This window comes from Bacteroides sp. AF25-5LB (assembly GCF_003602965.1).
Classification (GTDB): Bacteria; Bacteroidota; Bacteroidia; order Bacteroidales; family Bacteroidaceae; genus Bacteroides; species Bacteroides uniformis.
The window spans coordinates 1-57,671 of sequence record NZ_QTMC01000001.1 but is presented as its reverse complement, the minus strand read 5'-3'; the positions used below and the strand labels follow the sequence as shown (position 1 = coordinate 57,671).

General features: G+C 46.8%; 49 protein-coding genes, 1 tRNA gene and 2 pseudogenes (1 of these 52 running past the window's edge). 28 read left to right on the top strand and 24 right to left on the bottom strand.

All coding sequences use genetic code 11. The features are described from left to right. Positions 1–1,413, top strand: the 3' portion of a protein-coding gene (locus tag DWY57_RS00270) for a DNA topoisomerase 3 (RefSeq protein ID WP_119961166.1). 777 nt of this gene lie to the left of the window's left edge; the window shows 1,413 of its 2,190 coding nt (coding positions 778–2,190); its start codon lies beyond the left edge, outside the window; the stop codon is at positions 1,411–1,413. A gap of 11 nt (positions 1,414–1,424) precedes the next feature. Here the strand turns inward: DWY57_RS00270 and DWY57_RS00265 are convergent, their stop codons facing one another. The 4 genes from DWY57_RS00265 to aroC are packed head-to-tail and all read right to left on the bottom strand — an operon-like array spanning position 1,425 to position 5,530. Beyond that, positions 1,425–1,979, bottom strand: a complete 555-nt coding sequence (locus DWY57_RS00265) for an NUDIX hydrolase (protein WP_005827192.1) — start codon at positions 1,977–1,979, stop codon at positions 1,425–1,427. A 14-nt stretch (positions 1,980–1,993) separates the two neighbouring features. Beyond that, a complete protein-coding gene (locus DWY57_RS00260) occupies positions 1,994–3,073 on the bottom strand; it encodes an anhydro-N-acetylmuramic acid kinase (protein ID WP_117600013.1) in 1,080 nt (359 codons plus the stop codon). Between the two features lie 15 nt (positions 3,074–3,088). Continuing rightward, positions 3,089–4,444: a dipeptidase gene (locus DWY57_RS00255; RefSeq protein WP_117600014.1), complete on the bottom strand. Its 1,356-nt coding sequence runs from the start codon at positions 4,442–4,444 to the stop codon at positions 3,089–3,091. A 9-nt stretch (positions 4,445–4,453) separates the two neighbouring features. Continuing rightward, positions 4,454–5,530 (bottom strand): chorismate synthase, encoded by a 1,077-nt coding sequence (aroC, locus tag DWY57_RS00250; RefSeq protein ID WP_117600015.1) that lies wholly within the window; start codon positions 5,528–5,530, stop codon positions 4,454–4,456. 373 nt (positions 5,531–5,903) lie between these two features. Here aroC and DWY57_RS00245 point away from each other — a divergent pair, with 373 nt between their 5' ends. Together DWY57_RS00245 and DWY57_RS00240 are read left to right on the top strand one after the other, a co-directional pair. Then, on the top strand, positions 5,904–7,256 hold the full coding sequence (locus DWY57_RS00245) for a DUF4925 domain-containing protein (RefSeq protein WP_117600016.1): 1,353 nt from the start codon (positions 5,904–5,906) through the stop codon (positions 7,254–7,256). A 121-nt stretch (positions 7,257–7,377) separates the two neighbouring features. Continuing rightward, a complete protein-coding gene (locus DWY57_RS00240) occupies positions 7,378–8,658 on the top strand; it encodes an L-serine ammonia-lyase, iron-sulfur-dependent, subunit alpha (protein ID WP_117964105.1) in 1,281 nt (426 codons plus the stop codon). Positions 8,659–8,758: 100 nt separating this feature from the next. On the opposite strand, the gene DWY57_RS00235 is transcribed toward DWY57_RS00240, so the two are convergent. Then, positions 8,759–9,331, bottom strand: coding sequence for an FKBP-type peptidyl-prolyl cis-trans isomerase (locus DWY57_RS00235; RefSeq protein ID WP_117600018.1), 573 nt, complete (start codon positions 9,329–9,331; stop codon positions 8,759–8,761). A 488-nt stretch (positions 9,332–9,819) separates the two neighbouring features. On the opposite strand from DWY57_RS00235, the gene ilvD reads away from it, so the two are divergent. The 5 genes from ilvD to ilvC all read left to right on the top strand — a co-directional run bounded on the left by ilvD (position 9,820) and on the right by ilvC (position 15,894). After that, complete coding sequence (ilvD, locus tag DWY57_RS00230) at positions 9,820–11,622, top strand: dihydroxy-acid dehydratase (protein WP_117600019.1); 1,803 nt, start codon at positions 9,820–9,822, stop codon at positions 11,620–11,622. Between the two features lie 84 nt (positions 11,623–11,706). Further along, complete coding sequence (ilvB, locus tag DWY57_RS00225) at positions 11,707–13,458, top strand: biosynthetic-type acetolactate synthase large subunit (protein WP_119961165.1); 1,752 nt, start codon at positions 11,707–11,709, stop codon at positions 13,456–13,458. 32 nt (positions 13,459–13,490) lie between these two features. Further along, the gene (gene ilvN / locus DWY57_RS00220) at positions 13,491–14,051 is read left to right on the top strand and encodes an acetolactate synthase small subunit (RefSeq protein WP_005833135.1); all 561 of its coding nucleotides are present in this window, start codon (positions 13,491–13,493) and stop codon (positions 14,049–14,051) included. Further along, complete coding sequence (locus DWY57_RS00215) at positions 14,051–14,800, top strand: acyl-ACP thioesterase domain-containing protein (protein ID WP_117600077.1); 750 nt, start codon at positions 14,051–14,053, stop codon at positions 14,798–14,800. Before ilvN ends, DWY57_RS00215 begins: the two co-directional genes overlap by 1 nt. A gap of 50 nt (positions 14,801–14,850) precedes the next feature. After that, entirely contained in the window at positions 14,851–15,894 is a 1,044-nt protein-coding gene (gene ilvC / locus DWY57_RS00210) for a ketol-acid reductoisomerase (protein WP_005827157.1), read from the top strand. A 61-nt stretch (positions 15,895–15,955) separates the two neighbouring features. Here ilvC and DWY57_RS00205 read toward each other — a convergent pair whose 3' ends face one another. After that, positions 15,956–17,851, bottom strand: coding sequence for an AAA domain-containing protein (locus DWY57_RS00205; RefSeq protein WP_119961263.1), 1,896 nt, complete (start codon positions 17,849–17,851; stop codon positions 15,956–15,958). Positions 17,852–17,983: 132 nt separating this feature from the next. Between DWY57_RS00205 and DWY57_RS00200 the strand changes: the two genes are divergently transcribed. The 6 genes from DWY57_RS00200 to DWY57_RS00175 all read left to right on the top strand — a co-directional run bounded on the left by DWY57_RS00200 (position 17,984) and on the right by DWY57_RS00175 (position 25,929). Continuing rightward, positions 17,984–20,227, top strand: a complete 2,244-nt coding sequence (locus DWY57_RS00200) for an aconitate hydratase (protein WP_119961164.1) — start codon at positions 17,984–17,986, stop codon at positions 20,225–20,227. A gap of 3 nt (positions 20,228–20,230) precedes the next feature. After that, positions 20,231–21,391: an NADP-dependent isocitrate dehydrogenase gene (icd, locus tag DWY57_RS00195; RefSeq protein WP_119961163.1), complete on the top strand. Its 1,161-nt coding sequence runs from the start codon at positions 20,231–20,233 to the stop codon at positions 21,389–21,391. Between the two features lie 12 nt (positions 21,392–21,403). Next, positions 21,404–22,747, top strand: a complete 1,344-nt coding sequence (locus DWY57_RS00190) for a citrate/2-methylcitrate synthase (protein ID WP_009037962.1) — start codon at positions 21,404–21,406, stop codon at positions 22,745–22,747. Between the two features lie 246 nt (positions 22,748–22,993). Then, positions 22,994–23,764 carry a DUF1295 domain-containing protein gene (locus DWY57_RS00185; RefSeq protein WP_119961162.1) on the top strand — a complete coding sequence of 257 codons (771 nt, stop codon included), beginning with the start codon at positions 22,994–22,996 and terminating at the stop codon, positions 23,762–23,764. A 65-nt stretch (positions 23,765–23,829) separates the two neighbouring features. After that, positions 23,830–25,053: an NADH:flavin oxidoreductase gene (locus DWY57_RS00180; protein ID WP_117600026.1), complete on the top strand. Its 1,224-nt coding sequence runs from the start codon at positions 23,830–23,832 to the stop codon at positions 25,051–25,053. 36 nt (positions 25,054–25,089) lie between these two features. Further along, positions 25,090–25,929, top strand: coding sequence for an SDR family oxidoreductase (locus tag DWY57_RS00175; protein WP_117600027.1), 840 nt, complete (start codon positions 25,090–25,092; stop codon positions 25,927–25,929). 61 nt (positions 25,930–25,990) lie between these two features. Here DWY57_RS00175 and pfkA read toward each other — a convergent pair whose 3' ends face one another. The 3 genes from pfkA to cmk all read right to left on the bottom strand — a co-directional run bounded on the left by pfkA (position 25,991) and on the right by cmk (position 28,680). Next, on the bottom strand, positions 25,991–26,971 hold the full coding sequence (gene pfkA, locus DWY57_RS00170; protein WP_005827137.1) for a 6-phosphofructokinase: 981 nt from the start codon (positions 26,969–26,971) through the stop codon (positions 25,991–25,993). Between the two features lie 139 nt (positions 26,972–27,110). After that, positions 27,111–27,977 carry a 4-hydroxy-3-methylbut-2-enyl diphosphate reductase gene (locus tag DWY57_RS00165; protein WP_117600028.1) on the bottom strand — a complete coding sequence of 289 codons (867 nt, stop codon included), beginning with the start codon at positions 27,975–27,977 and terminating at the stop codon, positions 27,111–27,113. 7 nt (positions 27,978–27,984) lie between these two features. Further along, positions 27,985–28,680, bottom strand: coding sequence for a (d)CMP kinase (cmk, locus tag DWY57_RS00160; protein ID WP_117600029.1), 696 nt, complete (start codon positions 28,678–28,680; stop codon positions 27,985–27,987). A 262-nt stretch (positions 28,681–28,942) separates the two neighbouring features. On the opposite strand from cmk, the gene DWY57_RS00155 reads away from it, so the two are divergent. From DWY57_RS00155 to DWY57_RS00115, 9 genes are all read left to right on the top strand, one after another. Then, positions 28,943–29,629 carry an energy transducer TonB gene (locus DWY57_RS00155; protein ID WP_117600030.1) on the top strand — a complete coding sequence of 229 codons (687 nt, stop codon included), beginning with the start codon at positions 28,943–28,945 and terminating at the stop codon, positions 29,627–29,629. An 80-nt stretch (positions 29,630–29,709) separates the two neighbouring features. After that, positions 29,710–30,684 (top strand): polyprenyl synthetase family protein, encoded by a 975-nt coding sequence (locus DWY57_RS00150; RefSeq protein WP_117600078.1) that lies wholly within the window; start codon positions 29,710–29,712, stop codon positions 30,682–30,684. Between the two features lie 16 nt (positions 30,685–30,700). Further along, on the top strand, positions 30,701–31,402 hold the full coding sequence (locus DWY57_RS00145; protein ID WP_117964112.1) for a hypothetical protein: 702 nt from the start codon (positions 30,701–30,703) through the stop codon (positions 31,400–31,402). Positions 31,403–31,410: 8 nt separating this feature from the next. Continuing rightward, the gene (locus tag DWY57_RS00140; RefSeq protein ID WP_117600032.1) at positions 31,411–32,190 is read left to right on the top strand and encodes a TatD family hydrolase; all 780 of its coding nucleotides are present in this window, start codon (positions 31,411–31,413) and stop codon (positions 32,188–32,190) included. Positions 32,191–32,352: 162 nt separating this feature from the next. Beyond that, positions 32,353–32,440, top strand: a tRNA-Ser gene (locus tag DWY57_RS00135). A 78-nt stretch (positions 32,441–32,518) separates the two neighbouring features. After that, positions 32,519–33,322: a MotA/TolQ/ExbB proton channel family protein gene (locus tag DWY57_RS00130; protein WP_117600033.1), complete on the top strand. Its 804-nt coding sequence runs from the start codon at positions 32,519–32,521 to the stop codon at positions 33,320–33,322. Positions 33,323–33,327: 5 nt separating this feature from the next. Further along, the gene (locus DWY57_RS00125; RefSeq protein ID WP_119961161.1) at positions 33,328–33,813 is read left to right on the top strand and encodes a hypothetical protein; all 486 of its coding nucleotides are present in this window, start codon (positions 33,328–33,330) and stop codon (positions 33,811–33,813) included. A 35-nt stretch (positions 33,814–33,848) separates the two neighbouring features. Next, positions 33,849–34,439 (top strand): biopolymer transporter ExbD, encoded by a 591-nt coding sequence (locus DWY57_RS00120; RefSeq protein WP_119961160.1) that lies wholly within the window; start codon positions 33,849–33,851, stop codon positions 34,437–34,439. Next, on the top strand, positions 34,439–34,903 hold the full coding sequence (locus DWY57_RS00115) for a biopolymer transporter ExbD (protein ID WP_025833345.1): 465 nt from the start codon (positions 34,439–34,441) through the stop codon (positions 34,901–34,903). Before DWY57_RS00120 ends, DWY57_RS00115 begins: the two co-directional genes overlap by 1 nt. 74 nt (positions 34,904–34,977) lie before the next feature. Here the strand turns inward: DWY57_RS00115 and DWY57_RS00110 are convergent, their stop codons facing one another. Together DWY57_RS00110 and DWY57_RS00105 are read right to left on the bottom strand one after the other, a co-directional pair. Further along, positions 34,978–35,514: a GNAT family N-acetyltransferase gene (locus DWY57_RS00110; protein ID WP_117600036.1), complete on the bottom strand. Its 537-nt coding sequence runs from the start codon at positions 35,512–35,514 to the stop codon at positions 34,978–34,980. 24 nt (positions 35,515–35,538) lie between these two features. Further along, positions 35,539–36,816, bottom strand: a complete 1,278-nt coding sequence (locus DWY57_RS00105; protein WP_119961159.1) for an IgA Peptidase M64 — start codon at positions 36,814–36,816, stop codon at positions 35,539–35,541. Between the two features lie 238 nt (positions 36,817–37,054). Here DWY57_RS00105 and DWY57_RS00095 point away from each other — a divergent pair, with 238 nt between their 5' ends. Further along, a complete protein-coding gene (locus DWY57_RS00095) occupies positions 37,055–37,531 on the top strand; it encodes an Lrp/AsnC ligand binding domain-containing protein (protein ID WP_005827104.1) in 477 nt (158 codons plus the stop codon). Here DWY57_RS00095 and DWY57_RS00090 read toward each other — a convergent pair. The 6 genes from DWY57_RS00090 to DWY57_RS00065 all read right to left on the bottom strand — a co-directional run bounded on the left by DWY57_RS00090 (position 37,528) and on the right by DWY57_RS00065 (position 41,817). Further along, positions 37,528–38,022 (bottom strand): dihydrofolate reductase, encoded by a 495-nt coding sequence (locus DWY57_RS00090; protein WP_119961158.1) that lies wholly within the window; start codon positions 38,020–38,022, stop codon positions 37,528–37,530. The genes DWY57_RS00095 and DWY57_RS00090 overlap by 4 nt on opposite strands. A 45-nt stretch (positions 38,023–38,067) precedes the next feature. After that, a complete protein-coding gene (locus DWY57_RS00085) occupies positions 38,068–38,862 on the bottom strand; it encodes a thymidylate synthase (RefSeq protein ID WP_117600039.1) in 795 nt (264 codons plus the stop codon). Positions 38,863–38,937: 75 nt separating this feature from the next. Beyond that, positions 38,938–40,119 (bottom strand): cardiolipin synthase, encoded by a 1,182-nt coding sequence (gene cls, locus DWY57_RS00080; RefSeq protein WP_259300437.1) that lies wholly within the window; start codon positions 40,117–40,119, stop codon positions 38,938–38,940. A 216-nt stretch (positions 40,120–40,335) separates the two neighbouring features. After that, positions 40,336–40,662, bottom strand: a complete 327-nt coding sequence (locus DWY57_RS00075) for a DUF5056 domain-containing protein (RefSeq protein WP_117600040.1) — start codon at positions 40,660–40,662, stop codon at positions 40,336–40,338. After that, a complete protein-coding gene (locus tag DWY57_RS00070) occupies positions 40,649–41,194 on the bottom strand; it encodes a sigma-70 family RNA polymerase sigma factor (protein WP_117600041.1) in 546 nt (181 codons plus the stop codon). Before DWY57_RS00070 ends, DWY57_RS00075 begins: the two co-directional genes overlap by 14 nt. Continuing rightward, a complete protein-coding gene (locus DWY57_RS00065; protein ID WP_117600042.1) occupies positions 41,191–41,817 on the bottom strand; it encodes a DUF6249 domain-containing protein in 627 nt (208 codons plus the stop codon). The genes DWY57_RS00070 and DWY57_RS00065 overlap by 4 nt, the downstream gene beginning before the upstream one ends. 254 nt (positions 41,818–42,071) lie before the next feature. Here DWY57_RS00065 and DWY57_RS00055 point away from each other — a divergent pair, with 254 nt between their 5' ends. The 4 genes from DWY57_RS00055 to DWY57_RS00040 all read left to right on the top strand — a co-directional run bounded on the left by DWY57_RS00055 (position 42,072) and on the right by DWY57_RS00040 (position 47,839). After that, positions 42,072–42,419: a hypothetical protein gene (locus DWY57_RS00055; RefSeq protein ID WP_117600043.1), complete on the top strand. Its 348-nt coding sequence runs from the start codon at positions 42,072–42,074 to the stop codon at positions 42,417–42,419. Positions 42,420–42,478: 59 nt separating this feature from the next. Further along, entirely contained in the window at positions 42,479–44,902 is a 2,424-nt protein-coding gene (locus tag DWY57_RS00050; RefSeq protein ID WP_119961157.1) for a TonB-dependent receptor, read from the top strand. Positions 44,903–44,992: 90 nt separating this feature from the next. Then, positions 44,993–46,450 carry an rRNA cytosine-C5-methyltransferase gene (locus DWY57_RS00045; RefSeq protein ID WP_117600045.1) on the top strand — a complete coding sequence of 486 codons (1,458 nt, stop codon included), beginning with the start codon at positions 44,993–44,995 and terminating at the stop codon, positions 46,448–46,450. Between the two features lie 156 nt (positions 46,451–46,606). Next, on the top strand, positions 46,607–47,839 hold the full coding sequence (locus DWY57_RS00040; protein WP_117600046.1) for a serpin family protein: 1,233 nt from the start codon (positions 46,607–46,609) through the stop codon (positions 47,837–47,839). Between the two features lie 56 nt (positions 47,840–47,895). Here DWY57_RS00040 and DWY57_RS00035 read toward each other — a convergent pair whose 3' ends face one another. The 7 genes and pseudogenes from DWY57_RS00035 to DWY57_RS00005 all read right to left on the bottom strand — a co-directional run. Further along, positions 47,896–49,122 (bottom strand): TolC family protein, encoded by a 1,227-nt coding sequence (locus tag DWY57_RS00035; RefSeq protein WP_119961156.1) that lies wholly within the window; start codon positions 49,120–49,122, stop codon positions 47,896–47,898. Beyond that, positions 49,115–52,237: an efflux RND transporter permease subunit gene (locus DWY57_RS00030; protein ID WP_117600048.1), complete on the bottom strand. Its 3,123-nt coding sequence runs from the start codon at positions 52,235–52,237 to the stop codon at positions 49,115–49,117. The genes DWY57_RS00035 and DWY57_RS00030 overlap by 8 nt, the downstream gene beginning before the upstream one ends. Before the next feature lie 174 nt (positions 52,238–52,411). Beyond that, positions 52,412–53,632 carry an efflux RND transporter periplasmic adaptor subunit gene (locus DWY57_RS00025; protein WP_117600049.1) on the bottom strand — a complete coding sequence of 407 codons (1,221 nt, stop codon included), beginning with the start codon at positions 53,630–53,632 and terminating at the stop codon, positions 52,412–52,414. Positions 53,633–53,751: 119 nt separating this feature from the next. Next, positions 53,752–54,162 (bottom strand): DUF6769 family protein, encoded by a 411-nt coding sequence (locus tag DWY57_RS00020; protein ID WP_117600050.1) that lies wholly within the window; start codon positions 54,160–54,162, stop codon positions 53,752–53,754. 62 nt (positions 54,163–54,224) lie between these two features. Continuing rightward, positions 54,225–55,601 carry an FAD-dependent oxidoreductase gene (locus DWY57_RS00015; RefSeq protein WP_117600051.1) on the bottom strand — a complete coding sequence of 459 codons (1,377 nt, stop codon included), beginning with the start codon at positions 55,599–55,601 and terminating at the stop codon, positions 54,225–54,227. 83 nt (positions 55,602–55,684) lie between these two features. Beyond that, positions 55,685–56,602: pseudogene (locus tag DWY57_RS00010) on the bottom strand (ATP-binding cassette domain-containing protein); the annotation flags it as partial. 322 nt (positions 56,603–56,924) lie between these two features. Then, a pseudogene (locus DWY57_RS00005) lies at positions 56,925–57,519 on the bottom strand (transposase); the annotation flags it as partial. Positions 57,520–57,671: the final 152 nt, after the last annotated feature.

Below are 57,671 nucleotides of genomic sequence, written 5' to 3'. Positions count from 1 at the left end.
GAGAATCGAGGTATCGACCCCATTACCGACCGCGAACGTGGGCTTGCTCTATTGGATCAGATTAAGAATTTTCCTTTTACTGTGACGGATGTCACTAAGAAAGAGGGGAGGGAGGCACCACTTCGCTTGTTTGACTTGACTTCTTTGCAAGTGGAATGCAACAAGAAGTTTGCCTATTCCGCTGATGAGACACTGAAAATTATCCAGTCTTTGTATGAGAAGAAAGTGGCTACCTATCCACGTGTAGACACTACCTATTTGAGTGATGACATCTATCCCAAATGCCCCGGCATCTTGAAAGGTCTGCGTGATTACGAGACATTTACAGCCCCTTTGACAGGAACTGCATTGTTGAAGTCCAAAAAGGTTTTCGATAACTCGAAGGTAACAGACCACCACGCCATTATTCCTACCGGCCAGCATCCGCAGAATCTGACGGATATGGAACGTCGCGTATTCGATTTGATAGCACGCCGTTTCATTGCTGTATTCTATCCCGATTGTAAGTTTGCCACTACCACCGTATTGGGCGAGGTAGAGAGCATAGAGTTCAAGGCCACCGGCAAGCAGATTCTGGAACCGGGTTGGCGTGTTATCCTCGGCACCCCCTCGGTACAATCGCAGGAGGAGAAAGAGGAAAAGGGAGAAGAGGAGAATGTGCTTCCGGCTTTTGTGAAAGGAGAAAGCGGGCCACACGTCCCCGATTTATACGAGAAGTGGACGCAACCGCCCCGGCCTTATACGGAAGCCACCCTGCTGCGTGCTATGGAAACGGCGGGCAAGCTGGTGGATAACGACGAACTGCGTGATGCGCTGAAGGAAAACGGCATCGGTCGTCCGTCTACCCGTGCAGCCATCATCGAGACGCTGTTCAAGCGGAATTATATCCGCAAGGAAAAGAAGAATCTGATAGCCACTCCTACCGGTGTGGAGCTGATACAGATTATTCATGAGGAGCTGTTGAAGTCGGCGGAACTGACCGGTATTTGGGAGAAAAAACTACGTGAGATAGAAAGGCGGACATATAATGCCGGACAATTCTTGGAAGAATTGAAGCAGATGGTATCGGAAATCGTGATGAGTGTACTTTCTGATAACAGCAACCGCCACATCACCATCCAAGCGTCTGCTCCCGAAAAGGGCAGTAAGGCTTCTGCCAAGACAGAGGATGCCGATAAGCCGAAAAAGGAGCCGAAGAAAAGAGCACCGAGAAAGTCTGCCGCCGCAGGTAAAAAGACGAAACAGGCTTTGGGCGCTGTGGCAGCTTCAAGTGTGGAGGTTCCCGTACAAGCTGACGATTTCGTCGGTCAGTCTTGTCCGCTTTGCGGAAAAGGTACCGTTATCAAGGGGAAAACAGCTTACGGTTGTTCTGAATGGAAATCCGGATGCACATTCCGCAAGCCGTTTGAATAAGGGTAATCACATTAAATAATTCTCTCCGCCATGTATTTCCAGAGGGGAGCAGCCATCAGCGCCTGGCGGATGCTTCCTTGCTGCAGCAATTCCTTGACCTCTTGCAAGGAAAGCAGGTGTACGGTCAGGTTTTCTGTATCTTCCAACTGTTGCTCGGAGATTTTCTCCACGTCCGTAGCCAGGAAACAGTAGGTAATGTTGGTGTGGGTACTTGGATTGGGAGAGATTTGCATGAACTCTTTCCATACTCCGTTTCCATAGCCGGTTTCTTCCAAAAGTTCCCGTTGTGCGGAAACCATCGGAGAGCCGTCCTCTTCTTCGCATACCCCTGCACAGAGCTCATAGGACGTTTCTTGTATGCCATGCCGGTATTGGCGGATAAAGACAAATTGTCCATCACGGGTGATGGCAATGGTATTCACCCAGTTGGGATATTCCAATATATAATAGGAGGGGATGTGGTTGCCGTTGGGTAGCACTACATGGTCCTTACGCACAGTGAGCCACGGGGCCCGATGAAGGTATTCGCTGGATAAGACGGTCCAGGTGTCTTTTGATTTTTCCATAATGGTAGAATTGACTATATTTTAAACAGCATCCCTCCGATATTATCTGCCGTGGCTCCCGTTACCGAGGCGAGGCATCCGGGTGTGTCCGCCATATAGAGGGCACCCAGGAAAGCAAAGATTAGGGCTTCCTTGTACTCTATGATTTGCCGGCTGGGAATCACGATTTCACACGGACACAAAGCGTCGATACGTTCTATGAGGAACTTGTTGAATGCACCTCCACCGGTAATCAGCAGCTTTCCATTGCCATCGGGCAAGGGGTGGGCGGTGATGATGCGTGATATTTGCCAGGCGGCATGCTCGTAAAAGGTACGTAGCATATTTTCCATACTCAAGCCATAACGCTCGAGCATGGGATATACCAGTGTTTCCACCCACTCTCGTCCCAATGATTTCGGTCCGGACTGATGGTAGAAATCCATTCCGTTCAGTTCGTCCAGCAGTTCTTGGCAAATGTTGCCTTGCCGTGCTATCTCGCCGTCACGGTCAAATTCCAATCCTATTTGCCGGCAGTAATGGTTGATGATGTAATTCACCGGACTGATGTCAAAAGCGATGCGCCGCCCGTCCTGCTCGAATGAGATGTTGGAGAAGCCGCCGATATTCAAACAGAAGTCGTAGTCAGCAAAAAGCAACCGGTCGCCAATAGGTACGAGTGGAGCGCCCTGCCCACCTAGCATGATGTCCAGCCGCCGGAAATCCGAAACGGTAGGTATATGGGTTTCAGCGGCAATGGCGGCTCCATCACCTATTTGGTACATGATTCTCTTTTGAGGCTCATGGAAGATAGTATGCCCGTGGGAGGCGATAATATCGGGGTGGACTCCAAATTCTTGCATGAACTCGTTGACACGTTCACCGAGAAACTTTCCATAGGAGCTGTGGAAAGTGATGAACTCCAAAGCACTCATTGTCTGTGCACCGGTACCCAATATCTGCTTCATGGCGTCAGGGTAGCTATAGCCTTTCGCACAGTCTATGTGGAAAGACCATTTTCCAGCTTGTCGTCGGAAAGTGCAACAACATACGTCCAGTCCGTCAAGAGAGGTGCCGGACATCAGGCCGATGGCTTGAATTTGGAAGTCTTTCATCCTGATTTTCTTGTTTTATTTATAATTGAGGTAGAATTCGACAACGGCTTCTATTCCTTTACGGAAGATGTCCAATGGTATATTCTCATTAGGTGAGTGGATGGCGTTGGATTCGAGCCCGAAGCCCATCAATACGGTTTTGATACCCAGCACTTGCTCGAAGGTGGAAATGATGGGGATACTTCCACCTCGACGCACTGCCAGCGGTTTCTTTCCGAATGCTTTTTCAAAACCTTTTTCGGCGGCTTGATAGGCGGGCAGGCTGATGGGGCATACATATCCTTGTCCGCCGTGCATCGGAGTGACTTTTACCTGCACCGAATCCGGTGCTATGTCTAAGATATAGTCGGCAAACAGTTTGGATATTTTATGGTGGTCCTGGTGGGGAACTAACCGGCAGGATACCTTGGCGTATGCCTTGGATGGGAGCACGGTCTTGGACCCTTCACCCGTATATCCGCCCCAGATGCCGCATACGTCGAAAGATGGACGGCAACTGTTACGTTCCAGCGTACTGTAACCTTTCTCTCCGAAAAGCGCTTTTACATTGATAGCCTTTTTGTATTTCTCTTCGTCGAAAGGAATGCGGGCTATCATGTCGCGCTCAGCTTGGGGAACTTCTTCCACATCGTCATAGAAACTCGGTATGGTGATACGTCCCCCCGCATCCGTTACTTTGCTGATAATCTGGCAAAGCACGTTGATGGGATTGGCGACGGCACCGCCGAAGTGTCCGCTGTGCAGGTCGCGATTAGGGCCGGTCACTTCTATTTCCCAATAGGCAAGTCCGCGCAATCCAGTGGTCAGTGAAGGCAGGTCGGCGCCAAGCATGCTGGTGTCCGAAACCAGTATGACATCTGCTTTTAGCAGTTCTTTGTGCTCTTGGCAGAAGCTTTCCAGACTGGGCGAGCCGATTTCTTCTTCTCCTTCGAAGATGAATTTCACGTTGGTTTGCAGCAGTCCGTTTCTGACGAGGTATTCAAATGCTTTCACTTGTATGAAAGACTGCCCTTTGTCATCATCAGCACCACGTGCCCAGATATGTCCGTCGCGTATTTCAGGCTCAAAGGGTTCGCTTTTCCAAAGTTCGAGAGGCTCGGCCGGCATCACGTCGTAGTGGGCATATACCAATACGGTCTTGGCGTCCGGGTCTACGATTTTCTGTCCAAAAACAATTGGATTTCCTTTTGAAGGCATTACCAGAGCTTCGTCTGCTCCGGCTTCGAGCAACAGTTGTGCCCAGCGTTTGGCGCAGGCAAGCATATCGTCGTGATACTCGGGTTTGGCACTGATGCTTGGAATACGGATGAGGCTGAACAAGTCTTCCAGCATTTTAGACTCGTTCTCTGTAATATATTTCTTTATTTCCATAGGTGAATATTATAGCTGAGTTGTTCTGTCAATCAGGTAATAATCCAGCAATGTCATTGCTGTCATTGCTTCCACGATGGGTACTGCGCGTGGCAATACGCACGGATCATGGCGTCCGCGGGCTTTCAGGGTGGTGTCTACACCGTCAATGTTCACGGTGTGTTGCTCCATCAGTACGGTTGCCACGGGTTTGAAGGCTACACGGAAATAGATGTCTTGTCCGTTGCTGATTCCACCTTGTATACCGCCCGAATGATTGGTGCGGGTCTCGATACGTCCGTTGTTGTTGTAGAACACGTCATTCTGCTCTGAGCCTTTTTGCTTTAATCCCTTGAAACCGTCTCCATACTCGAATGCTTTTGCTGCATTGATGCTGAGCATGGCTGCTCCGAGTGCCGCATGGAGCTTGCCGAATACGGGTTGTCCCAGTCCGATGGGGCATCCTTTGATGACACAGGTCACCACTCCTCCGATAGTATCTCCTTCTCCCTTTATCTTGAAGATGAGTTCTTCCATTTCTTTCGCCTTCGCCGGGTCGGGGCAGCGGACCGGATTGGTCTCTATCAGGTCGAGGTCGTATGCGGTATAGTTCTCTTCAAGGCGGATAGAGCCTACTTGTGAAGTGTATGCCGTGATGTGTATACCCAACTGCTTTAGTGCCAATTTGGCCAAGGCGCCCGCCACTACACGCGAGATTGTTTCACGGGCCGATGAACGTCCGCCTCCGCGATGGTCTCGGATGCCGTATTTTACCTTATAAGTATAGTCGGCATGTGACGGGCGGTAGACTTCTTTCAGATTATTGTAATCGTCAGAATGCTGGTTTTGGTTCCATACAATGAATCCTATGGGGCAGCCTGTGGATTTTCCTTCGAAGATGCCGGAGAGGAACTCCACTTTGTCACCCTCTTTCCGAGCAGTAGTGATACGTGACTGTCCGGGGCGGCGTCGGTCGAGCTCTGCCTGGACGAAATCCATATCAATGGCTATTCCTGCAGGGAATCCGTCTATCACTCCTCCCACACCCTTACCGTGTGATTCCCCAAAACTGGTAAGACGGAGAATATTTCCAAATGAGTTGAACATATCAAATGCTTTAAAGGTTTATATATGAGGTTAATGTGCCAATACGCTTTATAGGAAATGCTTTTGACTTTATAAAGATAACAACTTTTTTCATAAAACGTTTAAGGAAATAAGATAAAAAATCCTTTCCGTATAAAGTTGCCTGCCTTTACCAGAGTTTGGCTAATGGTTTGTTCTTTATAAAAATGGCTTACTCTTTATGAAATATACATCGGAATTTCACTCGTAATGATGAAAAAAGGAACATCTATTTTTTAGAAAAGACCTTGTACTGTAACCTTAAAAAGTGTTACTTTGCACCTTTAATTTAAAATGGGAAATTAATAGCTCCCTTGGGAAGCTTTTTATTAACTAAACAAGTACTCAAAAAAGTATGAAAAAGAATTTATTTTATTTATTTGCATTGATCTGTTCAATGAGTTTATTCACGGCTTGTAGTGATGATGACGATGAAAATTGGAAGAAAGTGCCTAATCAGATTATTACAGCTGAAAATCTGGAACTGGAAACTAATATTCCAACAAGTTCTGATGCTAGTATGAAATTAGCGATGACCGATGCGCAGAATGGTATTTTGACGTTGAATAAAGTGGTTAGAGGTGCAGATGAAATAGAAATTAATGTGACTGTTGTTGAACAGACAGACGGTACTTTTAAGTTTCAAGGCGAGAAAAGTGTAACGCCTGCTACTAAGGCGGCTTGGGTGCTGCTTAGCTCTACGAATGTGAAAGTTTCGGGTACTATCACATTAGAAGGGAAAGCTGCAGTTACGGTTTCTACGGAGTTTGTAGGAGATATCGTGAAGAAATATCAGTTGTGTGATGCTGTTTATTATGCTGATTCTAAAGATAGAACCAATATTTATGCTCCGGGAAGATTGACTTGGGTATCGCCTTATGGAGAAGGTGGTAATGCAGGGATTGCAGCGGATAATATCTCGACAGTAGGGACAAATGTCCTATCTGCGGCTATGATACAGCTTTTGAAAGATGTGGAGTTCAAAGCTGACGGTTCTATTGTAGCCAGCTATGCAGAAGAAATAAACATTACTATGGATCAGATGATTATGGCCGGTATGGGACAGCTCCCTTCAACGGACGGCATTGTTTGGAAATCTTCTCCTGCAAATCTGGCTTATTGGTATGTGAAGGGTGAGCATATCTATGTTGTGCTGAATATTCCTGCCATTGTAACCGAAGCATTGAAAGATGCTGAGGATTCTCAAGTGACTCCGGAAGCTATTTTGCAGATTATAGAAATGGTGAAGAGCATGAGTGGAGCTGACATCAAGAATTTGTTGGGTCAGTTGTTGGCTGGACTTGAAGATGATAATATGCTGAAAAAGTTAGATATTTCTAAAATTTCCGATAGTGATATTGAAAAACTGATTGGCTATGTAATCGATGGTTTCCCCTTGAACTATAGAACTACCCAATTGGAGATAAAGAACGAGGAAGAGCTCGTAAGAACGGTAAATGATCTCTCTATCTATCTGGATAAGGATTTATTTGATATTTTTATGCCTGCTCTCTATCCGATGTTACCTGATGTAGATATGTTGTTAAAGAACACGAACATTGAATTCTGGGGACAGAGTATACCTTTGTGGAATATGATCCAGATGCTGACTGCCTTGAACTCAATGACTGAAATAGAAGGAATTTGGAATGTTACTACCAGATTCAATTTAGGTATAAGTCTTGGTGACAATTCTTATAAAAAATAAGAAAAGATTTTTCTTTATCTATAAAGAGGGTTCTGTGCTTGGAATCCTCTTTTTTATTTTTTTGTTCGTTTTATTATAGAATAAAATACATTATCTTTGCCTGCATCAAATTTGAATAAATATGACTGAAACGGAAAGACTGCAAATCATTACCCTTGTCAAGAACGAGGTCGTCCCTGCCATTGGTTGTACAGAACCTATAGCTGTAGCATTGTGTGTAGCAAAGGCTGTGGAAGTGTTGAATAAGCGTCCCGAAAAGATAACCGTATTGCTGAGTGCCAATATTCTGAAGAATGCAATGGGAGTGGGTATTCCTGGTACGGGGATGATTGGATTACCGATTGCTGTGGCACTTGGCGCTTTAATAGGCAAGTCGGCATATCAATTGGAGGTTTTGAAAGACAGTACCCCTGATGCAGTGGAGGCAGGAAAGCGTTTCATAGAAGAAAAGCGTATCCATATATCCTTAAAAGACGATATAGAAGAGAAACTTTATATAGAAGTCTGCTGTGAAGCCGATACGGACAAGGCAACCGCCATTATTGCTGGTGGACATACTTGCTTTACTTATATAACGCACAACGGGGACATCCTGCTGGACAAACAAACCGCTTCTTGCTTCGAAGAGGAGGAGGATGTATTGGACTTGACTTTACGCAAAGTGTATGACTTCGCCATGACAACCCCATTAGACGACATCCGTTTTATTCTTGATACGGCACGACTGAACAAGACTGCCGCTGAACGTTCCTTCGAAGGTGAATACGGTCATGGTCTGGGTAAAATCCTACGTGGCACTTACGAACACCGGATTATGGGCGACAGTGTCTTCTCTCATATCCTTTCTTACACTTCGGGAGCATGTGATGCCCGTATGGCAGGAGCTATGATTCCAGTGATGAGTAATTCCGGCAGTGGTAATCAAGGGATATCCGCTACCCTTCCCGTACTAGTCTATGCCGAAGAAAACGGGAAATCAGAAGAAGAATTGATACGTGCCTTGATGTTGAGCCATTTGACAGTAATCTATATCAAGCAGAGTTTGGGACGGTTATCCGCCTTATGCGGTTGTGTGGTTGCTGCCACGGGTTCCAGTTGCGGTATAACCTGGCTAATGGGAGGAACTTATGAACAAGTGGCATATGCTGTGCAGAACATGATTGCCAATCTTACCGGAATGATTTGTGATGGTGCCAAACCCAGTTGTGCCTTGAAAGTAACTACCGGAGTTTCAACCGCAGTGCTTTCAGCCATCATGGCCATGGAAAACCGTTGTGTAACTTCCGTAGAAGGTATTATTGATGAGGATGTGGATCAGAGTATCCGCAATCTGACAAAAATAGGTTCCAAAGGAATGAATGAAACGGATAAGTTGGTATTGGAAATAATGACAAGTAAATAATATAGAAATTAAAGAATTAAAAATTAAAGAATTACCATGCGGCATGCTTAATACAGTGTAGCTTGGTTCCTTAATTTCTAATTCTTTAATTTTTAATTCTTTAGTGGCAGCATCCGCCTCCACATTCATGGTCGCCGCATCCGTCGCCACAGTCACCACAACCGCAGCTGCCGCAACCGCCACCCATCATACGGGCGACTTCGGCAAGTTCTTCGTTTGTAGCCAGGCGGCTTTCCACTACTTCTCCAGTGAAGTTCAAGTCACAACCTGCGAGCGGATGGTTCATATCCATTACGACGATATCTTCCTTCACTTCTACCACACTTCCGTTGATGCGTTGACCTTCAGAAGTCATCAAGGGGATAACGGCACCTTCTACTACACGATCGCTGTCGAATTTCCCTTCTATCATAAAGATTTCTTTGGGGAGGTCAATAACATGGTCGTCGTCATATTCACCATAAGCTTCTGATGCCGGAATGGTAAAGTCGAATTTATCGCCTATCTGCAAGTCTTTTATCTGGGCTTCAAAGGGTTCGAGTGTCATTCCCAGCCCTGAGATAAACTGAAAAGGATGCTCTACGGGTGCTTCTTCTTCGAAATCTTTTTCTCCGTTTTCGATTGAGTACAGCTTATATGCTACGGTGATGTACTTGTTTTCTACTGTTTCCATTAATTTTCTATCTTTATTTAATTAGTAAATACTTTTTTTGAGTATTTGAAGAGACAAAGATACGAATTATTTGTTTCGGGATGTAGAGAGCCTTTGGTAATTTTCAGATTATTAAATGGTTTCAATGATTGGCAATACATTTACATTGGCTGTCCGAATGGTTCTATTTAGAACTGTTAAGTGATAAAATAGGATTTTAGGGCGATATTTTCTTACGATTATTCATATTTATCTTATTTTTTTATTCAATTTGTTTGGAGATTATAAAAAAGCCCTTACCTTTGCAGCACATTTGAAACAAAAAAGAAGAATTAAGTTATGAATTTACATACATCTATTAACCTGGCATTCCTGCATATTATTCGCGTCGTGGTGGTGGCATCAAGAGCGTGAGAAAGGTTATGTATGTATTCGTATGTTAGAAGATAATTTATTAAGCCTTTCTCACTATAGTGGGAGAGGCTTTTTCATTAAAAGGAGATTTGAAAATGAAGCATCAGTTACGCAGCTCGTTCAGCACACAAAGTCGTCGCATGGCGGGAGCCCGTGCATTGTGGACGGCGAATGGTATGAAGAAAGAACAGATGGGTAAGCCCATTATCGCTATAGTCAATTCCTTTACACAATTCGTCCCCGGGCATGTACACCTGCACGAAATAGGCCAGTTTGTAAAGGAAGAGATTGAAAAGCGGGGATGTTTTGCTGCGGAGTTCAATACGATTGCCATTGACGACGGTATCGCTATGGGGCACGACGGAATGCTTTATTCCCTGCCTTCAAGGGATATCATTGCCGATAGTGTGGAGTATATGGTAAATGCTCATAAGGCAGATGCTATGGTTTGCATCAGTAACTGTGACAAGATTACTCCGGGGATGCTGATGGCAGCTATGAGGCTGAATATACCGACTGTGTTTGTTTCAGGCGGTCCGATGGAAGCCGGGGAATGGAACGGACAGCATTTGGATTTGATTGATGCCATGATTAAATCTGCTGATGAAAGTGTGGGCGATAAAGAGGTGGCACAGATTGAGCAACATGCCTGCCCCACTTGCGGATGCTGTTCAGGCATGTTTACCGCTAATTCCATGAATTGCTTGAATGAAGCGATTGGATTGGCACTGCCCGGTAACGGCACGATTGTAGCCACTCACGAAAATCGCAAGAAACTATTTGAGGATGCAGCCAGGTTGATTGTAGAGAATGCCTTTAGATATTATGAAGAAGGGGATGAGAGTGTACTCCCGCGCAGTATTGCTACCCGTGAGGCATTTTTGAATGCCATGACGCTGGATATTGCGATGGGCGGTTCCACTAATACGGTACTTCATTTGTTGGCTGTGGCTCACGAAGCCGGAGCGGATTTTAAGATGGACGACATTGACATGCTCTCCCGCAAGACCCCCTGCTTATGCAAGGTGGCTCCCAATACCCAAAAGTATCATGTACAAGACGTTAACCGTGCCGGTGGCATCATTGCCATCATGGATGAGCTTGCCAAGGGCGGATTGGTCGATACGAATGTCCATCGTGTGGATGGAATGACGTTGGCAGAGGCAATCGACCGGTATAGTATTACCAGCTCTAATGTATGTAAAGAGGCAATCAAGAAATACTCCAGTGCGGCAGCCGGAAAGTTCAATCTGGTACTCGGCTCACAAAATGCGTCTTATAAGGAACTCGATACGGACCGTGCGACCGGTTGTATCCGTGATTTGGAACATGCATACAGCAAGGATGGCGGTCTGGCGGTTTTGAAAGGAAATATAGCTCAGGACGGTTGCGTTGTTAAGACTGCCGGTGTAGACGAGAGTATCTGGAAATTTACGGGGCCGGCGAAAGTTTTCGACTCACAAGATGCGGCTTGCGATGGTATTTTGGGTGGAAAGGTAGTCAGTGGAGACGTCGTCGTCATTACTCACGAAGGACCGAAAGGTGGACCGGGTATGCAGGAGATGCTTTATCCTACTTCTTATATCAAATCCCGCCATCTGGGTAAGGAGTGTGCATTGATTACTGACGGGCGTTTTAGTGGTGGTACTTCCGGACTGAGTATCGGACATGTTTCTCCCGAAGCGGCTGCCGGTGGTAATATCGGTAAGATTAAGGATGGGGATATTATCGAAATTGATATACCGAACCGTTCTATCAATGTGAAGTTGACGGATGAAGAGCTTGCAGCACGCCCTATGACTCCGGTAACCCGCAACCGTGAAGTCTCCAAAGCATTGAAAGCATATGCCAGTATGGTGAGTTCCGCTGACAAAGGGGCTGTGAGGTTGATTGATTAAAGGCCTCACCCCCGACCCCTCTCCGAAAGAGAGGGGAGGAGGGAATGATACAAATTTCCGAAGTTTTTAATAAAAAGATAAAGTATGGCTGATAATAATAAAAAGAGTAACTTTTCCTCCCTCTCCCAAGGAGAGGGTCGGGGTGAGGCTCTAATAACAGGCGCAGAAGCATTGATGCGCTCTCTGGAGCATCAGGGAGTAAAGACTATTTTCGGTTATCCGGGAGGGAGCATCATGCCGGTATTCGATGCCTTATACGACCACCGGAAGGAATTGAACCATATCCTGGTTCGCCATGAACAAGGAGCCACCCATGCGGCGCAAGGCTTTGCACGTGTGTCGGGCGAGGTTGGCGTTTGTCTGGTTACCAGTGGACCAGGTGCTACCAATACTATCACGGGCATTGCAGATGCCATGATTGACAGTACGCCTATCGTTGTCATTGCCGGCCAGGTAGGGACGAACTTCTTGGGTACGGATGCATTTCAAGAAGTGGACTTGGTAGGCATTACTCAGCCTATCACGAAATGGAGTTACCAGATTCGTCGTGCAGAAGATGTGGCCTGGGCAGTGGCACGTGCTTTCTATGTGGCGAAGAGCGGACGTCCGGGACCGGTCGTGCTGGATTTTGCTAAAAACGCCCAAGTGGAGAAAACAGAATATGCGCCTACTAAGGTGGACTATGTCCGTAGCTATCTTCCCGTTCCCGAAATGGAGCCGGAGGCCATACGGCAGGCTGCTGAATTAATAAATGGTGCGGAACGGCCTTTGGTGCTGGTAGGACAAGGCGTGGAGCTGGGAGAAGCCCAGCAAGAGCTTCGTGCTTTCATTGAGAAAGCCGGAATGCCTGCCGGATGCACTTTATTGGGACTTTCCGCATTGCCTACGGACCATCCGTTGAACAAAGGAATGCTTGGTATGCACGGTAACCTGGGACCCAATATCAATACCAATAAATGTGATGTCCTTATCGCCGTAGGCATGCGCTTTGATGACCGTGTGACGGGTAAATTGGAAACATATGCCAAGCAGGCGAAGATTATCCACTTTGATATTGACCCTGCCGAAATAGATAAGAATGTAAAGACCGATGTTGCTGTCCTGGGCGATTGCAAAGAGACACTGGCTGCCGTTACCCAATTGCTGGAACCCGCCAACCATCAGGAATGGATTGACAGTTTCCGGCAATACGAGGAAGTGGAAGAGGAAAAGGTAATCCGTCCGGAATTACATCCGGCAGGAAAAGCGCTAAGCATGGGTGAGGTGGTGCGTGCTGTGAGTGAGGCTACCCATAACGGGGCGATATTGGTGACTGATGTCGGCCAGAATCAGATGATGTCCGCCCGTTATTTCAAATACAGCAAGGAACGTAGCATTGTTACTTCCGGTGGCCTGGGTACTATGGGCTTCGGCCTTCCGGCAGCTATCGGTGCCACTTTTGGACGTCCGGACCGCACGGTATGCGTATTCATGGGAGACGGCGGCTTGCAGATGAACCTGCAGGAACTGGGTACCATCATGGAACAAAAGGCTCCGGTGAAGATGATTCTGTTGAACAATAACTTCTTGGGCAATGTTCGTCAATGGCAGGCGATGTTTTTCAATCGTCGTTATTCGTTTACTCCGATGATGAATCCGGATTATATGAAGATTGCTTCGGCATATGATATTCCTGCACGCAGGGTAATGACCCGCGAGGAGCTGGCAAAAGCGATTGACGAGATGATAGCAACCGACGGACCGTTCCTGCTCGAAGCTTGTGTGGAGGAAGAAGGAAATGTAATGCCGATGACACCTCCGGGCGGTTCGGTCAATCAGATGTTGTTGGAATGCTGAAGTCATGCGAAATTAAAGAATTTACTCTATCTATGGATAAAAAACTATATACAATCATTGTTCATTCGGAAAACTTTGCCGGTTTGCTGAATCAAGTGACGGCTGTGTTTACCCGTCGGCAGATAAACATCGAAAGTTTAAATGTATCGGCCTCCTCCATCAAGGGGGTACATAAATATACCATTACCGCTTGGACGGACAAGGATACCATTGAAAAGGTGACCAAGCAGATTACCAAGAAAATAGATGTGCTGCAAGCCCATTATTTTACGGATGATGAAATCTATCAGCACGAGATTGCTCTCTATAAAATAACGACCCCTACGCTGGAAGAAAAACCGGAGGTGTCCAAAGTAATCCGTAAGTACAATGCCCGTATTGTGGAGGTGAATGCTGTATTTGCCATTGTTGAGAAGAATGGCATGAGTGAGGAAATAACCAATCTTTATGAGGAGTTGCGCCAGTTGGATTGCGTACTTCAGTTCGTCCGTTCGGGTCGCGTAGCCATTACGACCAGCTGCTTTGAGCGTGTCAATGAATATCTGGCGGACCGTGAAGCAAAATATCGTCAAAGTAAACACCAGGAATCATGATGAGCGAGAACAATAAGATAGGTACCTACAAGTTTGTTGCCGAACCGTTTCATGTCGACTTTACCGGACGGCTGACAATGGGAGTATTGGGCAACCATTTGTTGAATTGTGCGGGTTTCCATGCCAGCGACCGTGGTTTTGGCATCGCGACTCTAAACGAGGACAATTATACTTGGGTATTGTCCCGCCTGGCTGTCGAGCTGGATGAAATGCCTTATCAGTATGAAGATTTCTCCATTCAGACCTGGGTGGAGAATGTCTATCGCCTTTTTACAGACCGTAATTTCGCTATCACCGATAAGGAGGGCAAGAAGATTGGGTATGCACGTTCCGTTTGGGCGATGATTAGCATGAATACCCGTAAGCCGGCAGATTTGCTGGCTCTTCATAGTGGCAGCATTGTAGATTATGTTTGCGATGAGCCTTGCCCGATAGAAAAACCTTCGCGGATAAAGGTGGCCTCAAAGGAACCGGTTGCTGCTTTGGTAGCCAAATACAGTGATATTGACATTAACGGGCATGTGAACAGCATCCGTTACATCGAGCATATCCTTGATTTGTTCCCGATAGAGATGTATAAGGAGAAGCGCATCCGTCGTTTTGAAATGGCATATGTAGCCGAAAGCTATTATGGGGATGAGTTGACTTTGTTCATGGATGATGCCGGTGAGGGCGTTTACGATGTGGAGGTGAAAAAGAATGGCAGCGAAGTGGTCTGTCGCTCTAAAGTGATATTTACAGAGAAATAAATAAATTTATCAACGTTGGCGTAAGCCACAAATAAAAATTAAAACAAAAAATGGCACAATTGAATTTTGGCGGTGTTATTGAGAATGTAATGACCCGAGAAGAATTTCCTTTGGAAAAAGCACGTGAGATTTTGAAAGATGAAACAATTGCAGTAATCGGTTATGGCGTACAAGGCCCGGGCCAGGCTTGCAACTTGCGTGATAACGGTTTCAATGTGATTGTAGGACAACGTCCGGGTAAGACATACGAAAAGGCTGTGGCTGACGGATGGGTACCGGGTGAGACTTTGTTCGGCATCGAAGAGGCTTGTCAGAAAGGTACTATCATCATGTGTCTGTTGTCTGACGCAGCTGTAATGTCTGTATGGCCGACTATCAAACCTTATTTGACTCCCGGAAAGGCCCTTTACTTCTCTCATGGTTTTGCTATTACCTGGAACGACCGTACCGGCGTGGTTCCTCCTAAAGATATTGATGTTATTATGGTTGCTCCCAAAGGTTCCGGTACTTCACTTCGTACCATGTTCCTCGAGGGTCGTGGCTTGAACTCATCATATGCCGTCTATCAGGATGCTACGGGTAAGGCTTTTGACAAGACGATTGCACTGGGTATCGGCATCGGTTCGGGATATTTGTTCGAGACAACTTTCATCCGCGAAGCCACTTCCGACTTGACCGGTGAACGCGGTTCCTTGATGGGTGCTATCCAGGGATTGCTGTTGGCTCAGTATGAAGTATTGCGCGAAAACGGTCACACTCCTTCTGAAGCATTCAATGAAACTGTGGAAGAGTTGACTCAATCTTTGATGCCATTGTTTGCCAAGAATGGTATGGACTGGATGTATGCCAACTGTTCTACTACGGCACAGCGTGGTGCGCTGGATTGGATGACCCCGTTCCATGATGCCATCAAGCCGGTTGTACAGAAATTGTATGCAAGCGTGAAGTCGGGTAACGAAGCTCAGATTTCTATCGACAGCAACTCCAAACCCGATTATCGTGAGAAGCTGAATGCAGAATTGAAAGCCTTGCGTGAAAGCGAAATGTGGCAGACAGCTGTTACAGTTCGTAAACTTCGTCCGGAAAACAATTAATCAGCTTTATATAAATAGGTGAAATACCCTCTTCGGTGTTACCGGAGGGGGTATTTCTTTATTATTGATTCCCTATATTTTGAATAAACTCCAATAGCTTCCGGTAAAAACCGTGATGTTTCAGCGTCTCTGCCTCTCCCAATATTACCAGCTTCATACGTGCCCGGGTGATGGCTACATTCATTCTCCTTAAATCATTCAGGAATCCTATCTGCCCTTCTTCGTTGGCGCGGACAAGGCTGATGAAGATAACATCGCGCTCTTGCCCTTGGAAGCCATCCACCGTATTTACAGTGAACAAGCTGCGATAAGGCTTGAGTGAAGCGTCTGCCTTTATCTTGTTGCGGAGATATTGCACTTGTGCCTTGTAAGGGGAGATGATGCCGAAGTCTATTTTTTCTTCCAGAATGCGGCTGCCACCGATACGGTTGATGTAGATTTTCAGTTCTGACAGGAGCAGGTCCGCTTCCGCTTTATTGATGCGTCCGAAAGTCTCTCCCACAAATTCTTCTTTGAAATCCATTTCGGAGGTGTCAATCCAGTGGATAGGGGTATCCCAGTCCAGGATGCCCCGGTAACGCACTTCGGGAGCGGCTTCCAACTCGCCATTATAAAACCATTGGGAAGGAAATTTCATGATTTCCTCGTGCATGCGGTATTGCACTTTCAGCAAAGAGACAACGGCAGGTTTGTTGGACACCACTTTCTCCATCAATGTTCGTTCCAGACCTCCACGGGCGGCTTCGTGGCATTTTATGGTGGGCGGAAGTTGGCAGTGGTCACCCGCCAATACCAGGCGGTCTGCTTTTCGGATAGCTATCCAGCAGGCAGCCTCTAAGGCCTGGGCTGCTTCATCAATGAAAAGGGTGCCGAAACGGCGTCCGTTCAGCAGCCGGTGATTGCTGCTTACCAGCGTGGAGGCTATGACGTGTGCCCCATCAAAAAGCTCTGCATTGATTTGTATTTCCAATGCGGTGGCGCGGTCGCGCAGGCGGCTCATACGGCTGCGTACTCCTTCGCGTTCGTCATAGCTGCCACGGCGGGCACGGCTGCCCAGTTCACGGAGATTTTTCCGGATGCTCCACAGTTCCGGATAAAGCGGATGGTTCTCGAAACGACGCTCGTAGGTAAAGGAAAGCATCTTGTCGTTGACACGGGTCGGATTGCCGATACGCAGGACATTGACGCCACGGTCCACAAGTTTTTCCGAAATCCAGTCGACGGCAGTATTGCTTTGGGCACATACCAGTACCTGCGGTTCCCGATGCAGGGTTTCGTAGATGGCTTCCACTAAGGTGGTCGTTTTTCCGGTTCCCGGAGGACCGTGTACAATGGCCACGTCGCGGGCACACAGCACTTTGTTTACAGCTGTCTCCTGCGTGGAGTTCAGCCAGGGAAACCGTACGGGATAGAGCTCTCGGAAACCGGCTTTCGGGGTTCCCAGCAATATGTCCCGCAATTCGGCCAGGCGGTTGCCTTTGGAGCGTAACGTATCTTCCAAGGCTTCGAACATGGTCCGATAGGATGTTTCGTCGAAATAAAGTTGTACGCCGAGGTTGTCCGTTTCCTGCACTTCCATAACGGCACCGGCTCCGGGCATTATCGCTACCATCCGTGTCTCGTCGGCATAGCTTACGGTAGCGGTGAAGTTCATATAGGTTATTTTTCCATCGGCAGACTGGCGGAAAAAACATACGGGACGGCCGAACTCAAAATTATGTTCTATATCGGTATTTTCTGTGTGTGTAATTTCTATTACTAATTGATTCAGTGAATTATAGTAACTTCGTCCCGGAGTGGCAGGATACCAGCAAAGTCCCCGTTTCACTTTCCGGGCAACTCCCATGTTTTCGGTTTGGCGTTTGAATTCCTCTTTTTCGTATTCGTATTCCATGCGCAGCAAAAGTTGTTGCTGCTGGAGGTGAATAATAGGACTATTTGAATCTTGTTCCTTCATGGTTGCAAAGGTAATCATTCTTCGCTTCCGACGGAAAAAATGCTTTATTTTGTTAAACTATTCAACCTTTTTATTTGTTTATGATATTAATTTGTAATCTTTACAATAATGAAAAACTAAAAAATAGTGGTTATGGTATATGATTTAACGATGCTCAAAACGTTTTATGCTGCTTATTCGGAGAAGATAGAACGCGTACGGAACGTACTGCGGCGTCCGATGACTTTAGCGGAGAAAATTTTGTATGCTCATTTGTATGATGGGGATAAAGTGAAGAACTACAGACGGGGAGAAGACTATGTGAATTTCCGTCCCGACCGTGTGGCCATGCAGGATGCAACGGCTCAAATGGCCTTATTGCAATTTATGAATGCAGGCCGTGAGCAGGTTGCCGTGCCTTCCACTGTGCATTGTGACCATTTGATTCAAGCATATAAAGGTGCAAAAGAAGATGTTGCGACTGCTACGAAGACCAACGAGGAGGTCTATAATTTTCTCCGTGATGTTTCTTCCCGCTATGGCATAGGTTTTTGGCAGCCGGGAGCAGGCATTATTCACCAGGTGGTATTGGAGAACTACGCATTTCCGGGTGGAATGATGGTAGGCACGGACTCTCATACGCCCAATGCCGGAGGTTTGGGCATGGTGGCCATTGGTGTGGGTGGTGCCGATGCGGTGGATGTGATGACCGGCATGGAATGGGAACTGAAAATGCCGCGTCTGATAGGCGTACACTTGAAGGGTAAATTGAGTGGCTGGGTAGCTCCCAAAGACGTTATTCTGAAGTTGGCGGGTATTCTTACTGTAAAAGGGGGAACCAATGCCATCATTGAATATTTTGGACCGGGAACCGCTTCATTGTCTGCCACTGGAAAGGCTACCATCTGCAATATGGGGGCAGAGGTGGGGGCGACTACCTCCCTTTTCCCTTACGATGAGCGCATGGGTACCTACTTGAAGGCTACCGGACGTGAAGAAGTGGCAAAAATGGCTGCTTCCGTAGCTGCCGACCTTCGCGCCGACGACGAAGTGCTGGCAAATCCGGAAAAATATTACGACCGCATCATTGAAATAGACCTCTCGCTATTGGAACCGTATATCAACGGGCCCTTTACGCCGGATGCAGCAACACCGATATCGAAATTTGCCGAGGTAGTGATAACCAATAACTATCCCCGCCGGATGGAAGTCGGCCTGATAGGGTCGTGCACCAATTCGTCCTATCAGGATTTGAGCCGCGCAGCCTCCCTTGCCCGGCAGGTAAAGGAAAAGAATTTGAAGGTTGCTTCCCCGCTGATTGTCAACCCCGGTTCGGAGCAGATACGTGCCACTGCTGAACGCGACGGCATGATTGCCGCTTTCGAAGATATTGGCGCAACGATAATGGCGAATGCCTGCGGACCTTGTATTGGCCAGTGGAAGCGCCATACTGATGACCCCGAACGCAAAAATTCCATCGTCACCTCTTTTAACCGTAATTTTGCCAAACGTGCCGATGGAAATCCCAACACTTTTGCTTACGTCGCTTCCCCGGAGATAACGATGGCGCTGACCATTGCCGGTGACCTTTGTTTCGACCCGTTGAGGGATACGCTGGTCAATGCCAAAGGAGAGATTGTGAAACTGTCCGAACCGGTCGGTGAAGAACTGCCGGCACATGGGTTTATAGGAGGAAAGGAAGGATACATTGCTCCAGGTAAAGGACAGACGGAAATTACGGTCAATCCTCATTCACAGCGCTTGCAACTGCTGACTCCCTTCCCTGCCTGGGATGGCATGGATTTGCTGAATATGCCTTTATTGATTAAAGTGCAGGGGAAATGTACCACCGACCACATTTCCATGGCAGGGCCATGGCTCCGTTTCCGGGGACATCTGGAGAATATTTCGGATAATATGCTGATGGGAGCTGTCAATGTTTTCAATGGAGAGACGAATAGTGTCTGGAATCGCTCTACCAATACCTATGGAACGGTGTCAGGCACGGCGAAATTGTATAAATCCGAAGGCATCCCTTCCATTGTCGTTGCCGAAGAGAATTATGGTGAAGGTTCCAGCCGTGAGCATGCTGCCATGGAACCACGCTTCCTGAATGTACGCGTCATTTTGGCGAAAAGCTTTGCCCGTATCCATGAGACGAATTTAAAGAAACAAGGCATGCTGGCGCTGACCTTTACGGATAAGGCCGATTATGACAAGATTCGGGAACGCGACCTGATTTCTGTCATGGGGCTGAAAGATTTTGCTTCGGGACGCACGTTGAAGGTGGTTCTTCATCACGAGGACGGGAGTAAAGAAAGTTTTGAAGTACAACATACGTATAACGAACAGCAGATAGCCTGGTTCCGGGCCGGTTCTGCACTTAATGCAAGATAGAATATGGAAAAAATTACTGTACCTTTTATTACCGGCGATGGGGTGGGAGCAGAAGTGACCCCATCCATGCAGGCTGTCGTGAATGCCGCTGTCAAGAAATCCTATGGTGACCGGCGTGGCATTGAATGGAAAGAAGTGCTGGCAGGAGAACGTGCCTTCCACGAAACCGGTTCCTGGTTGCCGGACGAAACCATGGAAGCCTTCCGCACCTATAAGGTGGGCATCAAAGGTCCTTTGACAACTCCCGTCGGCGGAGGTATCCGTTCCTTGAACGTAGCCTTGCGTCAGACGCTTGATTTGTATGTCTGCCAACGTCCGGTACGTTGGTATAAGGGCATTGTTTCTCCACTCAAAGAGCCGCATAAGGTGGATATGTGCGTATTCCGTGAGAATACCGAGGATATTTACGCAGGCATCGAATGGGAAGCCGGTACTCCGGAGGCTGAAAAGTTCTATCGTTTTCTCCGTGACGACATGGGGGTGACGAAAGTCCGTTTTCCCGAAACCTCCTCGTTTGGCGTGAAGCCCGTTTCGAGAGAAGGAACAGAGCGCTTGGTGCGTGCCGCCTGCCGATATGCGCTTGAGCATCGTCTGCCTTCCGTGACGTTGGTACACAAGGGAAACATTATGAAGTTTACGGAAGGCGGCTTCAAGAAGTGGGGTTACGAACTGGCAGAGCGTGAGTTTGGTAAAGAGCTGGCAGAAGGGCGTCTGGTCATCAAGGACTGCATTGCCGATGCATTCCTGCAGAACACGTTGCTTATCCCCGAAGAATATTCCGTGATTGCTACGTTGAATCTGAACGGCGATTATGTGTCCGACCAACTGGCTGCCATGGTAGGCGGCATCGGCATTGCACCGGGTGCGAATATCAACTATAAAACGGGGCATGCCATTTTTGAGGCTACTCACGGGACGGCTCCGAACATTGCCGGGAAAGACATTGTGAATCCCTGTTCCATCATCCTTTCCGCTGTGATGATGCTTGAATATCTGGGTTGGAAGGAAGCAGCCTCTCTTATAGAGAACGCCTTGGAGCAAAGTTTCACAGAAGCCCGTGCTACTGCCGACTTGGCCCGTTTTATGCCGGGTGGCGTCTCGCTGTCCACTTCGGCTTTCACCCGGGAGATTGTAGGGAGAATAGAAAATGGGAATAACGAATAAAACGAAACGATTATGAAGAAGGAGTATCTGATTTACAAGCTTTCCGAAGATTTGAAGGAAGCTACCCGGATTGAGAATGAACTGTTCAGGAAGTTTGATGTGAAGCGCGGTTTGCGTAATGAGGACGGCACGGGAGTCTTGGTGGGGTTGACCAAAATAGGCAATGTGGTCGGCTATGAACGCATCCCCGGTGGAGGGCTGAAGCCTATTCCCGGCAAATTGTTCTACCGCGGTTATGATGTGGATGACTTGGCACACGCCATCATCAAAGAGAAGCGTTTCGGTTTTGAGGAAATTGCCTACTTGTTGCTTTCCGGTCGCCTGCCCGACAAGGAAGAACTCTCTTCTTTCCGTGAACTCATCAACGACAACATGCCGCTGGAGCAGAAGACCAAGATGAATATCATTGAACTCGAAGGAAACAACATTATGAACATCCTGGCGCGCAGCGTGCTCGAGATGTATCGTTTTGACCCTGATGCAGATGACACTTCCCGCGATAATCTGATGCGGCAGAGCATTGAGCTTATTTCGAAATTCCCGACCATCATTGCGTATGCCTATAACATGCTTCGCCATGCCACCCATGGCCGTTCATTGCATATCCGCCATCCGCAGGAAAACCTTTCCATTGCCGAGAATTTCCTCTATATGCTGAAGAAGGACTACACGGAGCTGGATGCCCGCACGCTCGACTTGCTGCTGGTTCTTCAGGCCGAGCACGGTGGTGGTAACAACTCCACCTTTACCGTACGTGTCACTTCTTCTACCGGGACGGATACTTACTCTTCGATAGCGGCAGGTATCGGTTCCTTGAAAGGGCCGCTTCATGGAGGTGCCAATATCCAGGTTGCCGATATGTTCCACCATCTGCAGGAAAACATTCAGGACTGGACGAACGTGGATGAGATTGATACTTACTTCACCCGCATGCTCAACAAGGAAGCCTATAACAAGACCGGCTTGATATATGGTATCGGACATGCCGTCTATACCATTTCCGACCCGCGCGCCATTCTGCTGAAGGAGCTTGCCCGCGACCTTGCCCGCGAAAAAGGGAAAGAACGCGAGTTCGCTTTCCTTGAACTGCTCGAGGAGCGCGCCATTGATGTGTTTGGCCGTGTGAAGAATAATGGCAAGACGGTTTCGAGTAATGTGGATTTCTATTCGGGCTTTGTTTACGAGATGATTGGGCTGCCGCAGGAAATCTTCACGCCTTTGTTCGCCATGGCACGTATTGTCGGTTGGTGTGCACATCGCAATGAAGAATTGAACTTTGAAGGCAAGCGTATTATCCGTCCTGCCTATAAGAATGTTTTGGATGAGGTGGCTTATGTGCCCATTAAGAAACGGTAAGGATTAGACTTGTATCTTTTAAATCGTTCCATCACGGGGAAAAAATCGTTCCACCATGGTGGAACGATTTTTTCTCCATGGTGGAATGAAATTTACTCCATGATGGAACGATTAGATTTTCGTATCTCTACTGCTTAATCTTCTCAGTAAAAAACACTGGTTTTTGTATGAAAAAACAATTATCCGGGGAAAACGATTTGTTTGTTGTGAGTTTTCTTTATCTTTGCTTCGCATAAATAAAGAACTATGAATCAGGAAACTTTTCAGATATTTCTGTGGGTAATGAGTGCTGTGGCATTGGTTGTCTTTATTGCGCTCTATTTTGTCAAAGCGGGTTATGGCATGTTCCGTACTGCCTCGTGGGGAATCTCCATCAATAATAAACTGGCGTGGGTGCTTATGGAAGCGCCGGTATTCATCGTCATGTTTGGGTTGTGGGGGAAGAGTGGAGCGGGATTTGCCGTGCCGGTATATTTCTTCTTCCTGCTGTTTCAGTTGCACTATCTTCAGCGGGCCTTTATTTTTCCGTTCCTGCTGAAAGGTAAAAGCCGGATGCCGGTAGCTATTATGGCGATGGGTATCGTCTTCAACCTTTTGAACGGGATGATGCAGGCGGGCGGTTTGTTCTATTTCGCTCCCGAAGGCTTGTATGCCGATGGCTGGGCCTATTTGCTGAAACCTCATGCCTTGTTGGGAATCATTCTGTTTTTTGCGGGTATGTTCGTCAATTTGCATTCCGACTATGTGATACGTCATCTGCGCAGGCCGGGTGATACGAAGCATTATCTTCCCGGAAAAGGGCTTTACCGATACGTCACTTCTGCCAATTACTTCGGTGAGCTGGTGGAATGGACGGGGTTTGCCATACTCACAGCCTCTCCCGCTGCCTGGGTGTTCGTCTGGTGGACGTTTGCCAATCTTGTTCCCCGTGCCGATGCCATTCACTGCCATTATCGGGAGGAGTTTGGTGATGAGGCGGTAGGAAAGCGCAAACGCATCATTCCATTTCTTTATTAATGGAAAATGGGGAGTTGAAAATGGAAAATGAATAATTCATAACTTATAACTCATAACTCATAACGATGGAATCCAAGTTATTCACCCCCGTCACTTTCGGACCGTTGACCTTGCGTAACCGTACCATCCGTTCGGCTGCTTTCGAGAGCATGTGTCCCGGAAACGCTCCGTCGGACATGTTGCTCGACTATCATCGGTCGGTAGCGGCGGGAGGTATAGGTATGACTACTGTTGCCTATGCGGCAGTTACTCAGAGCGGCTTGTCTTTTGACCGCCAGTTGTGGATGCGTCCTGAGATTATCCCCGGACTCCGTAGGCTGACTGATGCCATACATGCGGAGGGGGCTGCGGCAGGCATCCAGTTGGGACACTGTGGCAATATGTCCCATAAGAGTATTTGCGGTTGTATGCCCGTCGGCGCATCTTCCGGTTTCAATCTTTACTCTCCTACCTTTGTGCGCGGACTGCGTGCCGATGAGCTGCCGGAGATGGCGCGTGCTTATGGGCGTTCGGTGAATCTGGCACGGGAGGCCGGATTTGATTCTGTAGAGATTCATGCAGGGCATGGCTATCTCATCAGCCAGTTCTTGTCCCCGTCCACCAACCATCGGAAAGACGAGTTCGGAGGCTCGTTGCAGAACCGTATGCGTTTTATGGATATGGTGATGGAAGAAGTGATGGAGGCTGCCGGCAGTGATATGGCTGTGCTGGTGAAGATGAACATGCGCGATGGCTTCCGTGGAGGGATGGAACTGGACGAGACGATGCAGGTGGCCCGGAGGCTGGAGCAGTCGGGAGCACATGCGCTGGTCTTGAGCGGTGGGTTCGTCAGTAAGGCGCCGATGTATGTCATGCGGGGCGAAATGCCTATCCGCAGCATGACGCATTACATGACCTGCTGGTGGTTGAAATACGGTGTACGCATGGTAGGCAAATGGATGATACCGAGCGTACCGTTTAAGGAAGCTTATTTCCTGGAAGATGCCTTGAAATTCCGTGCCGCCTTGAAGATACCGTTGGTTTATGTGGGTGGCCTGGTTTCCAGGGATAAGATAGATGAGGTGCTGGATGACGGCTTCGAGGCGGTGCAAATGGCGCGCGCTCTGCTCAATGAGCCAGGGTTCGTCAACCGCATGCGTGCCGAAGAGAATGCACGTTGCAACTGCCGGCATAGTAATTACTGCATTGCCCGGATGTATTCCATCGAGATGGCATGCCATCAGCATTTGAAGGAGGAGCTTCCACCTTGTCTGAAAAAGGAGATAGAGAAAATCGAAGCGAAAGGCTGATTTTTAGTTTTTAATTTTCAATTTTTAATTATTAAAGTGAATTTAGCTGTTATAACCGGGGCAGACGGTGGCATGGGCATGGAAATTACCCGCGCAGTGGCAACTGCCGGCTATCAGGTCATCATGGCATGCCGTGACCCCCAAGCTGCCGAACCCAAGCGGCAACTGCTGATGCGTGAAACCGGTAATCCGCGTATTGAGACTGCTCCCATTGATTTGGCATCTCTGGCTTCAGTGGCCGCATTTGCAGAGCATCTGTTGAAGCGGGGAGAGCCGTTGGCGTTGTTGATGAACAATGCCGGAACCATGGAAACGGAACGCCGCATTACCGAAGACGGACTGGAACGGACGGTGAGTGTCAATTATGTAGGGCCTTACCTGCTGACCCGCAAGCTGCTGCCATTGATGGGAGAGGGGAGCCGTATTGTGAATATGGTATCTTGTACGTATGCCATCGGTCATCTTGACTTTCCGGATTTTTTCCTCCGGGGAAAGAAGGGTGGCTTTTGGCGCATTCCTATATATAGCAACACGAAGCTGGCATTGACTCTGTTCACCATCGACTTGGCCAGTCGTGTCAAGCACAAAGATATTGTTGTGAATGCGGCTGATCCAGGGATTGTGTCTACCAATATCATTACCATGCATATGTGGTTTGACCCGCTGACAGATATACTTTTCAGGCCTTTCATCCGTACTCCCCGTAAGGGAGCTGCAACGGCTGTCGGCTTATTGCTGGATGAGGATGCCGGTAAACGTACGGGTACATTGAATGCCAGTTGCCGTCCCAAGTCTCTTTCGGAGAAGTATACCCGGCATGTACAGATGGAAGAACTGTGGGAGAGGACGGAAAGTATAGTGAAGAAATGGTTGTAAAAAGACAGAGAAGGCGCATATGGCGCCTTCTCTGTTTATGGGGTATCTGAACTGGCTGTCATCAGATCGACAGTTCTCTCAGTACATTTACAAGGTCTTTCTTGATGGGTTTGTCATTTTTGATGGCTTTCGTGAAAGGAACGTATACCACTTCATCGTGGTCAATGCCTATCATGACATTGCGCTGTCCTTCCATGATGGCGTCGATGGCGGCTGCGCCCAGACGGCTGGCAAGGATACGGTCGTGTGCCGTAGGACTACCACCGCGTTGCAAGTGACCGAGGATGGTTACGCGTACGTCATATTGGGGGTATTCGTTCTTTACACGCTCTGCATAGTGCATGGCACCGCCGGTCAGTTCACTCTCGGCTACCAGTACGATACTGCTGTTCTTGGATTTCCGGAAACCGTTCTTGATGAATTCTTCCAGTTGGTCTACTTCCGTACTGAATTCCGGGATAATGGCTGCTTCTGCTCCGGAGGCGATGGCGCCGTTCAGAGCGAGGAAACCGGCATCGCGTCCCATGACTTCTACGAAAAACAAGCGCTCATGGGAAGTGGCTGTATCACGGATTTTGTCCACAGCATCCAGGATCGTGTTCAGCGCGGTGTCGTAGCCGATAGTGGTATCTGTTCCATAAAGGTCATTGTCGATAGTTCCCGGCAGCCCGATACAAGGCACGTCAAACTCTTGTGCAAAGATACGAGCACCGGTCAGCGAACCGTCGCCTCCGATAATCACTAAGGCGTCAATGCCTTCTTTCTTCATGTTGTCGTAAGCAATCTGGCGGCCCTCGGGAGTCGTGAACTCTTTGCAGCGGGCTGTCTTCAAGATTGTACCACCCAGCTGGATGATGTTGCTGACATTTTGGCTTTTGAATTCTTTGATTTCGCCGGTTACCAGACCTTTGTAACCTCTATATATACCTTTAACTGAAAGTCCGTTGTAAATAGCCGAACGTGTCACGGCACGTATGGCTGCGTTCATTCCCGGAGCATCACCTCCTGATGTCAAGATACCAATGCACTTAACTGTTCCCATAACAATCTTTTTGTTTAGTATTAATAATCATGATGAAAAATAGATTTGGACTATTTTTTCATGCCGCAAAGATAGTAAAAAGCTGAGGCGGTGACTAATAAATTACGTTAATTTGCTGTTCCAAAAGGATGACAAACTGTTATTTAAGTTTTGACTTTATGGCTTCTGAAATTTCTTCCATCAGCCATTTGGGGGTGGAAGTGGCTCCGCAGACACCGATGGAATTGGCACCGGCTAACAGAGAACTATCTATTTCTTCGGCACTGTCTATCAAATGTGAATTGGCATTGACTTTTTTACACTCACTGAACAGCATCTTGCCGTTAGAGCTTTTTTTGCCGCTGACAAAGAATATTAAATCATGGGAAGCTGCAAATTTCCGGATATTAGGTATCCGGTTTGCTACTTGTCGGCAGATAGTGTCATAGGACTCGAAAGTGACTTTCGGTGAGATATGTCCCTCTATGTATTTCACAATGTTTTGAAATCCGTCCAGAGATTTTGTGGTCTGGGAATAGAGCCGGATGTCTTTGCTGAAATCCAGTTTCCTTGCCTCTTCCTGCTTTTCAATAACGATGGCCTTTCCCGTAGTTTGACCTACCAGTCCCAGTACTTCGGCGTGTCCATTTTTGCCATAGATGACAATTTGTTTGTCTTGGCCGTCTTCCTGGACATACTCTTGCTTTATCTTCTTTTGCAGGCGGAGTACGACCGGGCAGGTTGCGTCAATGATTTCTATATTGTTGCGGCGGGCAATGTCATAAGTTTCGGGGGGTTCTCCATGAGCGCGAAGCAACACCTTGGCGTTGTGGAGGTGGTTGAATTCCTCATGGTTGATGGTAATCAGTCCCATTGCTTTCAGGCGTTCCACTTCACGGCTGTTGTGCACGATATCTCCCAGACAATAAAGGGTTCCTCCTTTCGCCAGTTCCTCTTCTGCCTTGTTTATTGCGGTGACAACTCCGAAACAGAAGCCGGAGCCTTCGTCTATTTCTACTTTTGCCATATCCGGTTCAGTTCTTCTCCTTTATAACCCGTTCGAATTGTTCGGCCAGCCATTCCTTTTGTTGGGAAATGGTCAGGTGGCTGTTGTCCAACAATAAAGCGTCAGAAGCTTTGCGCAGCGGACTTACTTCCCGGTTTTGGTCAATATAGTCCCGTTGTTTCACATTTTCCAGAATTTCGTCAAAGCTGGCTTCTTCCCCTTTGGCCTTCAGTTCATCATAGCGGCGTTGTGCCCGTATTTCGGGGCTGGCAGTTACAAAAATTTTCAGCTCGGCATCCGGGAAAACGGTAGTGCCGATGTCGCGCCCGTCCATAACGATGCCTTTGGCCTTGCCCATCTCTTGTTGCTGTGCCACCATAGCTTCGCGTACGAAATCCAATGCTGCAATGGGACTGACACGTGAAGACACTTCCATGGTACGGATTTTGTTTTCTATATTTATTCCGTTCAGGTAGGTGTCCGGGCGTCCGGTTTCGGGGTTCAGGCGGAAAAAAATATGTATATCCTTTATTAGACTTTTAAGTTTTTCGGTATCTATGCGGTCACCCTGGAAAATACCATTCTCCATACTATATAATGTTACTGCCCGATACATGGCACCGCTATCTATATATATGTAGCCGATTTCGCGGGCGAGGTCTTTGGCCATAGTGCTTTTTCCGCAAGAGGAAAAGCCGTCGATTGCTATTGTTATCTTTCTCATGACTTTTATACTATAGTTATATAGGTATAACACCTGCAAAACAGAAAATTTCAATATTTCATTTAAAATTCTTGCCAAAGATACGGTATTTTTAAAATATCTCGTTACATTTGTGGCACAAAAGCACATGGAGGCTTTTGAAGGATTAAAAAAATGAAAATGGAGCGCCTATTGTGTAAAAAAAAACAGCAGTGCGTGAACATTCTTGGGAAAAGTGCTATATTTGCCCCAAATGAGAAACACTAAAATTATATTATAAATTATGGAAATTAAGAAATCACCTAAGGCAGACTTGGAGAGTAAGAAGTCGACTTGGCTGCTTGTCGGTTATGTGATTGTGCTCGCTTTCATGTTTGTTGCGTTCGAGTGGACAAAGCGTGACATCAAGATTGATACGAGCCAGGCTGTTGCCGACTTAGTATTTGAAGAGGAAATTATTCCTATTACGGAACAACCGGAGCAGGTTACTCCTCCGCCCCCCGAAGCTCCTGCAATTGCAGAAACCTTGACTATTGTTGAGGACGATGCTGACGTGGAAGAAACTGCTATCGTATCTTCTGAAGAATTGAACCAGGCTGTGGAAATTAAATATGTTCCCGTAGCAGTGGAAGAAGAAGAACCGGAAGAACAGACTATTTTCGAAGTGGTAGAACAGATGCCTGAATTTCCGAATGGTGGTATGGCTGGTCTGATGCAGTATCTGAGCAAGAATATCAAATATCCTACTATTGCACAGGAAAACGGAACTCAAGGTCGTGTAACTGTACAGTTCGTGGTTAATAAGGATGGTAGTATTGTAGATGCTAAAGTTTTGAGAGGTGTTGATCCGTATTTGGACAAAGAAGCTGTCCGCGTGATTATGGGTATGCCGAAGTGGAAGCCCGGTATGCAGCGTGGTAAACCCGTTCGCGTTAAGTATACTGTACCTGTAATGTTTAGATTGCAGTAATAAAATATCTATAAGTGGGAGAGGCTGCCGGAATGCAGCCTCTTTTCATTATCCGCTATTTCCTAAATTCTGAAAATGTCATGTTTACAGCTTCCGAGCTTTTAGAAAGAATAAATTCTCATATTGCAGAATTGCAGTTTACCCGTACTCCTCAAGGTTTATATGCTCCCATTACCTATGTGCTGTCCATGGGTGGAAAAAGAATCCGTCCGGTATTGATGTTGATGGCCTACAATCTGTATCAGGAGGATATTACCCGTATTTTTAATCCTGCAATGGGTATTGAAGTGTATCATAATTATACTCTTTTGCACGACGACTTGATGGATCGTGCAGACCGTCGCCGTGGCAAGGATACAGTACATAAAGTCTGGGATGACAATGCTGCCATTCTTTCGGGGGATGCAATGCTTGTATTGGCTTATCAGTTTATGGCTCAATGCCCGGTTGAACATTTGAAAGAAGTGATGGATATATTTAGCTTGACCGCACTTGAAATCTGTGAAGGGCAACAGCTGGATATGGAGTTTGAACATCGGAAAGATGTGAAGGCAGAGGAGTATCTGGAAATGATTCGTCTGAAAACTTCGGTATTGTTGGCTGCAAGTCTGAAGATTGGTGCTCTTTTGGGAGGGGCTTCATCTGAAGATGCGGAGCTGTTGTATGATTTTGGCATGAACTTGGGTGTCGCTTTTCAGTTGAAAGATGATTTCCTGGATGTTTATGGCGATGCTGCCGTCTTTGGAAAGAATATTGGAGGTGACATTCTGTGCAATAAAAAGACCTACATGCTGATAAAGGCTTTTGAACATGCGGATGAAGGCCAGTTGACTTATTTGAATGCTTGGGTGGATGCTGTTTCATTCAATCCGGAGGAGAAGGTTGCTGCGGTGACGGAACTGTATAACCAGATTGGTGTCAAGGAGTTGTGTGAGAAAAAAATGGAAGAGTATTGTGAGCGCGCAATGGAAAGTTTATTGGCGGTGAACGTGGCGGATGAAAAGAAGGAAGAATTGAAGAGCTTGATGGCTAACTTGATGCATCGGGAAGTGTAACTTAAATCCGGGAGAAATGCCTTATAGAAGATTGCCTAATACAGATCAAGCGAGAATACGGGCGCTGAAAGCAGTGGTCGTCAAGGGTGATATATGTAATGTGTATGATTTGGCCGTATCTTTGAAGGCGTTGACTGATGCGCGGAATTTTCTTACAAAGTTTGAAGCTGCGCAAGCTTATTATGCCGACTGTTTTGAGCGGCAGGCTCGGGCGGGACGTAAGCATCAGGCTAATGTAAAGACTGCCCGTCTGTATATTTCTCATTTTATCCAGGTGTTGAATTTAGCTGTCATCCGTTCTGAAGTGCGTATTGCTCATAAGGAATATTACGGTTTGGACACAAGCAACAATAATGTGCCTGATTTATCGACAGAGCCTGCTTTGGCAGAGTGGGGGCGTAAAATCGTGGATGGGGAAAACAAGCGTATATCTCAGGGAGGAATTCCCATTTATAACCCTACGATTGCAAAAGTGAGGGTGCATTATGATATTTTCATGGATAGTTATGAGAAACAAAAGAATCTTCAATTTTTAACAGCCCGCAGTTTGGACACCTTGGCTTCGATGCGTGCAGAAGCGGATGAGTTGATTCTGCATATATGGAACCAGGTGGAAAAAAAATTTGAGGAGGTTACTCCTAATGAGAAACGGTTGGATTTATGCCGTGATTATGGAATAATCTATTATTATCGTACTGGTGAAAAACGCAAAGAGTAAGTTGAAGAATGAGATTGATTGATTCACATTCCCATCTTTTTTTAGAAGAGTTTGCAGGGGATTTGCCCCAAGTGATGGCCCGTGCCCGTGAGGCAGGAGTCACGCATATTTTTATGCCCAATATCGATAGTACCACCATAAAGCCTATGCTTCGGGTGTGTCGTGAATATAAGGGGTATTGCTATCCAATGATTGGGTTGCATCCCACGTCTGTGGATGCGGATTATGAAAAGGAGTTGGATATAGTGGCCCGGGAGCTGGCCTCATCGAACGAATTTGTTGCAGTTGGTGAAATTGGTATGGATTTGTATTGGGATAAGACTTTTCTCAGAGAACAGCAAAGGGCGTTGGGCAGGCAGATTGAGTGGGCTTTGGAATACGATTTGCCGGTAGTGCTGCATTGTAGGGAAGCGTTCGACCATATATATAATGTGTTGAAACTTTATCGGCAGACTCCTTTGAAAGGAATTTTCCATAGTTTTACGGGGACCTCGGAAGAGGCCTGCAGGATTATGGAATTTGCGGATTTCATGATAGGAATAAATGGTGTGGTGACTTTCAAGAAATCAACTTTGCCCGAAGTCTTGAAGAATATTCCTTTGGAACGTATCGTGCTGGAAACCGATTCCCCTTATCTGACTCCGGTTCCCAATCGAGGCAAGAGGAACGAAACCGCATATGTTAAGGATACTTTGGTAAAGGTGGCCGGAATCTATGGGAATTCTCCTGAAAAGGTGGCTCAGGTTACTTCTGATAACGCTTTAAAAGTGTTCGGAATGCTCAAATAAGCTCTTTAAGATTTTAAAGTTTATTAATTTTGAGATTTTATTTAATATAAAACGGGGAGAATGAGGCAGAACAACAAAAAAAAGAATACATTTGTAGCTGAAAACGCTTGTGGTTCGCATTTTTTTTGTAATTTGCACCCGATTTCAGAAAAGGCGTCTATTGGAGAGATGCTCGAGTGGTTGAAGAGGCACGCCTGGAAAGCGTGTATACCCCTAAAGGGTATCCGGGGTTCGAATCCCCGTCTCTCCGCAATGTGATAAAATGGAGATAAAACAACAAATTATAATAAATAAATTAATTAATTAATCTTAAAAAATTAGACACACAATGAAAAAGTTATTTGCAATTGTTGCTGTGATGGGAGTCTTAACATTTGGCTCAACTCAACTTGCTCAGGCTCAAGATGCTCCTGCAGCTGAACAAACTGAACAAGCAGCTGTAGCACCTGCTGCTGACGCTGCTACTCCTGCCGCTATGGAAGCTGCAGAAGGTGGTATCCACAAAGAGATTAAAACAAAGTTCATTGAAGGTACTGCATCTTTCATGAGTTTGGTAGCTATCGCATTGGTTATCGGTCTTGCATTCTGTATTGAACGTATCATTTATTTGAGTTTGGCTGAAATCAATACAAAGAAGTTCTTGTCTGCTATCGAAGCTGCTTTGGAAAAAGGTGACGTTGAAGCTGCTAAAGACATCGCACGTAACACAAGAGGTCCTATTGCTTCTATCTACTATCAAGGTCTGATGAGAATTGACCAAGGTATTGACGTAGTAGAAAAGTCTGTAGTATCTTATGGTGGTGTACAAGCTGGTTACTTGGAAAAAGGTTGCTCTTGGATCACACTGTTCATCGCTATGGCTCCGTCTTTGGGATTCTTGGGTACTGTAATCGGTATGGTGCAGGCATTTGATAAGATTCAGCAGGTAGGTGATATCTCTCCGACGGTTGTAGCAGGTGGTATGAAGGTTGCCTTGATCACTACTATCTTCGGTTTGATTGTTGCTTTGATTCTGCAGGTATTCTACAACTATATCTTGTCTAAGATTGAAGCTTTGACAAGTGAAATGGAAGATTCTTCTATCTCACTGTTGGATATGGTTATCAAATATGACTTGAAATACAAAAAATAATTAAGATGGCTAAGTTATCATATAAAGTATCATACTACGTACTGTATGTCATGTTCGCTATCATCTTGGTAGTGTTAGGCTTGTTCTACTTCGGTGGAGATGCTCAGGGCGATGCAGTATTGATGAGTGTTGACGCAGAAATGTGGCAACCGGCTCAGACAGACGCATTGATTTATTTGATGTATGTCTTGTTCTTTATAGCTATTATTGCTACCGTGGTTGGTGTTGTGTTCCAATTTGGATCTGCACTGAAAGATAATCCGGGAGCAGCGTTGAAATCTTTGATCGGTTTGGTTATATTGGTTGCAGTTGTTGTTGTTTCTTGGGCTATGGGTAGTGAAGAACCACTCGTTATTCCGGGTTATAGCGGAACTGAAAATGTTCCTTTCTGGTTGAAGCTTACTGATATGTTCCTCTATTCTATCTATATCTTGTTTGCTGGTACAATCTTGGCAATCATTTTTAGTAGCATTAAGAAGAAATTATCATAACCGATTGAGGTAAATCAATCTAAAGAGTAATTACAATGGCAAAAGGAAAAAGAAAAGTTCCTGATATTAACTCAAGTTCTACAGCGGATATTGCATTCTTGTTGCTGATTTTCTTCTTGATCACGACATCTATGGATACTGACCGTGGTTTGGCAAGACGCTTGCCGCCTCCACCGGAAAAAGACCAGAAGATTGAGGACCAGAAGAAGAAAGAACGTAATGTTCTGCAAGTCTTCTTAAATAAGCAGGACCAGTTAATGTGTGGGAATGATTATATTACAGTTGACCAATTGCGTGCGAAAACAAAAGAATTCATTGCCAATCCGTACAATGATGAAACGAAGCCGGAAAAGATTTCAAAGAATGTTGCTTTCTTCGGTACGGTTCAAGTAACGGAAAATCATGTGGTTTCTTTGCGTTGTGACCGCGGTTCTTCCTATAAGGCATATATGGCTGTACAGAATGAGTTGGTAGCAGCTTATAATGAGTTGCGTGATGAATTGGCTCAAGAGAAGTGGCAGAAAAATTATGCTGAGTTGGATCAAGAACAGCAAGATGCAATTCGTGAAATTTATCCTCAGAGAATTTCTGAGGCAGAACCTAAAAAGTACGGAGAAAAGAAGTAATGGGAAAATTTAATAAGACTGGTAAACGTGAGATGCCGGCGTTGAACACTTCTTCTCTGCCTGACCTTATCTTCACCTTGTTGTTCTTTTTCATGATTGTGACAACGATGCGTGAGGTAACATTAAAGGTTGAGTTTAAGGTTCCGCAAGCTACGGAATTGGAGAAACTGGAGAAGAAGTCGTTGGTTACGTTTATCTACGTAGGAAAACCTACTGCCGAATTTCGTAAGAAGTTAGGTAATGAGAGCCGTATCCAGTTGAACGACAGTTATGCTGAAGTTGCTGAAATTCAAGATTATATTATTGGTGAACGTGCCAGTATGAAAGAAGAAGATCAGCCACAGATGACAGTGTCTTTGAAAGTTGACCAAGATACGAAAATGGGTATCGTAACAGATATCAAGGAAGCTCTTCGTCAAGCTTATGCTTTGAAGATTAACTATTCTGCGCAACCGCGTCAGTAAGAGTTGATTTAAGATATAATAAAGGTCGTTTCATTTGTTGAAACGACCTTTATTGTTTTAAGTATATTGGATTTTTAAGATTTCACATTATATACTTCGCAGTAGATGTGTTCCTTTACAGAGTCAAAATCCTTTCCACATTCTATATCTCCATAGGCCATGATGAGCATAGGTAGGTAGTTGTCTCCTGCTTTGTAGGGTGGTTGTTGGTAGGGCTTTTCCCATAAGGAGAATCCTTGCCGTTGATAGAAGTTAATGCGGCGTTTAGCCATTTCTTCTTCGGGTATTTCCACTTCCAAGACGATGGGATGTTTTAAGAGTTGGCACAAATGGTTCAGTACACTCTTTCCATACCCGCCGTTACGCTGTGCGGGGTCAATGGCAAAATGCTCTATATAGTAGAAATGTCCGAAATCCCAGTAAGTGATGAGGCCTACCGGGGTGTTGTTATGGAAGATGATATTGTTATAGAAGTGCGTTTTGGTATCTGTATACTTGCGCAATTCCTCCAGTTCCCGGTACTCCTCTGAAGGGAACGATTGAGTCATTAATTTCTCCATATAGCTGTACAAGTCTGTGTCAGCTGTTGTAATACGTTGAAGTCTGATCATAAGTTCTTTAAGTTTAGTTTGTTCTTATTCTGTATAAAATTCAATGATGCGGCGGATAGCTCGTTGGCAGATAGGACAGAAAGTGGGATATTCATTGGTACGCATGCGGCAATTGTCTGCCGGACGGTAGATGCCTTTGGCAGAATAGCCGGCTCCTTCATATACACCTATGGGATATGTTCCACTTTCAGAAGAGGGAGTAGGAACGGGAGTTCCTTGTGCAAGCATGTCTTCCCACTTGGAGGTGAAATTGATTCTCGTGCTGATATTCTGTTCCCAGGGTTCCACATCTAATGGATAGGTATCTGTCATCACGTCATTGTCATAGAAATATTCATCGGCCAGTCCGCCAAAGCTATGCCCGAACTCATGCACCACAACGGGGCGGAACATTGGATGGTGGGCGGTAGTAAGGGTATAGGAATTATAGATTCCACCGCCGCCATATTCTTCCGTATTGGCAAGGATGATGATGTGTTCATACGGTATTCCAGCCAGCGCATCGTGTATGGATTTGACACGGGAGGTTGTCAGATACCGGTCTGAATAGAATGTGCTGAAATGAGAACTGAATGCTGTCCGTTTCCATTCTCCGAGGCGTGGTACACTTACTCCGCTGTCTTCGGAGGGGCTGGCCACTGTTACAATGTTGAAGTGCTTTTTCATGGACCGGAAGGGTTCGTGGGCAAACAGACTTTCGCAGGCAATGGCTGCATCTTTGTAGAATACCGGCATCTCTTCGGGAGTATATCCTTCTGCAAGGATGGCTACGTCGATGCATTTGTCTGTATTGCCGCTTTGCAGCAGATATTTATGTGGTGTGATGTGGGCAGTACCTTTCTGCTGTATTAGGATATCGTCGGGACTGACCGTATGTTTCATGCTTGCCCGTACATTTCTACGCGGGTCAAGGAGTGTTATTTCTATTTCTGCAGGACGCAGGGGATAGGGAAGGAGGAAGGTGTTTTCGAATCCTTTGGTTACTGCTTTGGCTTCATCTGTTTCCAGCCACTCCTGGAAGAGCGAAGAAAAGGATGTTTTGTAGATTACGCTACCATTGGCTGCATCTCGCATAATGATTTGTCCGTTTCCTTGCAGGGGCAGTTCAGACAAGTGATGCTTCCTTCCTGCCCAAGAGGGGAGACAAGACAGTCCGTCCAGGCATATCTCTTGTTTGGCTGCATTTCCGGTAAAGATATAGTCGATACGCAGGGTCTTATCGGCAAAATAATCGGCAAAGCTTTGGGCATGCAAGGATATTGCTGCCATCAGGCATAATAGGAATAAGGAATACTTTTTCATAACGGTTCATTATTATTGCTACGACAAAGATAATATCTTTAAAGCTCATCTGCAATTTTCCAGTCGTGCGAGATGGAATTTGCGTATACGCTTTGAAATGCCGGATATGCGGTATTATTCTTTTTTTTGTAAGAAAAGTTATAAACCGTATTTTTATTGGCGAAAAAATAGCTAACTTTGCATGTTGCCGTATAGATATGCGGGAGATATAGTAATTTATTAATCATTAGAATTTGAAATGGGACATCATCAGTTGGATACTTTAGACGAACAGATTTTAAAACTTATAGCCGATAATGCACGCATTCCTTTCCTTGAAGTGGCTAGAGCTTGTAATGTATCGGGAGCAGCCATTCATCAGCGCATTCAAAAGCTGACAAACTTAGGTATATTGAAAGGTTCTGAATATGTGATTGATCCTGAGAAGATAGGATATGAAACATGCGCCTATATCGGTATCTACCTAAAGGATCCCGCTTCCTTCGATGCTGTAACGAGAGCATTGGAAGCTATTCCCGAGATTGTGGAATGCCATTTTACAACGGGCAAGTATGATATGTTCATAAAGCTTTATGCCCGCAACAACCATCATTTGCTGAGCATCATACATGATAAGTTGCAGCCGCTGGGACTGGCACGTACGGAAACCTTGATTTCTTTCCACGAAGCCATCAAGCGGCAGATGCCTATAACGGTAGAAGAAGAGGAAGATTAATTCTGCCGGCGGATATAATCGACAAATGCATAAGGGCAGGGATGCTTCTCATCTGCGGGATGAGACTCCCTGCTTTTTTCTTGCCATACAGTCGGAGAGACTTCGGGAAAGTAGGCGTCCACCTGAGTGGCTTCTGCATCCACTTCGGTCAGGCAGAGGGCATTCGCAAAGGGGAGTGCCTGGCGATAAACACTTGCACCGCCGATGATGTAGACGTGTTCGTCGGGCTGGCAACTGTTCAGTGCTTCTTCCAATGAGGGAAAAACTTCTGCACCGGGATAGAGCAAATCTTTTTGAGTGGACAGAACAACGTTGCGGCGGTTGGGAAGCGCGCCTTTGGGGAGAGATTCAAAGGTCTTTCGGCCCATGATAATGGTATTTCCCGTGGTGAGGGCTTTGAAACGCTTTAAATCATTGGGAAGCCAAAATAGCAATCGGTTCTGATAACCGATACCTCTCTTTCTATCTACTGCGGCGATAATACTAATCATATGTGTGTAAAATTCTTTTCTCTTTCTATCTTTTTATTATAGGATTTATACTGACACTTTCCCTGCAATATGCGGATGCGGGTTATAGTTGATCAGCTCGAAATCCTCGAACTTGAAGTCGAAGATGCTTTTCACATCAGGATTGATTCTCATCTGCGGCAAATCCCGCGGTTCACGAGATAGTTGGAGCTTTACCTGCTCCAAATGGTTCAGATAGATATGGGCGTCTCCTAAGGTATGGATGAAATCCCCGGCTTTCAGTCCGGTGACTTGTGCCATCATCTGCAGGAGCAGGGCATAGGAAGCGATGTTGAAAGGCACTCCTAAAAAAATGTCTGCACTACGTTGGTACAGTTGCAGACTCAGTCGTCCGTTGGCGACATAGAACTGGAAGAAAGCGTGGCAGGGAGGGAGGTTCATGTTGTCCAAATCGCCTACATTCCATGCGCTGACTATAATCCGGCGTGAGTCGGGATTGTGCTTGATGGTTTCTACAGCTTCGCTGATCTGGTCGATGGATCCGCCTTTATAGTTCGGCCAGGAGCGCCATTGATACCCGTAGATATGTCCTAGGTCGCCGTTTTCGTTCGCCCATTCGTTCCAGATACGTACACCGTTGTTCTGGAGATATTTCACATTGGTGTCTCCCTGGAGGAACCATAGCAGTTCGTATATGATTGATTTAAGATGCAGCTTCTTGGTAGTAAGGCAGGGGAAGCCTTCATCCATGTTGAAACGCATTTGGTGGCCGAATACGCTGATGGTGCCGGTACCCGTACGGTCGCTTTTCTCTACGCCTTCGGTCAGTACGCGGTTCAGCAGGTCTAAATATTGCTTCATGATGTAATGCTCTGTTTTTATCCGAACGCAAAGGTAGGGGAATTAATTAAAGATTAATAATTAAAAATTAAAAACTTAGAGGAAAGGGGTCATCAAGTTTCCCACCCAGCCTACGAATTTCTTCCATCCGGAACGCTTTTTCCAGACTTCAGGAGTGAGCAGCGTACTGTTTTGCATGTCTCGTTCGAACATGGCATTCAGTTCATTGGTGGTCTTGGGGTCGAAGATGAAAGCGTTTGTCTCGTAGTCGTAGCGCAGGCTGCGGCTGTTGAGATTGGCGGTACCTACTGTGCAAAAAGTGCTGTCTACCATCATTATCTTGGAATGGTGGAAGCCGCCGTTGAAGAGGTATATCTTGGCTCCTTTCTTCATCAGCTTATGTGCTATATAGAATGAGGCATCCGGTGTAAAGGCTATGTCTGACACGGCAGGTATCATGATTTCCACTTCAGTACCTTTTTTCAGTGCGTTCTTGATTGCCTTGCGGATTGATTTGGTCGGAACGAAATAGGGATTCACGATTCGGATATTCTTCTGTGCGGCTTGTATGGAAGCTGCATAGGCATGGCTGATGGAGCGTGGTGTTTCGCGTGGCGTGCGGTCTACGATGGCTATTTCTTCGGCAATACTGTCGGGCAGTTGCGGAATGTCCGGAAAATAGGCGGGACCTCCAACGTGTTGTCCCGTCTCTCGGTTCCACATGGTCAGGAAGATGCCTTGCAGATAGCGCACGGCATCTCCTTCAAGATGTATGTGCATATCGTGCCATTTACCGATTTTAGGCAATCCGTTGATGTAGTAGTCGGCGATGTTCATGCCACCGGTATAACCTATCTTTCCGTCAATTACTACTATTTTCCGATGGTCGCGGTGTATGGCGTGGTTTACCCAGGGAAAAGTGATAGGGTCGAACTTGACGATTTCGATGCCTTGGGCATGGATGGATTTCAGATGGTGTTCCTTCAATGGTTGGTTGTTGGACCAGTTACCGAAGGCATCGAACATGGCGCGGACTTCAACCCCTTCCTTGACCTTCTCTGCCAGAAGGCTGAACAAGGCATTGGCTATGGAGTCGTTGCGGAAATTGAAATATTCCAGATGGATATGATGCCGGGCATGGCGGATATTCTCGAAGAGGTCGACGAACTTGTCATGACCGGTCATCAGTAATTTCACTTCATTGTTGTAAGTAACGGGAGCGCCCATTTCCTTCAAGTAATTCATGACGATGGAATCGCTTGTTGTTTGCGCTTCGATATTCCCAATAGAAAAAACGAATAATGTGATGAATAGAATCTTTCTCAAAACTTTCTCCTCTTATTTAGTTTTCTGAGTGGGCAAAGATACAATTTCTTGTTGATATATGTCTGTCCGTTTAAAAAAAAAAATTAGCCCTTACCTTATTGGATAAGATAAGAGCCAAGACTTTGTTGGAGTAGTGCATGTCCTCTTTCTCCGGGCACGGATATGTATTTATGCCATGGATACAATCTTTCGGTAACCGAAATAGAGCAATACTACTCCGGCAATGATTAACGACTTGGGATCAAGCTCTGACGCTCCGCTCCGGATGGCAGTATCAAAGGTCTCGCGCAAGGTGTCCAGTATCAGCTGCACTCCGTCAAGGGCAACGAATAGTACGAGGCACAATGTGAAGCAGAATGCTGCCCATATTTGTGCCAAGTGGTGGCTACGGTCGGGCAAGTGTCGCAGTACGCGGCGGCTGAATCCGTTATCGGCTATTTCCTGCCGGTGTTCGGCAAAGAATGAAGTCAGGAGTTTATCATTATTTTTCATCATAACCATTTTGTTTTAAGTAGGAAGCCATTTTATCTTTCGCCCGCGAGAGGTGGCTTTTTACCGTTCCCGCCGGACATCCGGTGATACCTGCAATCTTTTCGATGCTTTGGTCTTCCATGTAGAAGAGCGTGATGCAGGTGCGTTCCATTTCCTTCAGTGTGGCGAGGGCACGGTAAATGTCTATGTGCTGCCCCACGTCCTGCTGCAGTGTGCTGCATTGAGCATCCACTTGGTACGTATCCAAATCGTCTGTTTCCTTCCGGCTGCGAATATAGTCATAAAAAACATTATAGGCAATACGGTAGAGCCAGGTCGAGAAATTGGATAGATTCTTGAACGAAGCGATGTTTGTATAGGCTTTGATAAACGTATCTTGTGCCAAGTCGTCACTCAACTCGCTGTCGCCGCAGGTCTGGTGCAGGAAGAACCGCCGTACGGACGACTGGTACTTCTTCACCAACCGGTCGAAGGCCTTGGTGTTTTGAAACACCACGACCTGTGCGACTAACGATATGTCATTGAGTTGACTCATTTTTCTTCGTTCTTCTTCTGTTGGCTGTAGAAAATCACCAATTGTCCGAAGCCGGTGAACATGACGAGTAAGCCGATACATCCGAGACCGAATTCTCCGGTAATGGCCCAAAGGAAGATGAACAGGCCGATGCCGACGAATATGTTGTTGATGCCTTTGCTACGGATGTCTGTTGCTGCGGCTTCTTTGAAGAAGTTTTCAGGCAGTTGCTGTCCGCTGGCCAGGGCTTGTTCTGCCAGGCGGTACTTGGCCTTCCGGTTTTTATAGCGGAAGAAGAATACTACGAATATGATGAGTAGCGGCAGTCCGAATACAAAGACGATGGCTGTTACGGCAATCACGGTCTCCGAAGTCTTGCTTCCGAGGTCGAACCCGTTCCAGTCCATACTGCTGTTGTGGTGGGTTCTCCATTTTTCCGGAGCATCGCTACTGCCGGTACCGTTTTCATAAGTCATGATGCTGAGTGTGTCTGTTACGGTTTCTCCATTGATGACAGTGTCCCTCAATTCGATGACTCTTTTCTTGTTCCCCTGACCGTCGTTCTCTGTTACGGTTCTGTTTGCGCCTTGCACCAGTGTGCAGAACATCATGGCGAGCATTAATCCTAAAATGATACGTTTCATAATCTATGGTTTTTTAATTTGTTTCTTTGTTGGTTAGACGTATCGTCACCTTTATAAAGTTGCAAAGAGAAGATATTTTTTTTAGAAAACCGGAAATAAGACGATATTTTTCCGGAAAATGTCTTATTGTCTTTTTCCAGGAATAACAAGAAGTAGGTATTTGCGACTGTAAATAGAGGTAAATATACAAACCGGGTTGTTTCTTATTGTAAATACTGTTATCTTCGCGCATCTGTTTTTATTGGGAAGTCTTGATGAAGTTGAGGAATATAATGAAGTGTTTCCTCCCTCTGCTGTTCATTGCCTATCTGGGAGGAATTACGCTGTTTACCCACTCGCATGTGGTGAATGGTGTTATCATTGTGCATTCCCATCCATTCAAGGGACAGCATGAGCATACAGAGGTGCAGTTGGAAACCATTTTCTATCTTGCCTCTTTCGTCTCCTCTTCCCTTCCGTTGCTTCCGGTTGCCGCGACGGTTTTCCTTGTTTTGTTGTGTGTACTGAGCATTCTCGCCACGGAATGCATCAAGTGTGTAAAGCTTCGTGGCGGTATTTGCCTGCGTGCTCCCCCTTCTTTTTTTTCAAATCCGATAGATTAAGGCAATTCCGTTGTGGGATTGCGTCAACCTCATTGATTAACATATTATTTTAGAAGTACATGAAAAAATATATATTTTTTGTGGTGGGAGCAGTATGTCTGTTACTCTCATCAACCGTTTATGCCGAAGATTTGAAGAGTACCGATGCCAATATTGTCGGTCATGTAATAGAAAAAAGTACAAGGGAACATTTGCCTTATATGACAGTTTCGCTGAAAGGCACCACCATCGGGACCATGACCGATGCCACCGGTCACTATTTCCTAAAGAATTTGCCTGAAGGTGAGTTCACGTTGTCCGTCAGTGCCGTAGGTTATAAGTCGCAGGAGCGCAAAGTCGTTCTGAAACGTGGTAAGACCTTGGAAGAGAACTTTGAGTTGGAAGAAGACATGGTGGCACTGGACGGGGTGGTAGTCACAGCCAACCGCAACGAGACTGCCCGGCGTTTGGCACCCACTTTGGTCAAAGTGGTCACTCCTAAACTGTTTGAGCAGACAAACTCGCATACTTTGTCGCAAGGACTGGCCTTTCAGCCAGGTGTGCGGGTGGAGACCGATTGCCAGAATTGCGGTTATTCACAAGTGCGCATCAACGGGCTGGATGGGAAATATACCCAAATATTGATAGACTCACGTCCCATCTTTTCCTCTCTGGCCGGTGTGTATGGGTTGGAACAGATTCCCGCCAACATGATAGAGCGTGTGGAAGTGGTGCGTGGAGGTGGTTCAGCCTTGTTCGGTTCTTCGGCCATTGCCGGAACGGTGAATATCATTACGAAGGAACCGATTCGCAATTCCGGTTCTTTCTCGCATACCATTTCCAATTTCGACGGTTCCGGCTCGTTCGACAACAACACGACCCTGAATCTTTCCTTGGTTTCTTCGGACAGTAAGATGGGGGCTTATGTGTACGGCCAGAGCAGGCATCGTTCGGCATGGGACTCCAATGGAGACAGTTTCTCCGAATTACCGAAGCTGAAGAACCAGACTGTCGGTCTGAATGCTTACTACCGGACAAGTGCCTATTCCAAGCTGAGCCTTGAATACCATCATATGGAGGAATTCCGCCGTGGTGGAAGTGGCTTCAGCCTTCCCCCTCATATAGCCGAGGATGCCGGATTGAACGGTACCGGGGCGCCCGGACTGGTGGAACAGCTGAAACATTCCATCAACACGGGTGGGCTCAAGTTCACGGCTTTCTCCAAAAACCAGAAACATACGTTCAGTACCTATGCTTCGGCTCAGCACATCGTGCGCAATAGTTATTACAGCGCTTATGGAATGACTACGGACTTTACCGGTGTGCTGGGTGCCCAGTATATTTATCATTTTGACAAGTGTCTGTTTATGCCTGCCGATTTGACCGGAGGCATTGAGTTCAATCACGACAATCTGCATGACAAGGCAACGGACGTACAGAAGTATCGTGATGCTGCTTTGGCCGAAGATCCTACGGCAACGGGTGACCACTTGCAACAACTGATTGAGAAATATACCCCCGCCCCGTTGAACCAAGTGGTGAATATAGCAAGCGCCTATGCCCAGAATGAGTGGAAGAACGAACAGTGGAGTTTCCTGATTGGCGGGCGCGTGGATAAAAACAGCATCATGGACAAGGCTGTTTTCAGTCCCCGTGCCAATATCCGTTACAATCCTACTCAGGATGTGAATATCCGTTTCAGTTATGCTGAGGGATTCCGTGCTCCACAAGCGTTTGATGAAGATCTGCATATCAGTAATGTGGGTGGAGAGTTGGTTTCCATTGTCCGCGCCAAAGGATTGAAGGAAGAGCGTTCGCGCAGCTTCAATGCTTCGGTAGATTGGTACCACTATTTCGGAGATTTCCAGGCAAACCTACTGGTGGAAGGCTTCTACACGAAACTTTCCGACCCGTTTGTCCTGACGCCTCCGGTGAAAGATCCGGATGGTAGCGCTTATCTGATACAGACCCGCATCAATGGTTCGGGAGCTAAAGTGTATGGCGGCACATTGGAAGGAAAGGTTGCCTATAAGGATAAGGTTCAGTTGCAGGCAGGGTTGACACTTCAACGAAGTATCTATGACTCTCCCGAAGAATGGAGTGCGGATGAGGAGCACTTGTCGGAGAAAGAACGTTACAGCGACAAGATACTGCGTACTCCTGACGTCTACGGCTACTTTACAGCTACCTATATGCCGGTTAAAGCCTTCTCAATAGCTTTGAACGGCAATTATACCGGGCGGATGTACGTTCCCCATTTGCTTTCGGAGGTGAACGGTGAGGCGGATGTATTGGTAAAGAGTCCGGACTTCTTTGAACTTGGAACAAAGATAGCTTACGACTTTGATTTTCAAGGGTTCTGTTTGCAGCTCAATGCCGGTGTACAGAATATATTCAATTCTTATCAGAAAGATTTTGATAAAGGAGCGAGCCGCGATTCCGGTTATATCTACGGACCGGGTGCACCGCGTTCCTATTTTGCAGGGGTGAAACTCAGTTTTTAAAAAGAGTATTGAACCGTGCTTTTTGTTTAGCCCCGTAGATTGGTGAAACGTATTTTGCACTATCTTTGCTGCCATAAAACAGTTCAAAGCATGAAGCTACCCTCATCTTTCACCGATTATACACGCGCCCTCTTGGGTGTGGAAGAATATGAAAAGCTGGCTGCCGCCCTGGAAGGGGAGCAGCCGGTCAGTATCCGACTGAATGAAGATAAATTGTCAGCATCTTCATTCAGTCTTTTTCGTTCCTCTTTTAGGCATGTCCCTTGGTCTGCTGTCGGATACTATCTGGACAAGCGGCTGACATTCACTTTCGATCCACTGTTTCATGCAGGTTGCTATTATGTGCAAGAAGCCTCGTCCATGTTTGTGGAGCAGGCTTTGAGGCGGTATGTGGGCGAAGGACCGGTGGTGATGCTTGACCTCTGTGCGGCTCCCGGCGGGAAATCCACGCATGCCCGTAGCGTGTTGCCCGCAGGCAGTTTGCTGGTGGCCAATGAGGTAATCCGCAACCGCTCGCAGGTATTGGCGGAGAATCTTGCGAAGTGGGGGCATTCCGGTGTGGTGGTCACTAATAATGATCCGGCGGATTTTTCTTCCTTGACGGACTTCTTCGACGTCATATTGACGGATGTCCCCTGCTCTGGCGAGGGGATGTTCCGTAAAGACCCCGTTGCGGTAAGTGAGTGGAGTGGAGAGAATGTGGAAATCTGCTGGCAGCGCCAGCGTCGCATCGTTACGGATATCTGGCCTTGCTTGAAGCCCGGAGGCATTCTCATCTACAGTACTTGTACCTATAATACAAAAGAAAACGAAGAGAACATCCGTTGGATACGGGATGAATTCGGGGCGGAGGTATTGCCATTGGAAATTTCTACTGACTGGAATATTACGGGTAATCTATTGTCGGGAGAGGACTTTCCCGTCTATCGTTTCCTGCCCCATCGGACGAAGGGGGAAGGATTCTTTTTGGCAGTTCTCCGCAAACCGGGCGTGAGCGATGGGAATACCTGGGCCGGGCAGGTGAAATCCCGGGAAAAAGGAAGAAAACCCCAAGGAAAAGGAGCGAAAACTCCGGGTGTTTCCAAAGAACAGCTTTCGGCACTGCATGAGTGGTTTGCGGTTCCGGATAATTACGAATTTATCGTCAATGGCAACAACGTCAGCGCTTTCCCTAAAGCGTATCTCTCCGAACTGTCGGCTTTGCGTTCGTCACTCCGTATCGTGCAGGCTGGGGTAGATGTTGCCGAGTTGAAAGGAAAAGACTGGATGCCTGCTCATGGGCTCGCCATGAGTATAGCACTGAATCCGGATGCCTTTGCCCATGAAGAGATAGGCCGCGAGCAGGCCATCAGTTATCTGCGCAAGGAGGCTGTTGTCCTTTCGGAGACTGCTCCGCGCGGCATTGTCTTGCTCACCTACAAACAGATACCTCTAGGATTTGTCAAGAATATAGGTAACCGTGCCAATAATCTTTATCCCCAGGAATGGCGCATACGCAGCGGATATTTGCCGGAAGGGGTGCTGGAATTGGCAACAATAACCGGGTGAAATCAATCACGTTACTGCAAAGCTGCTGTATATATTTTGCAGTATAATAATAGAGTAGGAATGTACTATTTTTTATTGTTTCTTCAATGCAGTATTTTGTTTGTTCAAGCATTTTCTATATATAGATAACTGTTTTAAAACTAATACTATTTGCTTATGCTTAAAAAAACGATTACTGCCTTAAGCCTACTTTGTATCCTTGCAGCCTGCCAGAGTGACGACAACTCTTCACCACAACCCAAGCCCCGCAAAGACATTGCCTTGACCCGTGCCGAGCAGGAGATGACGGATTTAGGAACGGATTTCGCTTTCCGTTTCTTTAATCAGGTTTGTAAAACTGAGGTGGAAAAGCCCAATCTGTTCATCTCTCCTTTGAGCGCTTCGCTCTGTCTGTCTATGATTGCCAATGGAGCGTTGGGAAACACACTATCTGAGATGACAGATGTCCTGGGCTTTTCGGGCTATTCGTTGGAAGAAATGAACAACTATAATAAGAAGCTGGTGGAGGCGTTGCTCGATTTGGACAATACCACACAGTTGGGAATTGCCAATTCCATCTGGATAAAGAAAGGGTTCGGTGTTCATGACGACTTTGTAAGCGTAAACAAAAAGATGTATGACGCGCAAGTGCAGGAGCTGGATTTTGCCTCTCCCAAGGCTCCGGACATTATAAACGGCTGGTGTGCCGGGAAAACGAATAATTGCATCCCCAAAGTCTTGAATGAGATTCCGGAGACGGCGCGTCTTTATCTGTTGAATGCGCTTTATTTCAAGGGGATTTGGAAGAATCAATTCAAAAAATCGGATACGGCAGAAGAGGCTTTTACGAATGCTGACGGAAGCAAATCGACTGTACACATGATGAATCTTCGTGACGAGAGATTCAACTATGCCGAGAATGAGTATTTCTCAATGGCAGAGTTGCCTTACGGCAATGAGGCTTTCAGTATGGTGGTGCTCTTGCCGGCAGAGGGAAAATCGTTGGATGAGTGCCTGCCGCAGCTGAATGACGAGCGTTGGGGGGAATGGAACAGTAGTTTATCAAGCTTTGCCTTGAACCTTAAGTTACCCCGGTTTGAAATGGAATATGATAAAGAACTCATTGACGATATGATGGCAATGGGAATGCAGGAGGCTTTTACTCCATCGGCCGATTTTTCCGGAATGGCGGATGAGGATTTGTTTATCAGTTTGCTGCAACAGTTCACTTATGTGAATGTGAATGAAGAGGGGACGGAAGCTGCGGCTGTAACTGTCGGAGGAATGGACCTGGCCGTTCCCGGACCAAGTACGGTAATTCCGTTCTATGTGGACCGTCCTTTCATCTTCCTGATAAAGGAGAAGAGTACGGGGGTTATTCTGTTTATGGGTAAAGTCACAAAACTATAACTACAATATATTGAAATAGAAAGAGCTGTCTGCCAACCGCAGACAGCTCTTTCTATTTATAACCGGCTCTTGTATATCTGTGCCATTGCCTTCTGATACTGGTTTTCCAGTTGCAGAAGGTTTGTCTTGCTTTGATAGACAACCGATATTTCAACGAAGTATTCAATCATACTGATTTGTCCTCCCATAAGTGCTTGTTTCAGTAAAGAAAGGTCTTGCTGTTGATGGAAGGTGCGCTCGTATTCCTCCATGGAAGCGTGCAGGTTCTTGGCCTCTTCATAGAGTTGCCACAAGGCAGAGCTGGCTTGCAGTGCGGCGTTCTCCTTTTGATAGTCTATGTTGAGCGCTTGTGTCTTGGCTATCTTGACCTTATTGCGGTTTTCGAAAAGCGGGAAAGAGAAGCCTACTACTACGCCGTTCAGCGGATGCCCCGATTCGGTATTTCTACGGTAACCCAGTTCCAGTTTGGGTAGCCAGCCTTGCTTGCTTGCCGAAATCTGTTTCCGGGCAGCAGAACTTTCACCCTGCAAGGATTGCAGGGTGGGGTCTGAAGCCAGCAGTTCGTCGGCTAGCGAGCGGAAGTCGGCCGGCAACGGCACTGCCGGGTACTCTGTCAATCCGAGTGTTTGGGCGTCGGGTGTGGTACCGGGCATGGGACGTCCCGGTGTGAGCGGCTGGTTTCCGTTGAGGACAAGCAGCTCTTTCAGTTTGTTGTTAAGTGCCGTCTGGTTCATGCGGGCTTCCGTGCGTACATTCAGCAACTCCAGATTAATCTTGTTGGTTTCCAGTGCATTGGCATCTCCCGTTTCCAAACGTCGGGTGTACATGGCCGACAGCTCCTCCGCATTCTTTAACCGTTCGTCGAGCAGGGCTTGCTGGCGTTGCAGCATGATGATGTCCAGGCATACTTCCTTCGCTTGCAGCAATATCTGCTGGCGGAAGGCGGTGGCTTGTGCATCCAGTGCATTTGTCTTGAGTCGGTTCATCTTCCCTCGGGTGGCGTAAAGCGTGGGGAAGTCGAAGCTTTGTGAGATGACCATTTCGCCGACTGTTTCGTCACTGTTCTTGGAGTCCCAAAGGTGGGCGTATGACAGTGTAGGGTCGGAGAGGTTGTTGTTTGTCTTGTTCTCCAGTTTTTGTGAGGAAATGAGGTGGGAGTTAGCCTGCAACTCCTTGTTGTTGGCCTCTATCTGCTGGAGCACGGCATCAATGCCGGACGTTTGTGCGCTCATCCCCACAAAAGCGAGGATGGCGGCGCTGAATATGAAAAATCTTTTATTCATTGTCTGACGTTTTAGGTTGTTGGTTACGGTGCATCATCAGATAAACAATCGGAATGATGAAACCGTTCAGGAACGTGGATGTTAAAAGGCCGCCTAAGATAACCTTTGCCATCGGGCTTTGTATCTCGTTGCCCGGCAGGTCGCCACTGAGAGCCAGCGGGATAAGTGCCAGTGCACTGGATAGGGCGGTCATCAGGATTGGATTCAGACGGTCGAGCGAACCGCGGATAACGCTGTCGTAGACGCCATAGCCTTCTTCCTGCTGCAAGTGGTTGTAATGGCTGATGAGCAGCATTCCGTTTCGGGTGGCGATACCGAACAGTGAGATGAAACCGATGATGGCGGGGATACTCACTTCTCCCGTTGTGATGAGCAGGGCGAATACACCGCCTATCAATGCCAGCGGCAGATTGATAAGGATGATGGCGCTCTCCTTCACACTGCGGAATTCATGGTAGAGGAGCAGGAATATCACCACGATGGACATGAACGAAGTAAGTGCCAGAGTGCGGCTTGCTGCCTGCTCGCTTTCGAATTGTCCGCCGTATTCGATGTGGTATCCTTCCGGCAGTTTGATTTGTGCGTCTACCTGGGCTTGTATATCATTGACTACACTTCGCAGGTCGCGGTCGGCCACGTTGGCGGAGATGACGATTTTACGCTTTACATTCTCGCGGCTGATGGTGTTCGGACCCATGGCCGAGCGGATTTCCGCTACATAGTTCAGTGGAATTTTCTGTCCGTCGCCCGTATCAATCATCAAGTTGCGTATTTTTTCCATTTTGTCGCGCAGGTCGTCTTTCACGCGTACGGTTAGGTCGAAGCTCTTTCCCTTTTCGTAAACTTGGGAAACGGCTTCACCGGCCAGACAGACATTGACAAATTCCGAAAATTCGGGCAGTGAAATGCCGTATTTGGCAAGCATTTCCCGTTTGGGCGAAATGACAAGTTGCGGACGCTCAATCTGCTGTTCCACGTTTAGGTCAGCAATACCGGGAATACCCTGGATGGCACTCTTGATTTCATTGCCCAGAGTGAACATGCGGTTCAGATCGTCGCCGAACAGTTTGATGGCGATGTTCGCCTTTGTACCGGATAGCATGGCGTCTATACGGTGGCTGATAGGCTGGCCTATTTCCACGTTTGCCCCTACAATGGTACCCAGTTTTTCGCGGACTTCTGCCACGAGCTCGCTGCGTGAGCGGTCTTTCAACTCAAACGGTGCCTCAATCTCAGAGACGTTTACTCCCAGAGCGTGTTCGTCCAGTTCTGCACGTCCCGTTTTACGGGCCACGGTCTGTATTTCGGGGATGGAGAGCAGCAGCTCCTCGGCACGGTGCCCCATCTTGTCGCTTTCTTCCAGGGAGATACCCGGAAGCGAGGAGATATTGATGGTGAACGAACCTTCATTGAAAGGCGGCAGGAACGAGCGGCCCAGGGTGAAGAAACAGCCGAGTGCCACTACAAATAGTCCGATAATACCTCCAAGTACCCCTTTCTTATGCCCCAATACAAAAGTCAGTGCTGAACCATACCATTGCTTCATCTTGCGTGCTACGGCAGAATCGCTGTTTTCGTTATTTTGTTTTTTCGTTTTCTCTTTTCCCAATAGATAGGAGCAAAGTACCGGCGTTACGGTCAGTGCCACAACGGTTGAAGCCGCCAATGCCACGATGAATGCAATGCCTAGTGGTACCAACATCCTACCTTCCATACCACTAAGGAAGAACAGTGGTACGAAGCTGACAATGATGATCAGCGTTGAATTGAGGATAGGCATACGCACTTCTTTCGAAGCATTGAACACCACTTCCAGAATAGGAAGTTGCTCGCCGGCAGGTTTCAGTCGGTTTTCGTGCAAACGCTTGTAGACATTCTCCACGTCCACGATGGCATCATCCACCAGCGAACCGATGGCGATAGCCATACCTCCCAGGCTCATGGTATTTATCGTAAAGCCCATATAGTGCAGGGCAAGGATGGAGGCAATCAGTGACAACGGCAGTGTCACCAGCGAGATGACTGTGGTACGTACGTTGGCAAGGAACAGGAAAAGCACGATGACAACGAAAATACCTCCCTCCAACAACGACTTCTGAACGTTTCCGATGGAACTTTCGATGAAACGGCTTTGACGGAAGATGTCTGTGGAAACCTTTACGTCCGCCGGTAGATTCTTCTGCAGGTCTTGCAGGGAAGCTTCCAGTTTGTCTGTAAGCTCCAGCGTGCTTGTGGCGGGTTGCTTGGTGACTGTCAGCAGTACGGCATGCTTACCGCGTTCCGAGGCGGTACCCAGTTTAGGAAGTTTGGCTCCGATTTGAACGTCGGCAATATCTTCCAGCAGGATAGGGGCGCCGGAGACTCCGTTGCTCCGCACCACGGCCTTGGCTATCTGGTCTACCTTGTCGGTAGAAAGTACGCCGCGTACGATATATTCATTGCCATATTCATAGAGTACTCCACCATTGGCATTCAGGTTCATTTCGCGGGTGATGTTCATCACTTCGCTCAATGTCACGCCGTAATGGCGCATCCGTTCCGGGTCCAGCTGCACTTGATATTCCTTGATGTCGCCGCCCAGTACGGCTACTTGTGCCACACCGCCCGTAGAGAGCAGGCGGGGACGTATGGTCCAGTCGGCAATGGTACGCAAATCCAGCATAGAGGTCGAATCTGCTGTCAGACCTACAATCAGCATCTCGCCCAAAATGGACGATTGTGGGCCTAGTGTCGGTTTGCCTACGTTGGCCGGTAAGGATTCGTTGACGACTGCCAGTTTCTCACTGACAATCTGCCGGGCAAGATAGATATCTGTATCCCAGTCGAATTCTACCCAGACTACAGAAAAACCGTTCGTTGAGGAAGAGCGTACACGGCGCACACCCGTTGCACCGTTTACAGCCGTTTCTACGGGAAAAGTGACCAGTTGTTCCACTTCCTCTGCTGCCATACCGTTTGCTTCGGTCATGATGACCACGGTCGGCGCATTGAGGTCAGGGAACACATCCACTTCCGTATGCATGGCGGTATAAGTACCGCCAATCAGCAACAGCACCGATGCTACCAGCACCAGGATGCGGTTCTGAAGAGAAAAACCAATTATTTTGTTTAACATCTTTCTATTTACTATTTACAATGTACAATGTACAATTGGGCTGCGCAATGTCAGCCGCACTTGCTGTTTTATCTAATATTTCTTGTTTATCTGACTTTACACTCCCATTCGTCACGTAACCCTTATACTGCATAGCGAAATGGTACTTTGTAAATTGTCAAATTGTACATGAGATTAGTGTTCATGGCTATGTGCCGGAATAGCATTCGTTGCCGATGCCAGCTTCACTTGATAGGCTCCTTGGGTTACGACGCGATCGCCTGCTTTTATGCCGGAAAGGATTTGTACACTCTCGCCATTGTCGGCACCCAGGGTGACAAGCTGTTTTTTGTAGCCCTCTTCATCCAGTTGCAGGTAGACAAAGAAGCTGCCTTGTTCCTCGGTCAGCGCACTGTGAGGAAGAGACAACACGTTCTCCATTGGTGAGGATAATAGGAATACTTCTACAAACGAGCCGGGAATAACGTCTCCCTTATTGTCGAATTCAAAAGTTACGGGTATATAATATCCGTTCTCACCCGAAGCCTTTCCATAAGAAAGCATGCGCCCGCCCAGTTCTTTCAATGTATATACCTTATTATTATAAGGAGTACAGAAGTTGGCGGAACCGATGCTGTTCAGGTAAGGATAGTACTTTTCGGATACATCCGCACGCAGGAAAAGCTTACGGTTCTGGGTGACGCTTACCAACGGCTGGCCGACGCTGACGTAGTCCCCTTCTTTCACCAACAGATTCTTCACATAACCGCTGATGGGAGAAACAACCGCCTGGCCGCTTGCCGAATGGTTCTTTGCGACTGCCTCGTAACTGATACGGGCATTTTCATAAATCTGTTCGGCTTGCGCGAATTCCTTTTCAGATACGATTTTGTTGCCTACGAGTGCTTTCATACGCTCATATTCCTTTTTGGAAACTTCGTAGGCTATCCGGGCTTTCTGCACCGGGTCTCCGTCGGCCATGTTTTTGGATGACAATACCACCAAAGGAGTACCTTTGCTGACGCTCATTCCTTCGATAACTTTTCCCTTGAAGGAAACCACGCCTGCTACTGTAGCTACGGCTACGCTCTCGTCTCCTTGGGCTGCCATCACCTGGCCGCTGGTCTTGATGACTTGATGGAAACTACCCGGTTTAACAGTGCTGACTGCTACGCCGGCAGCTTGTGCCTTTGCCGGTGGCAGGATGATTTCATCGCTTCCTCCGGCATGGTTTTCCTGCTTTTCGTGCTCATGGTTGTGTCCCTCATGTTCGTGGTCATGTCCTTCGTGGTCATGTCCGTCATGATTGTGCTCTTCTGTTTCGTGATTATGTCCTTCGTGGCTGTTTCCGGACTTGCTGTTGCAGGAGCCTAAAAGGAATAATCCCAAGACTCCCATGAAAATAACTTTTTTCATGATGATATTTGTTCTTACTTTTTGATTTTGAATACAAAGTTAGGGCATAGGGCGTGCAACCAAATTGCATTGTTCCTTATGCCGGATAGAAATCTGTCCCGGTGATGTTCCGGTAACAGTTAAGCAAGAAGAGACGGAGGGGCACGAAGTCCCGTAGCACATATGATAAATGTACTATGAAGAGATTCCAAATAGATACACTCCTGCCTGCTTATATCAAACTCGGGTAGGATGAGTAACTTGGAAAAAGGTTCAATGAGTAGGGTGACTGTCCACAAGGCATCCGGATGTGAACACACATCATTGGAAGAGCTGGGCGTCTGTTGTACAAAGTGGGTTGTCATGCATCCCGTGTCGCAACAGCAGTGCTCGTTGCCCGGGCTATGACGGTGTCCGCAGCAATCGGCGGTGATATCATTCTTCATGCATATCATTCCGTCGGCATGATGATGGTGGGGAATGACGGGTATCACCAGCATTATCAAGCTGATGAAAAAAAGAATATAGGTTATGTACTGTTTCTTTTTCATTCCTCTATCTTTGGACGGATGCAAAGATAGAGGTTAAGGACTTAATTACCAAATAGAAAATGCTAAAAAGGTTTGAATAACATATTCAATCCCTCATTCATGCTGGGGTGGGTGAAAATGAAGTCCCGCAGGAAATGGTAACGCTGTCCCGTTTTCATGATTGATGCTACGGTATTGATTACTTCCGGTGCATCGGCACAAAGTAGGGTACAACCCAGAATCCGTCCGGTATGGATGTCTACAATGGCTTTGAGCATACCGTCTATGCTGTGTAGCGTACGGGCACGTGGAATCATGGCAGCAGGGATACGTGCCACATGTATGGAATAACCGTTCTTCATCGCTTCCTCTTCCGTCAGTCCTATATGTGCCAGCGGTGGGTCGGTGAAAATGGCAAAGGGGATTGGATACCGGTCTTTTGTACTCCTTTTTTTGTTTTCAAAGAGTTGGTTACGGATGATACGGAAATCATCGATGGACAAGTAGTCGAACTGTTCGTCTCCTCTTACGTCCCCCAGGGCCCATACGTGTGGGGCTGTAGTCCGTAATTGGTCGTCGACAACGATGGCTCCCCGCTTGTCTGTTTGTATACTCGCTTTTTCCAGATTCAGCTCTGCAGTCATGGGCTTACGGCCAATGGCTACCAGCAAGGCATCTCCTTTCAGGTAGTAGGGAGTGCCGTTTGCACTGTCCGTATAGGTCAGTGTTATTCCTTCGGCTGTGTCGTACACGGATTGGACACGGGCGTTCAACCGGACATTGATACGTTTTCGGTTCAATGCTTCCAGCATGGAGGCGGCAATGTCGCGGTCCACTTTAGGCAGAAAGCGGTTTCCCGCTTCCAGCAGTGTGACGTGGCTTCCAAAGCCTGCATACATAGTGGCAAACTCCAATCCGACAGCACCGCCGCCGATGACGAGCAGGTGTGCGGGCAGTTTGTCCGATTGCAGCAAGGTCTCACTGGTATATACATACTTGCTCTCCTTGAGTCCGTCGATGGCAGGCAGGATAGGGGAGGACCCGGTGTTGATGAATATTTCTTTCCCCTCAAGAATCGTTTCGTCCTTGCCGGAAATTATACGGATTGTATTTTCGGACAAGAAAGAAGCAGTTCCGTCATAGAGGGTTATGTTAGGCTTGTTTTTTACATTTTCATAATTTTTCTCACGCAGGAAGGATACAAGCTTGTCTTTCCGCGCCACGGCAAGTGCATACAGTTTGGACTGGTTCTTATAATCGTCATAGTATCTCCTTTCCGCATATTCCGATTCGTGAATCAGGGCTTTGGTGGGGATACATCCTACATTAACACATGTCCCTCCGTACATCTGGGGGGAGCGTTCCACTATGGCTACTTTCCAGTTCCGTTCGGACAGTTCAGCAGCCAATAACTTCCCGCCTTTGCCGAATCCTATTATGATGGCATCATATTGTTTCATTTTAATATCTCTTAGTTAAGTGTTTAGTAAAATGAAAACAATATGTATCGGCCATTTGTTCGGACGCTGGGTTTAGCGGATGCTTATCGTTCCAGTTCGCGGAGGGAGTCCATTTTCTTCTTTTCAAGGAATTCGTAGATGCCGCTCAAATGCTCTTTCACTTGCTTGTTCCCGAATTCATATACCTTGCTCACCAGTCCGTCCAGGAAGTCACGGTCGTGGCTGACGAGAATCAGGGTGCCGTCAAAATCCAGCAGAGCCTGCTTCAGGATATCTTTGGTTTTCATGTCCAGATGGTTGGTCGGTTCGTCCAGTATCAACAGATTCACCGGTTCGAGCAGGAGCTTTATCATGGCAAGGCGTGTACGCTCTCCACCGGAAAGCACCTTGACCTTCTTCATGGATTCTTCGGGGCCGCCGAACATGAAGGCTCCCAGCAGGTCGCGTATCTTGTTGCGGATTTCCCCTTTGGCAACGTCGTCTATGGTCTGGAACACGGTTAGGTTCTCATCCAGCAGTGAGGCCTGGTTCTGTGCAAAATATCCAATCTGCACGTTATGTCCTATGGTGAGTGTACCTTCATGCTCTATTTCCTTCATAATGCATTTTACCAACGTTGACTTTCCTTCACCATTCTTGCCGACGAAAGCAACCTTGTCTCCCCGTTCTATGGTGAGATTGGCGTTCTTGAAGACCACATGGTCACCGTAACTTTTCCCTACTCCTTCCATGATGACGGGATAATTGCCCGAACGGGGGGAGGGAGGGAATTTGAGGCGCAACGCTGAAGTGTCTTCTTCGTCCACTTCCAGCAGCTCCAGTTTTTCCAGCATCTTTACGCGGCTCTGCACTTGCAGGGTCTTGGAGTAGGTACCTTTGAACCGTTCGATGAATTCCTTGGTTTCGGCAATGAACTTCTGCTGGTCGTCGTAGGCTTTCTGTTGCTGTTCACGGCGTTCCTTGCGGAGTTCCAGGTATTTGGAATAGTTTACTTTAAATTCTTATCAATTTGATGGATTAATTTGAAAGACAAACGCTTATGGAAGTTCTGAAAAGTCTAAGGTAACGATTTGGAGATTGTGCTAATTTCAGTATTTTACAGTCTCTTATTTATGGAACAACCCTCTTAGGATACAAAGATACGGATATTTTTTGAATCAGCAAATATTTTTATTCATAGAGAAAAAAGGCTTCTTCTTATGGAGCATGTTTCAACAGATAAGAACAAGAATATGATACAAAATATTTGCAATAAAAATGAAGGTGTGTCATATACGCGATGCTCCTTTTTTTTTCGTTGACTATAAAAATCGGCTCATTTTTTTAAGCTGCGATATTTTGAGGATTTCTTTGATTTATGTGTTCGCAACATCTAAATATAGCTACTGTAAGCTCATAAAACAGTCTAATCAGTCAATCCATACCTTCTTTAGCCATTTTTGCACACATCTTTTTTATATTGAAGGCAATGGCAAAGAAGGCAAAGTCCATGAAGATCTTATCCTTTCCAAAATGGCGGAAACGTTTGTAGTTCATATTGTATTTCATTTGTTCAAACACAGCTTCCGGTTCTATGCATCTCTGTCCTCTGTGTTTCAGTCCTTCCTTGGAACACAGCAGCTCTTTGGCTTTCTGCCTGTATCTTCTGAGTCTGTGATTCTGTTCTATCGTCCTGTTCCCCTTTGCCTTAAAATATCGGCATCTTAGGACAGCCTTCACACCTGACAGTTCTGTACCGTGCATTTTCGTTGACATATCCGGATGCGGTTTTCACATTCCTGGTGCCTATCCTCCGCATCCTTTGCCCCATAGGGCAGATACAAAAGTCATGTTCTTCATTGTAGTAGAAGTTTTCCGCCTTGAACGGGTCCGGTTTGAACCTCGACCGCTGTTCCATGTGGAAGTAGTTGTACTTGACGCCATAGCACATAATCTTGCAAAAGTAGCCTCTTAGGAGGTTTATGGCAACGAAAAAACAGTTTGAAAGGATAAAATCTTCAAAAGCAAGCTTATAAACCTCAAATCCGCAACTAAGCTCTTCAGCGTCCTTCTTGCGTCTAAACGTCCTCT

Coding starts and splice junctions, on each gene's coding strand:
- DWY57_RS00265 (WP_005827192.1), bottom strand. CDS start 1,979: ATGGAAAAATCAAAAGACACCTGGACCGTCTTATCCAGCGAATACCTT.
- DWY57_RS00260 (WP_117600013.1), bottom strand. CDS start 3,073: ATGAAAGACTTCCAAATTCAAGCCATCGGCCTGATGTCCGGCACCTCT.
- DWY57_RS00255 (WP_117600014.1), bottom strand. CDS start 4,444: ATGGAAATAAAGAAATATATTACAGAGAACGAGTCTAAAATGCTGGAA.
- aroC (WP_117600015.1), bottom strand. CDS start 5,530: ATGTTCAACTCATTTGGAAATATTCTCCGTCTTACCAGTTTTGGGGAA.
- DWY57_RS00245 (WP_117600016.1), top strand. CDS start 5,904: ATGAAAAAGAATTTATTTTATTTATTTGCATTGATCTGTTCAATGAGT.
- DWY57_RS00240 (WP_117964105.1), top strand. CDS start 7,378: ATGACTGAAACGGAAAGACTGCAAATCATTACCCTTGTCAAGAACGAG.
- DWY57_RS00235 (WP_117600018.1), bottom strand. CDS start 9,331: ATGGAAACAGTAGAAAACAAGTACATCACCGTAGCATATAAGCTGTAC.
- ilvD (WP_117600019.1), top strand. CDS start 9,820: ATGAAGCATCAGTTACGCAGCTCGTTCAGCACACAAAGTCGTCGCATG.
- ilvB (WP_119961165.1), top strand. CDS start 11,707: ATGGCTGATAATAATAAAAAGAGTAACTTTTCCTCCCTCTCCCAAGGA.
- ilvN (WP_005833135.1), top strand. CDS start 13,491: ATGGATAAAAAACTATATACAATCATTGTTCATTCGGAAAACTTTGCC.
- DWY57_RS00215 (WP_117600077.1), top strand. CDS start 14,051: ATGAGCGAGAACAATAAGATAGGTACCTACAAGTTTGTTGCCGAACCG.
- ilvC (WP_005827157.1), top strand. CDS start 14,851: ATGGCACAATTGAATTTTGGCGGTGTTATTGAGAATGTAATGACCCGA.
- DWY57_RS00205 (WP_119961263.1), bottom strand. CDS start 17,851: ATGAAGGAACAAGATTCAAATAGTCCTATTATTCACCTCCAGCAGCAA.
- DWY57_RS00200 (WP_119961164.1), top strand. CDS start 17,984: ATGGTATATGATTTAACGATGCTCAAAACGTTTTATGCTGCTTATTCG.
- icd (WP_119961163.1), top strand. CDS start 20,231: ATGGAAAAAATTACTGTACCTTTTATTACCGGCGATGGGGTGGGAGCA.
- DWY57_RS00190 (WP_009037962.1), top strand. CDS start 21,404: ATGAAGAAGGAGTATCTGATTTACAAGCTTTCCGAAGATTTGAAGGAA.
- DWY57_RS00185 (WP_119961162.1), top strand. CDS start 22,994: ATGAATCAGGAAACTTTTCAGATATTTCTGTGGGTAATGAGTGCTGTG.
- DWY57_RS00180 (WP_117600026.1), top strand. CDS start 23,830: ATGGAATCCAAGTTATTCACCCCCGTCACTTTCGGACCGTTGACCTTG.
- pfkA (WP_005827137.1), bottom strand. CDS start 26,971: ATGGGAACAGTTAAGTGCATTGGTATCTTGACATCAGGAGGTGATGCT.
- DWY57_RS00165 (WP_117600028.1), bottom strand. CDS start 27,977: ATGGCAAAAGTAGAAATAGACGAAGGCTCCGGCTTCTGTTTCGGAGTT.
- cmk (WP_117600029.1), bottom strand. CDS start 28,680: ATGAGAAAGATAACAATAGCAATCGACGGCTTTTCCTCTTGCGGAAAA.
- DWY57_RS00155 (WP_117600030.1), top strand. CDS start 28,943: ATGGAAATTAAGAAATCACCTAAGGCAGACTTGGAGAGTAAGAAGTCG.
- DWY57_RS00150 (WP_117600078.1), top strand. CDS start 29,710: ATGTTTACAGCTTCCGAGCTTTTAGAAAGAATAAATTCTCATATTGCA.
- DWY57_RS00145 (WP_117964112.1), top strand. CDS start 30,701: ATGCCTTATAGAAGATTGCCTAATACAGATCAAGCGAGAATACGGGCG.
- DWY57_RS00140 (WP_117600032.1), top strand. CDS start 31,411: ATGAGATTGATTGATTCACATTCCCATCTTTTTTTAGAAGAGTTTGCA.
- DWY57_RS00130 (WP_117600033.1), top strand. CDS start 32,519: ATGAAAAAGTTATTTGCAATTGTTGCTGTGATGGGAGTCTTAACATTT.
- DWY57_RS00125 (WP_119961161.1), top strand. CDS start 33,328: ATGGCTAAGTTATCATATAAAGTATCATACTACGTACTGTATGTCATG.
- DWY57_RS00120 (WP_119961160.1), top strand. CDS start 33,849: ATGGCAAAAGGAAAAAGAAAAGTTCCTGATATTAACTCAAGTTCTACA.
- DWY57_RS00115 (WP_025833345.1), top strand. CDS start 34,439: ATGGGAAAATTTAATAAGACTGGTAAACGTGAGATGCCGGCGTTGAAC.
- DWY57_RS00110 (WP_117600036.1), bottom strand. CDS start 35,514: ATGATCAGACTTCAACGTATTACAACAGCTGACACAGACTTGTACAGC.
- DWY57_RS00105 (WP_119961159.1), bottom strand. CDS start 36,816: ATGAAAAAGTATTCCTTATTCCTATTATGCCTGATGGCAGCAATATCC.
- DWY57_RS00095 (WP_005827104.1), top strand. CDS start 37,055: ATGGGACATCATCAGTTGGATACTTTAGACGAACAGATTTTAAAACTT.
- DWY57_RS00090 (WP_119961158.1), bottom strand. CDS start 38,022: ATGATTAGTATTATCGCCGCAGTAGATAGAAAGAGAGGTATCGGTTAT.
- DWY57_RS00085 (WP_117600039.1), bottom strand. CDS start 38,862: ATGAAGCAATATTTAGACCTGCTGAACCGCGTACTGACCGAAGGCGTA.
- DWY57_RS00075 (WP_117600040.1), bottom strand. CDS start 40,662: ATGATGAAAAATAATGATAAACTCCTGACTTCATTCTTTGCCGAACAC.
- DWY57_RS00070 (WP_117600041.1), bottom strand. CDS start 41,194: ATGAGTCAACTCAATGACATATCGTTAGTCGCACAGGTCGTGGTGTTT.
- DWY57_RS00065 (WP_117600042.1), bottom strand. CDS start 41,817: ATGAAACGTATCATTTTAGGATTAATGCTCGCCATGATGTTCTGCACA.
- DWY57_RS00055 (WP_117600043.1), top strand. CDS start 42,072: ATGAAGTTGAGGAATATAATGAAGTGTTTCCTCCCTCTGCTGTTCATT.
- DWY57_RS00050 (WP_119961157.1), top strand. CDS start 42,479: ATGAAAAAATATATATTTTTTGTGGTGGGAGCAGTATGTCTGTTACTC.
- DWY57_RS00045 (WP_117600045.1), top strand. CDS start 44,993: ATGAAGCTACCCTCATCTTTCACCGATTATACACGCGCCCTCTTGGGT.
- DWY57_RS00040 (WP_117600046.1), top strand. CDS start 46,607: ATGCTTAAAAAAACGATTACTGCCTTAAGCCTACTTTGTATCCTTGCA.
- DWY57_RS00035 (WP_119961156.1), bottom strand. CDS start 49,122: ATGAATAAAAGATTTTTCATATTCAGCGCCGCCATCCTCGCTTTTGTG.
- DWY57_RS00030 (WP_117600048.1), bottom strand. CDS start 52,237: ATGTTAAACAAAATAATTGGTTTTTCTCTTCAGAACCGCATCCTGGTG.
- DWY57_RS00025 (WP_117600049.1), bottom strand. CDS start 53,632: ATGAAAAAAGTTATTTTCATGGGAGTCTTGGGATTATTCCTTTTAGGC.
- DWY57_RS00020 (WP_117600050.1), bottom strand. CDS start 54,162: ATGAAAAAGAAACAGTACATAACCTATATTCTTTTTTTCATCAGCTTG.
- DWY57_RS00015 (WP_117600051.1), bottom strand. CDS start 55,601: ATGAAACAATATGATGCCATCATAATAGGATTCGGCAAAGGCGGGAAG.